This window comes from Terribacillus saccharophilus (genome assembly GCF_046592595.1).
In the GTDB taxonomy this organism is placed as follows: Bacteria; Bacillota; Bacilli; order Bacillales; family Amphibacillaceae; genus Terribacillus; species Terribacillus saccharophilus_C.
The window spans coordinates 1-56,152 of sequence record NZ_JAWVPF010000011.1 but is presented as its reverse complement, the minus strand read 5'-3'; the positions used below and the strand labels follow the sequence as shown (position 1 = coordinate 56,152).

At 45.0% G+C, this 56,152-nt stretch carries 61 protein-coding genes and 2 riboswitches; of the genes, 40 read left to right on the top strand and 21 right to left on the bottom strand.

What is annotated here, in order from left to right; translation table 11 throughout:
* The first annotated feature begins 38 nt into the window (after window positions 1-38).
* The 5 genes from SFC25_RS17130 to yunB all read left to right on the top strand — a co-directional run bounded on the left by SFC25_RS17130 (window position 39) and on the right by yunB (window position 4,644).
* Window positions 39-854, top strand: coding sequence for a sulfite exporter TauE/SafE family protein (locus SFC25_RS17130; protein WP_411216427.1), 816 nt, complete (start codon window positions 39-41; stop codon window positions 852-854).
* A 14-nt stretch (window positions 855-868) separates the two neighbouring features.
* The gene (locus SFC25_RS17125) at window positions 869-2,260 is read left to right on the top strand and encodes a bifunctional metallophosphatase/5'-nucleotidase (protein WP_411216426.1); all 1,392 of its coding nucleotides are present in this window, start codon (window positions 869-871) and stop codon (window positions 2,258-2,260) included.
* Window positions 2,261-2,310: 50 nt separating this feature from the next.
* Window positions 2,311-2,613 carry a YunC family protein gene (locus SFC25_RS17120; RefSeq protein ID WP_411216434.1) on the top strand — a complete coding sequence of 101 codons (303 nt, stop codon included), beginning with the start codon at window positions 2,311-2,313 and terminating at the stop codon, window positions 2,611-2,613.
* A 99-nt stretch (window positions 2,614-2,712) separates the two neighbouring features.
* Entirely contained in the window at window positions 2,713-3,804 is a 1,092-nt protein-coding gene (locus tag SFC25_RS17115) for an HD-GYP domain-containing protein (RefSeq protein WP_411216425.1), read from the top strand.
* Window positions 3,805-3,858: 54 nt separating this feature from the next.
* On the top strand, window positions 3,859-4,644 hold the full coding sequence (yunB, locus tag SFC25_RS17110) for a sporulation protein YunB (protein WP_411216424.1): 786 nt from the start codon (window positions 3,859-3,861) through the stop codon (window positions 4,642-4,644).
* 1 nt (window position 4,645) lies between these two features.
* On the opposite strand, the gene SFC25_RS17105 is transcribed toward yunB, so the two are convergent.
* Window positions 4,646-5,632 (bottom strand): M23 family metallopeptidase, encoded by a 987-nt coding sequence (locus SFC25_RS17105; RefSeq protein WP_411216423.1) that lies wholly within the window; start codon window positions 5,630-5,632, stop codon window positions 4,646-4,648.
* Between the two features lie 144 nt (window positions 5,633-5,776).
* On the opposite strand from SFC25_RS17105, the gene SFC25_RS17100 reads away from it, so the two are divergent.
* Genes SFC25_RS17100 through SFC25_RS17090 form a run of 3 tightly spaced genes read left to right on the top strand, consistent with a single transcriptional unit; the run spans window position 5,777 to window position 7,293 of the window.
* Window positions 5,777-6,061: a YutD family protein gene (locus tag SFC25_RS17100; protein WP_411216422.1), complete on the top strand. Its 285-nt coding sequence runs from the start codon at window positions 5,777-5,779 to the stop codon at window positions 6,059-6,061.
* Window positions 6,062-6,086: 25 nt separating this feature from the next.
* Window positions 6,087-6,539: a DUF86 domain-containing protein gene (locus SFC25_RS17095; RefSeq protein ID WP_411216421.1), complete on the top strand. Its 453-nt coding sequence runs from the start codon at window positions 6,087-6,089 to the stop codon at window positions 6,537-6,539.
* Window positions 6,526-7,293: a TIGR01457 family HAD-type hydrolase gene (locus SFC25_RS17090; protein ID WP_411216420.1), complete on the top strand. Its 768-nt coding sequence runs from the start codon at window positions 6,526-6,528 to the stop codon at window positions 7,291-7,293. Before SFC25_RS17095 ends, SFC25_RS17090 begins: the two co-directional genes overlap by 14 nt.
* A 53-nt stretch (window positions 7,294-7,346) precedes the next feature.
* Here the strand turns inward: SFC25_RS17090 and SFC25_RS17085 are convergent, their stop codons facing one another.
* A complete protein-coding gene (locus SFC25_RS17085) occupies window positions 7,347-7,850 on the bottom strand; it encodes a spore coat protein (protein ID WP_411216419.1) in 504 nt (167 codons plus the stop codon).
* Window positions 7,851-7,952: 102 nt separating this feature from the next.
* Complete coding sequence (locus SFC25_RS17080) at window positions 7,953-8,450, bottom strand: phosphatidylglycerophosphatase A family protein (RefSeq protein WP_095224326.1); 498 nt, start codon at window positions 8,448-8,450, stop codon at window positions 7,953-7,955.
* Between the two features lie 128 nt (window positions 8,451-8,578).
* On the opposite strand from SFC25_RS17080, the gene SFC25_RS17075 reads away from it, so the two are divergent.
* The 4 genes from SFC25_RS17075 to thrB all read left to right on the top strand — a co-directional run bounded on the left by SFC25_RS17075 (window position 8,579) and on the right by thrB (window position 12,876).
* Window positions 8,579-9,529 carry a protein kinase family protein gene (locus SFC25_RS17075; protein ID WP_411216418.1) on the top strand — a complete coding sequence of 317 codons (951 nt, stop codon included), beginning with the start codon at window positions 8,579-8,581 and terminating at the stop codon, window positions 9,527-9,529.
* Between the two features lie 88 nt (window positions 9,530-9,617).
* Window positions 9,618-10,913 carry a homoserine dehydrogenase gene (locus SFC25_RS17070; protein ID WP_411216417.1) on the top strand — a complete coding sequence of 432 codons (1,296 nt, stop codon included), beginning with the start codon at window positions 9,618-9,620 and terminating at the stop codon, window positions 10,911-10,913.
* 5 nt (window positions 10,914-10,918) lie between these two features.
* Entirely contained in the window at window positions 10,919-11,974 is a 1,056-nt protein-coding gene (thrC, locus tag SFC25_RS17065) for a threonine synthase (RefSeq protein WP_411216416.1), read from the top strand.
* Window positions 11,974-12,876 carry a homoserine kinase gene (gene thrB / locus SFC25_RS17060; RefSeq protein ID WP_411216415.1) on the top strand — a complete coding sequence of 301 codons (903 nt, stop codon included), beginning with the start codon at window positions 11,974-11,976 and terminating at the stop codon, window positions 12,874-12,876. Before thrC ends, thrB begins: the two co-directional genes overlap by 1 nt.
* Window positions 12,877-12,987: 111 nt before the next feature.
* Here the strand turns inward: thrB and SFC25_RS17055 are convergent, their stop codons facing one another.
* Window positions 12,988-13,212, bottom strand: a complete 225-nt coding sequence (locus SFC25_RS17055) for a NifU family protein (RefSeq protein ID WP_038564952.1) — start codon at window positions 13,210-13,212, stop codon at window positions 12,988-12,990.
* Window positions 13,213-13,369: 157 nt separating this feature from the next.
* Between SFC25_RS17055 and SFC25_RS17050 the strand changes: the two genes are divergently transcribed.
* The 4 genes from SFC25_RS17050 (at window position 13,370) to SFC25_RS17035 (ending at window position 15,332) form a co-directional block, all read left to right on the top strand.
* The gene (locus tag SFC25_RS17050) at window positions 13,370-13,681 is read left to right on the top strand and encodes a YuzD family protein (protein WP_411216414.1); all 312 of its coding nucleotides are present in this window, start codon (window positions 13,370-13,372) and stop codon (window positions 13,679-13,681) included.
* Between the two features lie 72 nt (window positions 13,682-13,753).
* Window positions 13,754-13,990 carry a YuzB family protein gene (locus tag SFC25_RS17045; RefSeq protein WP_038564957.1) on the top strand — a complete coding sequence of 79 codons (237 nt, stop codon included), beginning with the start codon at window positions 13,754-13,756 and terminating at the stop codon, window positions 13,988-13,990.
* Between the two features lie 60 nt (window positions 13,991-14,050).
* Window positions 14,051-14,914: a diaminopimelate epimerase gene (dapF, locus tag SFC25_RS17040; RefSeq protein ID WP_411216413.1), complete on the top strand. Its 864-nt coding sequence runs from the start codon at window positions 14,051-14,053 to the stop codon at window positions 14,912-14,914.
* Between the two features lie 58 nt (window positions 14,915-14,972).
* Window positions 14,973-15,332: a HesB/IscA family protein gene (locus SFC25_RS17035; protein ID WP_411216412.1), complete on the top strand. Its 360-nt coding sequence runs from the start codon at window positions 14,973-14,975 to the stop codon at window positions 15,330-15,332.
* 71 nt (window positions 15,333-15,403) lie between these two features.
* Here SFC25_RS17035 and SFC25_RS17030 read toward each other — a convergent pair whose 3' ends face one another.
* A complete protein-coding gene (locus SFC25_RS17030) occupies window positions 15,404-16,009 on the bottom strand; it encodes an esterase/lipase family protein (RefSeq protein WP_411216411.1) in 606 nt (201 codons plus the stop codon).
* A 259-nt stretch (window positions 16,010-16,268) separates the two neighbouring features.
* Between SFC25_RS17030 and SFC25_RS17025 the strand changes: the two genes are divergently transcribed.
* From SFC25_RS17025 to SFC25_RS17015, 3 genes are all read left to right on the top strand, one after another.
* On the top strand, window positions 16,269-16,733 hold the full coding sequence (locus SFC25_RS17025) for a GNAT family N-acetyltransferase (protein ID WP_411216410.1): 465 nt from the start codon (window positions 16,269-16,271) through the stop codon (window positions 16,731-16,733).
* Window positions 16,734-16,953: 220 nt separating this feature from the next.
* Window positions 16,954-18,390: a sugar porter family MFS transporter gene (locus SFC25_RS17020; protein ID WP_411216433.1), complete on the top strand. Its 1,437-nt coding sequence runs from the start codon at window positions 16,954-16,956 to the stop codon at window positions 18,388-18,390.
* A 258-nt stretch (window positions 18,391-18,648) separates the two neighbouring features.
* Window positions 18,649-20,124, top strand: a complete 1,476-nt coding sequence (locus SFC25_RS17015; protein WP_411216409.1) for a sugar porter family MFS transporter — start codon at window positions 18,649-18,651, stop codon at window positions 20,122-20,124.
* A gap of 9 nt (window positions 20,125-20,133) precedes the next feature.
* On the opposite strand, the gene SFC25_RS17010 is transcribed toward SFC25_RS17015, so the two are convergent.
* Together SFC25_RS17010 and SFC25_RS17005 are read right to left on the bottom strand one after the other, a co-directional pair.
* Window positions 20,134-20,931, bottom strand: a complete 798-nt coding sequence (locus tag SFC25_RS17010; RefSeq protein WP_411216408.1) for an MBL fold metallo-hydrolase — start codon at window positions 20,929-20,931, stop codon at window positions 20,134-20,136.
* 103 nt (window positions 20,932-21,034) lie between these two features.
* Window positions 21,035-22,018: an NAD(P)/FAD-dependent oxidoreductase gene (locus SFC25_RS17005; RefSeq protein WP_411216407.1), complete on the bottom strand. Its 984-nt coding sequence runs from the start codon at window positions 22,016-22,018 to the stop codon at window positions 21,035-21,037.
* 302 nt (window positions 22,019-22,320) lie between these two features.
* Here SFC25_RS17005 and SFC25_RS17000 point away from each other — a divergent pair, with 302 nt between their 5' ends.
* On the top strand, window positions 22,321-23,538 hold the full coding sequence (locus SFC25_RS17000; RefSeq protein WP_411216406.1) for an NAD(P)/FAD-dependent oxidoreductase: 1,218 nt from the start codon (window positions 22,321-22,323) through the stop codon (window positions 23,536-23,538).
* Window positions 23,539-23,783: 245 nt separating this feature from the next.
* On the opposite strand, the gene SFC25_RS16995 is transcribed toward SFC25_RS17000, so the two are convergent.
* From SFC25_RS16995 to deoD, 3 genes are all read right to left on the bottom strand, one after another.
* Window positions 23,784-24,257 (bottom strand): divergent PAP2 family protein, encoded by a 474-nt coding sequence (locus tag SFC25_RS16995; protein ID WP_411216405.1) that lies wholly within the window; start codon window positions 24,255-24,257, stop codon window positions 23,784-23,786.
* A 76-nt stretch (window positions 24,258-24,333) separates the two neighbouring features.
* Entirely contained in the window at window positions 24,334-24,924 is a 591-nt protein-coding gene (locus SFC25_RS16990) for a biotin transporter BioY (RefSeq protein ID WP_411216404.1), read from the bottom strand.
* A 108-nt stretch (window positions 24,925-25,032) separates the two neighbouring features.
* The gene (deoD, locus tag SFC25_RS16985; protein ID WP_038564986.1) at window positions 25,033-25,743 is read right to left on the bottom strand and encodes a purine-nucleoside phosphorylase; all 711 of its coding nucleotides are present in this window, start codon (window positions 25,741-25,743) and stop codon (window positions 25,033-25,035) included.
* Between the two features lie 192 nt (window positions 25,744-25,935).
* Here deoD and SFC25_RS16980 point away from each other — a divergent pair, with 192 nt between their 5' ends.
* The 3 genes from SFC25_RS16980 (at window position 25,936) to SFC25_RS16970 (ending at window position 27,951) form a co-directional block, all read left to right on the top strand.
* Complete coding sequence (locus SFC25_RS16980) at window positions 25,936-26,196, top strand: phosphocarrier protein HPr (RefSeq protein WP_411216403.1); 261 nt, start codon at window positions 25,936-25,938, stop codon at window positions 26,194-26,196.
* An 82-nt stretch (window positions 26,197-26,278) separates the two neighbouring features.
* Window positions 26,279-26,776 (top strand): cation:proton antiporter regulatory subunit, encoded by a 498-nt coding sequence (locus SFC25_RS16975; RefSeq protein WP_411216402.1) that lies wholly within the window; start codon window positions 26,279-26,281, stop codon window positions 26,774-26,776.
* A gap of 2 nt (window positions 26,777-26,778) precedes the next feature.
* Complete coding sequence (locus tag SFC25_RS16970; RefSeq protein WP_411216432.1) at window positions 26,779-27,951, top strand: cation:proton antiporter; 1,173 nt, start codon at window positions 26,779-26,781, stop codon at window positions 27,949-27,951.
* A gap of 44 nt (window positions 27,952-27,995) precedes the next feature.
* On the opposite strand, the gene kapB is transcribed toward SFC25_RS16970, so the two are convergent.
* The 3 genes from kapB to SFC25_RS16955 all read right to left on the bottom strand — a co-directional run bounded on the left by kapB (window position 27,996) and on the right by SFC25_RS16955 (window position 30,432).
* Window positions 27,996-28,376: a kinase-associated lipoprotein KapB gene (kapB, locus tag SFC25_RS16965; protein ID WP_411216401.1), complete on the bottom strand. Its 381-nt coding sequence runs from the start codon at window positions 28,374-28,376 to the stop codon at window positions 27,996-27,998.
* Window positions 28,373-29,551 (bottom strand): MalY/PatB family protein, encoded by a 1,179-nt coding sequence (locus tag SFC25_RS16960; protein WP_411216400.1) that lies wholly within the window; start codon window positions 29,549-29,551, stop codon window positions 28,373-28,375. The genes kapB and SFC25_RS16960 overlap by 4 nt, the downstream gene beginning before the upstream one ends.
* A 68-nt stretch (window positions 29,552-29,619) precedes the next feature.
* Window positions 29,620-30,432, bottom strand: coding sequence for an alpha/beta fold hydrolase (locus SFC25_RS16955; RefSeq protein ID WP_411216399.1), 813 nt, complete (start codon window positions 30,430-30,432; stop codon window positions 29,620-29,622).
* Window positions 30,433-30,697: 265 nt separating this feature from the next.
* Here SFC25_RS16955 and yugI point away from each other — a divergent pair, with 265 nt between their 5' ends.
* The gene (yugI, locus tag SFC25_RS16950; protein WP_411216398.1) at window positions 30,698-31,069 is read left to right on the top strand and encodes a S1 domain-containing post-transcriptional regulator GSP13; all 372 of its coding nucleotides are present in this window, start codon (window positions 30,698-30,700) and stop codon (window positions 31,067-31,069) included.
* A 44-nt stretch (window positions 31,070-31,113) separates the two neighbouring features.
* Here the strand turns inward: yugI and SFC25_RS16945 are convergent, their stop codons facing one another.
* Complete coding sequence (locus SFC25_RS16945; RefSeq protein ID WP_095224303.1) at window positions 31,114-31,347, bottom strand: DUF378 domain-containing protein; 234 nt, start codon at window positions 31,345-31,347, stop codon at window positions 31,114-31,116.
* Between the two features lie 145 nt (window positions 31,348-31,492).
* Between SFC25_RS16945 and SFC25_RS16940 the strand changes: the two genes are divergently transcribed.
* On the top strand, window positions 31,493-32,839 hold the full coding sequence (locus tag SFC25_RS16940) for a glucose-6-phosphate isomerase (protein ID WP_411216397.1): 1,347 nt from the start codon (window positions 31,493-31,495) through the stop codon (window positions 32,837-32,839).
* A 42-nt stretch (window positions 32,840-32,881) separates the two neighbouring features.
* Here SFC25_RS16940 and SFC25_RS16935 read toward each other — a convergent pair whose 3' ends face one another.
* Window positions 32,882-33,883 (bottom strand): potassium channel family protein, encoded by a 1,002-nt coding sequence (locus tag SFC25_RS16935; protein WP_411216396.1) that lies wholly within the window; start codon window positions 33,881-33,883, stop codon window positions 32,882-32,884.
* Between the two features lie 70 nt (window positions 33,884-33,953).
* Between SFC25_RS16935 and SFC25_RS16930 the strand changes: the two genes are divergently transcribed.
* A complete protein-coding gene (locus SFC25_RS16930; protein WP_411216395.1) occupies window positions 33,954-34,754 on the top strand; it encodes a phosphotransferase family protein in 801 nt (266 codons plus the stop codon).
* A gap of 38 nt (window positions 34,755-34,792) precedes the next feature.
* Here SFC25_RS16930 and SFC25_RS16925 read toward each other — a convergent pair whose 3' ends face one another.
* The gene (locus SFC25_RS16925) at window positions 34,793-35,350 is read right to left on the bottom strand and encodes a thioredoxin family protein (protein ID WP_411216394.1); all 558 of its coding nucleotides are present in this window, start codon (window positions 35,348-35,350) and stop codon (window positions 34,793-34,795) included.
* 111 nt (window positions 35,351-35,461) lie between these two features.
* On the opposite strand from SFC25_RS16925, the gene SFC25_RS16920 reads away from it, so the two are divergent.
* Both SFC25_RS16920 and SFC25_RS16915 read left to right on the top strand, forming a co-directional pair.
* Complete coding sequence (locus SFC25_RS16920) at window positions 35,462-36,520, top strand: M20/M25/M40 family metallo-hydrolase (RefSeq protein WP_411216393.1); 1,059 nt, start codon at window positions 35,462-35,464, stop codon at window positions 36,518-36,520.
* Between the two features lie 58 nt (window positions 36,521-36,578).
* A riboswitch (FMN riboswitch) is annotated at window positions 36,579-36,724 on the top strand.
* A gap of 188 nt (window positions 36,725-36,912) precedes the next feature.
* A complete protein-coding gene (locus SFC25_RS16915) occupies window positions 36,913-37,491 on the top strand; it encodes an ECF transporter S component (protein ID WP_411216392.1) in 579 nt (192 codons plus the stop codon).
* Window positions 37,492-37,695: 204 nt separating this feature from the next.
* Here SFC25_RS16915 and SFC25_RS16910 read toward each other — a convergent pair whose 3' ends face one another.
* The 3 genes from SFC25_RS16910 to SFC25_RS16900 all read right to left on the bottom strand — a co-directional run bounded on the left by SFC25_RS16910 (window position 37,696) and on the right by SFC25_RS16900 (window position 39,521).
* Entirely contained in the window at window positions 37,696-38,079 is a 384-nt protein-coding gene (locus SFC25_RS16910; protein ID WP_411216391.1) for a TraR/DksA C4-type zinc finger protein, read from the bottom strand.
* Between the two features lie 16 nt (window positions 38,080-38,095).
* Entirely contained in the window at window positions 38,096-38,482 is a 387-nt protein-coding gene (locus SFC25_RS16905) for a PaaI family thioesterase (RefSeq protein WP_411216390.1), read from the bottom strand.
* 91 nt (window positions 38,483-38,573) lie between these two features.
* Window positions 38,574-39,521 carry a 1,4-dihydroxy-2-naphthoate polyprenyltransferase gene (locus tag SFC25_RS16900; protein ID WP_411216389.1) on the bottom strand — a complete coding sequence of 316 codons (948 nt, stop codon included), beginning with the start codon at window positions 39,519-39,521 and terminating at the stop codon, window positions 38,574-38,576.
* 213 nt (window positions 39,522-39,734) lie between these two features.
* On the opposite strand from SFC25_RS16900, the gene SFC25_RS16895 reads away from it, so the two are divergent.
* The 8 genes from SFC25_RS16895 to SFC25_RS16860 all read left to right on the top strand — a co-directional run bounded on the left by SFC25_RS16895 (window position 39,735) and on the right by SFC25_RS16860 (window position 48,213).
* Window positions 39,735-41,090 (top strand): isochorismate synthase, encoded by a 1,356-nt coding sequence (locus SFC25_RS16895; RefSeq protein ID WP_411216388.1) that lies wholly within the window; start codon window positions 39,735-39,737, stop codon window positions 41,088-41,090.
* Window positions 41,087-42,832, top strand: coding sequence for a 2-succinyl-5-enolpyruvyl-6-hydroxy-3-cyclohexene-1-carboxylic-acid synthase (menD, locus tag SFC25_RS16890; RefSeq protein ID WP_411216387.1), 1,746 nt, complete (start codon window positions 41,087-41,089; stop codon window positions 42,830-42,832). Before SFC25_RS16895 ends, menD begins: the two co-directional genes overlap by 4 nt.
* Window positions 42,825-43,640 carry a 2-succinyl-6-hydroxy-2,4-cyclohexadiene-1-carboxylate synthase gene (menH, locus tag SFC25_RS16885; RefSeq protein ID WP_411216386.1) on the top strand — a complete coding sequence of 272 codons (816 nt, stop codon included), beginning with the start codon at window positions 42,825-42,827 and terminating at the stop codon, window positions 43,638-43,640. The genes menD and menH overlap by 8 nt, the downstream gene beginning before the upstream one ends.
* Window positions 43,640-44,458 carry a 1,4-dihydroxy-2-naphthoyl-CoA synthase gene (gene menB / locus SFC25_RS16880; RefSeq protein ID WP_038565044.1) on the top strand — a complete coding sequence of 273 codons (819 nt, stop codon included), beginning with the start codon at window positions 43,640-43,642 and terminating at the stop codon, window positions 44,456-44,458. The genes menH and menB overlap by 1 nt, the downstream gene beginning before the upstream one ends.
* Before the next feature lie 71 nt (window positions 44,459-44,529).
* Window positions 44,530-46,005: an o-succinylbenzoate--CoA ligase gene (locus SFC25_RS16875; RefSeq protein ID WP_411216385.1), complete on the top strand. Its 1,476-nt coding sequence runs from the start codon at window positions 44,530-44,532 to the stop codon at window positions 46,003-46,005.
* The gene (menC, locus tag SFC25_RS16870; protein ID WP_411216431.1) at window positions 46,005-47,102 is read left to right on the top strand and encodes an o-succinylbenzoate synthase; all 1,098 of its coding nucleotides are present in this window, start codon (window positions 46,005-46,007) and stop codon (window positions 47,100-47,102) included. Before SFC25_RS16875 ends, menC begins: the two co-directional genes overlap by 1 nt.
* A gap of 63 nt (window positions 47,103-47,165) precedes the next feature.
* Window positions 47,166-47,336, top strand: a complete 171-nt coding sequence (locus SFC25_RS16865) for a YqaE/Pmp3 family membrane protein (RefSeq protein WP_411216430.1) — start codon at window positions 47,166-47,168, stop codon at window positions 47,334-47,336.
* A gap of 124 nt (window positions 47,337-47,460) precedes the next feature.
* Window positions 47,461-48,213 (top strand): SurA N-terminal domain-containing protein, encoded by a 753-nt coding sequence (locus SFC25_RS16860; protein ID WP_411216384.1) that lies wholly within the window; start codon window positions 47,461-47,463, stop codon window positions 48,211-48,213.
* Between the two features lie 38 nt (window positions 48,214-48,251).
* On the opposite strand, the gene SFC25_RS16855 is transcribed toward SFC25_RS16860, so the two are convergent.
* A complete protein-coding gene (locus SFC25_RS16855; RefSeq protein ID WP_411216383.1) occupies window positions 48,252-49,073 on the bottom strand; it encodes a DUF6612 family protein in 822 nt (273 codons plus the stop codon).
* Window positions 49,074-49,748: 675 nt separating this feature from the next.
* Here SFC25_RS16855 and SFC25_RS16850 point away from each other — a divergent pair.
* Window positions 49,749-50,279: a hypothetical protein gene (locus SFC25_RS16850; RefSeq protein WP_411216382.1), complete on the top strand. Its 531-nt coding sequence runs from the start codon at window positions 49,749-49,751 to the stop codon at window positions 50,277-50,279.
* 27 nt (window positions 50,280-50,306) lie between these two features.
* The gene (gene ytkD / locus SFC25_RS16845) at window positions 50,307-50,783 is read left to right on the top strand and encodes an RNA deprotection pyrophosphohydrolase (protein WP_411216381.1); all 477 of its coding nucleotides are present in this window, start codon (window positions 50,307-50,309) and stop codon (window positions 50,781-50,783) included.
* A gap of 46 nt (window positions 50,784-50,829) precedes the next feature.
* Here ytkD and pckA read toward each other — a convergent pair whose 3' ends face one another.
* Window positions 50,830-52,413 carry a phosphoenolpyruvate carboxykinase (ATP) gene (gene pckA / locus SFC25_RS16840; protein WP_411216380.1) on the bottom strand — a complete coding sequence of 528 codons (1,584 nt, stop codon included), beginning with the start codon at window positions 52,411-52,413 and terminating at the stop codon, window positions 50,830-50,832.
* Window positions 52,414-52,602: 189 nt separating this feature from the next.
* A riboswitch (SAM riboswitch) is annotated at window positions 52,603-52,708 on the top strand.
* A gap of 183 nt (window positions 52,709-52,891) precedes the next feature.
* On the opposite strand from pckA, the gene metK reads away from it, so the two are divergent.
* Window positions 52,892-54,091 carry a methionine adenosyltransferase gene (gene metK, locus SFC25_RS16835; protein WP_411216379.1) on the top strand — a complete coding sequence of 400 codons (1,200 nt, stop codon included), beginning with the start codon at window positions 52,892-52,894 and terminating at the stop codon, window positions 54,089-54,091.
* A gap of 134 nt (window positions 54,092-54,225) precedes the next feature.
* A complete protein-coding gene (asnB, locus tag SFC25_RS16830) occupies window positions 54,226-56,133 on the top strand; it encodes an asparagine synthase (glutamine-hydrolyzing) (RefSeq protein ID WP_411216378.1) in 1,908 nt (635 codons plus the stop codon).
* Window positions 56,134-56,152 lie beyond the last annotated feature (19 nt).

Below are 56,152 nucleotides of genomic sequence, written 5' to 3'. Positions count from 1 at the left end.
ACTTTTTTTAATACGTTGAAAAGATGGAAGGGATACGCATGGTATTTGCCGTAAGTTTACTAGTAGGGCTCCTTGCAGCAGCGCTTGGCAGTCTGGTAGGTTTGGGAGGAGGAATCATCCTTGTACCGTCGCTGCTGATCTTGAGCAGCTTCTGGGATGAATTCAGCTGGGCTACACCGCAAGCAATCGTCGGTGTATCTGTTATCTTTATGATTTTTACTGGTCTGTCTTCTACGCTTACATATATGAAAAGCGGACGGGTTGATTACAAAAGCGGACTTATTTTCTTAGCAGGAGGGTTGCCAGGAGCTATTCTTGGTTCATTCCTGAATCGTTTTATCTCGGGTGATGGTTTTTCGTTATACTTTGGTATTCTTGTGCTTCTCGTTTTCTTTATGTTCTTCGTAAAACGCAAGGAACGTGAAGTAATCAACCCGAAAGGCATCATTGTCACAAAGGAGATCAACGGAACTACTTATACATACAGCTTCCGATTCATGGCGGCGTTTGTGCTGTCCTTGTTTGTCGGACTGCTTTCCGGTATGTTCGGAATAGGAGGAGGCAGCTTCATGGTGCCTGCCATGATCCTTCTATTCGGATTTCCCGCACATGTTGCTGTTGCGACAAGTATGCTCATGGTATTTTTCCTCAGTATCGTTAGTACCGTTACGCATATTTCCCTTGGACATGTGGAATGGAATGTTGTATGGGCGTTTATTCCGGGTGCGATTATCGGCGGATTTCTCGGGGCAAGGATCAATCAGATGCTGAAGGGAAATACTGTCGTCTGGATATTGCGTATCATGCTCGTATTAGTTGCTGTCCGTTTGATTTGGGACGGTTTGTCGTCATAAAGGAGTAGAGAAGGATGCAGGAAAAGCTGACTATCAACTACACAAATGATTTGCATAGCTATTTCGAGAACTGGCCGAAGATTGTCGGCTACTTGAAGGGAAACAAACAAAAGCTGAAGGATGCGGGTGAGACATGCTGGCTGATTGATATCGGGGATCATGTCGATCGCTCACGACCGATAGCAGAGGCATTCAAAGGAAAGGCAAATATCAGCCTGCTGAACGAAGCCGGCTATGATTTCGCAACAATCGGCAATAATGAAGGAATCACACTTGACTATGATGACCTTTATCATTTGTACGATGAGGCGGAGTTCCGGGTTGCAGTAGCAAACCTGCATACAAAGACTGGAAAAGATCCGAGCTGGATGGAGTCATCCTGGGTAGTCGAAACAGCTGGCGGTGTGAAAGTCGGCATGATCGGATTGACAGCTCCATTTCCGGATTTTTATAATCTGATCGGCTGGAACGTCCAGGACCCGATGGAAGTTCTGGAGCGTGAGATAGGTCCTCTTCGATCTTCTTGCGATGTGGTTGTGCTGCTTTCGCATCTTGGGATCTATGCAGATAGGGATATAGCTGCAGCATTTCCGGAAATCGATGTGATTGTTGGCGGGCATACACATCATCTGCTTCATGAAGGAGAATATGTGAACCAATGTCTGATTACGACAGCAGGCAAACAAGGCTTCTATTTGGGAGAAGTGGAAATCATCTGGGACACAGGGAAAAGATGCATCATAGATAAGCGTGCCAGGGCCATTCCTGTTGCAGAGCTGGAAGATGATGCAGATACAGCGGAGCAGGTGGCTGAGTATTCGGAAAACGCAGCAAAAGCAATGCATCGTCCAGCTGTCGTTTTACCAGATCCAATGCCATCATCTCCTTATGAGGCTTCGCGTGCAATGGATTTATTGACTGATTATCTGCGCAGATGGACAAAGGCAGATCTTGCATTTCTAAATGCGGGGGTGCTGCTTGACAGCTTCCCCGCAGGAGCTATTTCTTATATGGATATTCACCGGATCTGTCCGCATCCGATCAATCCGGCAACAGTTCCGTTAACAGGTGAAGCTCTGGAACAAATCGTAAATGCCGCATTGCAGCCTGATTTTATTTCTTTCCCTCTAAAGGGCTTCGGCTTCCGCGGGAAGGTGATCGGCAAGATGATTTACAGCGGACTGACGTTTGATATGCAAGGAACAGAAGCAAAACCAGTGGCAGTGAACGTGAAGATACACGGTAAGCCGCTTGACCCTAATAAGCTTTACACGACCGCTATGGCGGATACTTTCACTTTTGGCAGCTTGCTGCCAAATATTAAGGAAGCAGAAGGCAAGAAATATTTCATGCCGGAAATGCTGCGGGATTTGCTCCTGGAGGCGTTTCAGGAAATAGAAAAATGAGCAAACACCTCCGTTTCTCCTACATAGGATATAACGGAGGTGTATTTAAATTGATGACTGTTGAACCTTTATTTTTAGATGGCAAGCCCTTTACCGCTGTGACTGTCATATTGCCTAAGACAACCTTGCTCGTTGTGTCGAATGATGTCGGTTATATAATGTGCGGTGCATTGGATGTCGATTTGCTGAATGAAAAACTGGCTGATCGCAACATTATATCCGGCAGGGCAGTCGGAGTAAGAACAATCGAGCAGCTGCTGGCAGCGCCGCTTGAAAAGGTGACAGAAGCATCAGCCGCATATGGCTGGAAGCCTGGGATCATCGGAAAAGAAGCTTTACTTCTCTTGCCTTAAAAAAATTGTCGAAGCGCGTACTCTCAATCTAGATTGTTTTCCGTTTTTCTGGTACTATTTTATCAGAATGGAATGTCGGAGAAGATAAGGGGTACGTCAATGAGACTAGTTTCGACAAAATCGGTAAAGCCCGGCAGTAAGCTCGCTCAACCCGTATATAATGATAAAGGCAGTATTCTCATCCAACGGGATGTGGAGTTGACAGTAAATATTATCGATCGCTTGCGAGAGCTGCGATATACCTACGTCTATATCCGAGACGACAGGCTGCAGGATATCGAGCTTTACTTCTCCACTTCCAATGAAAAACGGCTGAAGGCGATGCAGGTTATCCATAAGAGCTTCCAGGAAATCAAGAAGAGCGACAATGGACGGTATTTGACCGAAAAAATGACAGACAAAATGACGAGTTCCATCCAGGAGATGGTCAGTAATTTGCGGCCAAAACGCCAAACATTGACGATTCTTTCCGATATGCTCATATATGATGATTATATATTCGCCCATTCGGTAAACGTCGCGTTATATGCGATGGCCATCGCCAATGAAATGAAACTTCCGGTTCCTGTTGTAGAGGAAATCGGTTTCGGTGCGATCCTCCATGATGTAGGGAAAATGTTCGTACCTCAGGAAGTTTTGCAAAAGACTGGCAAACTGACTGATTCGGAATTCGAGCAGATCAAAGAACACACAACAAAGGGTTTTCATTATTTGCGCAAGATGAATAATATCCCGCTGGTGGTCGCGCATTGCGCATATCAGCATCATGAACGGATAAATGGCTCTGGATATCCACGGGGTATCAGCGGGGCGGATATTCATTTGTATGCGAAGATCATTGGCATAGCTGATGTCTTCGATGCTGTCACGAGCAATCGTGTCTACCGCGATGCTATGCTGCCGCATGAAGGGTTGGAAATATTATTTGCAGGTGCAGGGGATCAGTTCGATTTGGAGATGGTCGAGGCCTTCAAGCGAAGCGTCGCAATTTACCCGACTGGGCTTACTGTCCGTCTGAGTGATGGACGAATGGGAATTGTTATCCGCCAAAATAAAGATATCAATACAAGACCTATCATCCGGATTCTCGAAGAAGCGGATGGTACAGAACCTGTACCGTATGAAGTGGACTTGTATGAGCATTTGAATATAACGGTAGTAGCTTGTTCGACATCTGCAGAGATGAACTAGCCTATTCTAACCCCCTTTGGTCAAGCATATGCTTGATTCGAGGGGGTTTTTTCCATGCGTCCATGGCAGCGCAGAGCTTATAAGGCATCACCTTCCTTTCGTCATGTGCTCCTGATGACCCTGCTGTTATTCCTGCTGTTCACTAGTTTAAGCCTTTGGCTAGTGAATAGGGGATTGGAGCCCACACTTATGGCTATTGCAGAAACAAAGACAGAGCAGTTTGCCAAACAGGCGATAAACCAGGCTGTACAAGCAGAAAAGGAAGCGGATTTGGACTTGAATGCATTTGTGCAAGTTGAGAAAGATACCAACGGGAATGTGACACATGCCAGCTGGGATGCCGCAACTGTGAACGAGGTCCTGCGGAAAGTGACCTTTCGTGTACAAAACTATCTGCGGCTGATGGAAGATGGTGAAATGCCGGCAGTAAGCGAGGAGCAGCTTGCGGAGGAAGCAGCAGCGGATGTTATCCAGGAGAAATTGGAGGAGGATCCGACGCTCGTCGATATACCGCTTGGTCAGGCAACCAATAATGCTTTGCTTGCTAATCTAGGTCCCAGGATTCCAGTGAAATTCGAAATGATCGGATATGTAGAATCAGGCGTTGATGTAAAGGTGGAAGAATACGGCATAAATAACGCGATGTTTGTCTTCATGGTTGAAATCAAAGCGAATGTTCGAATCATCATTCCGTTTTCCACGAAGACGACAACCGTCACGCAGGATGTGCTGCTCGGAAGTACGGTGATACAAGGGCAAGTACCGGAATTCTATAACAACGGAGGGAAGTCTGGATCATCTCCATCTTTCTCTATCCCAATGCAAAAGGAAGGCGAATAAATCAGCCTTCCTTTTTTTGCTGTTTGGATTTTTGTTCCCAAATTCGAAGATAAGGATAGGGGTCAAAGGAAAACTCCGAACGTCCATTATCCTTATACATGCCGTAGTGCAAGTGTGGCGGGAATTTTCCTGAAGTTCCTGGAGGTCCATAGCCGCTGGCTCCAACATACCCAATCACGTCTCCAGGTTTAACAACGTCCCCGACGGATACGCCTTTTTCGAAACCGTTCAAATGGGCATAGTAGTGATAGATATTATTGCTGTCGCGCAGGCCGATACGCCAGCCTCCATACAAGTTCCAGCCTTTCAGTTCGACGACGCCATATGTTGTCGCGTATACAGGAACACCGTAGTTTGCGAAGATGTCTGTACCTTCATGGATCCTTCTGCCGCCAAATCCTCGTGCATCTCCCCAAGTATTTCGGTAGCTGTAATTATGGTGGAGAGGAAGCGGGAAGGAGCGTTTATCCAGCTCTATTGTTCCGAATTTCTCATACAGTTTGGCTGTATTCATAATCGTCTGTACGGTGAGATCACGCTCATAATAATGCCAAAGGGCTATTTTGATATCATTTTTTGTAATGCCAGAGCGCTGAATAAAAGAAGCCATTGTGTACAGTACATCTTCCGGGTTGTCTGGGTCAGCCTGTTTATCTCCATCTCCATCCCGCCCTAATCCGTGGAACCATAAAATGGAGGATTCGTCCGCTTGTTTTCCATGCTCAGCAGCTCCGAACCACATCTCTTCGGGAATTTCGATTGCGATAAGTTTTTCTTCTTGTTTGGATTGGTTCGGAAGATTATGTTCATACTGATCGATTGCAGCTAAATAATACCAAGGAAGTCCTGTGGCAGCTGCTGTTTTTTTGTAAAGCGCCATGCGATCCTGCTTTGCTTTATTTACAGTTTCTTCTCCTTTTGCAGAGGCGGAGAAAGGGAAACTGCTTAGCAAGAGAATCAGCAGCATGGCAATGTGCATCTTTTTCATGTGCTGCTCACCTTTCCTTACACGTTTACTGTTAGTTTGTACAGAGATTAGATTTTCATGAGTCCTGATGATTAGTTGCGAGGAAGTAATGCGAAAATATAAAAAAAATATGCTACACTAGAAGCAAGATAGGGGAGTCGATAGATGGTGAAAACAACAGTACAAGGCAAGCACTATGAAGTGGTGCAGGATGTAAAGGGGGCCTTTCAGGAACAGGCATTCCAAAACCGCTACAGCGAAATCCTGACGAAATATGATTACATTGTCGGAGATTGGGGATATGAGCAGCTTCGTCTGAAAGGATTCTTTGATGACGACAACCCAAAATCCACCTTTGATACGAAAATCAGTACGTTGGAAGATTATTTGTATGAGTATTGCAATTTTGGCTGTGCTTATTTTGTCGTGAAAAAAGTTCCGGCAAAGTAAAACGCGCAAGAGAGGGGCAAATACGATGTACTTTGTGGATAAACGAAAGATAGAAGCAATCCTTACATATATGGAAGAACTGCTTGCAGCAGAGATACCTCATTCTGCCGGGCTGGCAGATAAGCTTGCTGCTGAACGGCGGGCGCAGCTCTTGATTGAAGGTATACTGGATACTGGCAACAGTGTAATTGACGGATTCATTATGCGTGACCCGGGCAGTTATGATGATATTATCGATATCCTTGCAGATGAAAAGGTAATAGCCGAAGACACTGCACCAGCCTTTAAAGAGGTGATTGCACTTCGTAAAATGCTTACTGCTGAATATCAGCAAGTGGATCACCAAAGGCTTACGCACACGATGGAGAAACACCACGATCTGCTGGAACAATACGTAAAATGGGTACGAGCTTATTTGGTGGATGAAACGCGGACAGCTTCCGCTTTTGCAAGGAGCAGCGAAGATGAAAGCATATGATGGATATCTGATTGACCTGGATGGAACGATGTATCTGGGCAAGGAGCGGATCGAAGCTGCGCCAGGATTCATTCAGAGACTGAAGGACGCTGGTAAAAAGCATCTTTTCGTAACGAATAACTCGACACGCACACAGGAGCAAGTAGCTGATAAGCTTCGCCAAATGGATATAGCTGCAAATCCAGAAGATGTGTTCACGACAAGTATGGCGACTGCAGCATACATCCGTGAGCAAAATCCAGCTGCCAGGGTATTTGCTATCGGCGAAGAAGGTTTATTTGACGCTTTGGCGAAAGAGGAGCTTACTTTAGCGGAAGAGGATTGTGATTTTGTTGTCATCGGTCTTGATACATCGATTACGTATGACAAGCTGGCTAAGGCTTGTCTGCTTGTCCGGGCAGGTGCAAAGTTCCTGTCCACGAATAGTGACCGGGCCCTTCCTACCGATGCTGGCTTGATGCCGGGTAATGGTGCGATGACAGCTGTCATTTCTGTCAGTACTGGTATTGAACCGACTTTTATCGGCAAACCGGAGAACATCATGATGGAACAGGCAAGGAAGCTATTGGATTTGGAAAAGGATCAAGTCCTTATGGTAGGAGATAATTACCTCACTGATATTACAGCAGGTATCCGGGCGGGTTTGGATACACTGATGGTATGCACTGGTTTTACAAGAAGAGAAGAACTTCCTTCCCTCAATCCGAAGCCAACATATACGATTGATACGTTAACAGAATGGGAATTTAAATAAAGAGCAGCCTCCCTTGGAGGCTGCTCTTTGTTAGTTGGGACTTTTATTCAGAATCAATAGCCCATTTGAATTGCTCTGTTCGCATTGCGGATATCGTTTTGCAGCAGACGTTCGAAGTTATATGCTGGGTAAAGGCCTCTTCTGTACATATAATCAAAGATCTTCGCATGCGTATCGATTGCCAGCTGTAATTGTTTCCGTAGTGTCTCGCGGAGAACAGGGGTAGCTGTTTCTGTGATTGCAATGGCATAATTCCGGACAGAAGTCTTGGCGAAAACCAGCAGATCACCGGCATAAAAAGCAGGACTGACTTGCCGTGTATCTGTTACCTCGTTAGGACCAGGTGCATAAGGGAAGAATTGAAGCAATTCATTTAAATTGCTTTCCAGCCCTTGTATCGTCTGTTCATAAATAGAGCGAAGTTCACCGTCATTGATACTCCCGATGAAATGTTTCATTTTCGTCAAAGCCACTGCCTGCGAAGCAACAAGTTCGTGCAGCTCCAGGGTTTCATGCCATGCTAAACGATTTGGATAACCGGTTGAGGTATTTTCCAAAAGATTCCCTCCTCATGTATTAGACGTTTACACTATATTCGGAGAGTGGCTATTTGGATACTGATCACAAAAAAAGAAGCAGCTTATAGCTGCTTCTTCTGTTTATCCATCGATATTTTCTTCATCGTTCTGACTATGCGCTAGTCTGCTGGCAGCTGCCGCGGCGATCGCACCTACAATGTCATCCAGGAAGGTATGGCATTCTCCGCTGCTTTTATCATTCAGCTTGGCCAAAATACCAGGTTTCTGTTTGTCGATATAACCGTAATTCGTGAATCCGATTGATCCGTATAAGTTGATGATGGATAGTGCGATTACTTCATCAATACCGTACAGGCTTTCATCCCTCGCCAGGTTATCCTGTAGTGGCTGTTCCAGTTTTCCTTGTTCTGTTAACACATCAAGCTGGATTCCTGTCAGGATGGCGTTTTGGACCTCTCTTTTTGATAAAACGCGTTCCACATTATATATGCACCGGTCCATCGTAAGACCAGGATAATATTTCTCTTGCAGAAAATGGACAAGTTCTGCGATGTCTTTTACTTGTACCCCGCGTTCAATGAGCCACTCCCGCGCTTTTTTCTCTAATTCGGCTGTCATAAGATCACTTCGCTTTCCTATGTATGATTCTGTTTAGCAGTATACCCTTTTAGCCTATGCTCCAACCGTCAGCTCTTGAACATGTTTCTTACTTATGACTCATAAAATGGAACAGGAGGTGTTTGCTCGTGTTGCAGTTGATGCAGCAGTATATACCAGGGTTCAGCGGCAAGCCGGTTTCTTACCGGAATTATCACGCTTATCAGACAACAGATCGATTATATGTCATTATACCAGCAAGGACGGATCAAGACAGTTATTATGAATTGGCTGCAATAACTGCTTATATGCAGGAGGCAGGTTTTCTGCGTCTTGCGCAGCCGCTGCTGACAACAGATGGTCAGATAGTGACGGTCTATGAAAATACAGCATATCTCGTTGTGGAAATGCCGCCGCCTTATCCAAGAAGTCTTAATGCGCATGGTGCGGAGCTGGCTGTATTCCATCAGCTTGGCGCTGGCTGTCCTTTCGCACCGGATACACTTTCCAGCTACGGGAAATGGAGTGAACTATGGACTGCACGCCTGTCGCAAGCAGAAAGATTGTATTCCAACGTCTATCAAAAACGGCCGCTTGTCCATGAGGAACGGTTCTTCTTGGATACCTTTCACTATGTTATCGGCAGGACGGAGCTTGCTATTCAATACTTGAATGAAACAAGCAATGAGTTCCGATTTACAGACTATGACCAGCCGACCACTGTATTTATGAAATATCAGTCTGAACTGGCAGAAACATATGTGCTGCCTCATAGCATCATTTATGACCATCCAGCTCGTGACTTAGCCGAATTAGTAAGGACTGCTTTTTGTAAGGAAGAAACGGAGGATACGGAAGAATTCCTGCAGTCTTATTTGCAGCAGCGACCGCTTTCTGTATTTGGCATGCGGCTGCTGTATGCGAGGCTGATCATGCCGCTCCACCTTTTTGACCAAATCGAGAAAGGTGTGACTGACAAAGCGTATGAAACGCTTATCATGCAGCAAAGCAAGTACGAGCAGCGTCTGGCTGGATTATTCGAAAGCATGCATGTCGATACGCACTCTCTTGAGATACCGATATTGGAAAATTATTTGTAAAGTTGGTTGCGATAGTAGATTGATAGAGTTATAATGTCCTTTATATAAAAACATTTGTTTATTTGAGGTGGACAGGAGGCTGGATAAGATGAAACAAAGGATACAAATCGGCTTATGCGGCCTTGGCACAGTCGGAAGTGGGGTGGTCCAGATTTTACAGGACCACCAGGAACAAATTCGATATAAGCTCGGCTGTGAAGTGGAAGTAGCGAAAGTACTGGTTAAGAATCAGGAGAAGAAACGGGATTATATCAAGGATGCTTCCATCCTTACGACGGAGGCCGCAGATATTACCGATAACCCGGAAATCGATATCGTTGTGGAAGTCATGGGCGGTATGGAGAATACGTATCAGCTGCTTGAACGGAGTATCCGCAATCGCAAGCATATCGTGACAGCCAATAAAGACTTGATGGCGGAGCACGGTGACAAGCTGTTTGCACTGTCCCAAGAATATAATACCGATATTTATTACGAGGCTAGTGTGGCAGGTGGTATTCCAATTCTCCGCTCGCTCAGTGACGGCCTTGCTTCAGATAAGATCGAAAAAGTAATGGGGATCGTCAATGGGACGACAAATTTCATCCTCACGAAGATGACAGATGAGAACTTATCATTTGAAGCAGTGCTGAAGGAAGCTCAAGAACTCGGATTTGCCGAAGCTGATCCAACTGCAGATGTGGAAGGTTTGGATGCGGCCCGCAAGATGACATTGCTTGCGAATTTGGCATTCAAAATGCCTGTGGCTTATAGTGATGTCCAAGTGGCCGGCATCACTTCAATCTCGCAGCAAGATATTGATTTTGCCGGAAAGCTTGGCTATATCATAAAGCTTATCGGTATCGCCGCAATCGATGACGGGAAAGTCGAAGTGAGCGTCGAACCTACTTTGCTGCCGGAAGCACACCCTCTGGCGCAGGTGAAGAATGAGTACAATGCTGTTTATGTATATGGACACGCAGTCGGCGAAACAATGTTTTATGGTCCTGGAGCTGGCGGACTGCCAACGGCGACAGCGGTCGTATCGGATCTTATGGAGGTTGTTAAGAATATCCGCTTGGGTGTCAGCGGCAAGGCATATGTACAGCCGCAATATAAGACTGCTCTGAAAGATGATACGGAAAAACACGCCAAGTATTTCATTCGCGTCGAAGCAGAGGATCAGACAGGGGCATTCCACGCTGTCACAAATGTGTTTGCCGGTCAGGATGTCTCGTTTGCGAAGATCCTCCAGCTGCCTCATAGCAAATCGAAAACAGCAGAAGTTGTCATGGTGACACATAAACACAGCAAGCAGCAAATCGAAAACAGCATACAGCAGCTGGAACAATTGAACGTCGTAAAGCGCGTCATCAGCTGTTATCGTGTAGACGGAGAGGATTGAAGAGCATGAGATGGAAAGGGCTTTTAGAAGCATACAACCAATATCTACCAATTTCAGGGGAAACACCTGTCTTAAGTTTGGGAGAAGGAAATACACCTCTAGTAAAACTTGAGAAGTTGTCAGCGGAATACGGCATCGAAGCTTATGCCAAAATCGAAGGAGCAAACCCGACAGGAAGCTTCAAGGACCGCGGTATGGTCATGGCCATTGCCAAAGCAAAAGAAGCAGGGGCGAAAGCAGTCATTTGCGCATCGACAGGCAATACATCTGCTTCAGCAGCTGCCTATGCGGCACGCGCTGGAATGCGCTGCTTCGTTGTCATCCCAGAAGGTAAAATTGCACAAGGGAAGCTTGCACAAGCTGTCATGTACGGAGCAGAAATCTTCTCGATCGAAGGCAATTTCGATGATGCACTTCGTGTAGTGTGGAATTTAAGTGAAACCGAACCGGTGGCGCTCGTCAATTCTGTCAATCCATATCGTCTCGAAGGACAGAAGACGGCAGCCTTCGAGCTGTGTGAACAATTGGGACATGCACCGGATTATTTGTTCATCCCGGTCGGCAACGCAGGGAATATCAGTGCCTATTGGAAAGGCTTCAAGGAATATGAAGCAGAAAAAGGGTATAGTCTTCCTGTTCTGAAAGGCTACCAAGCAAGCGGGGCTGCTCCGATAGTACATGACCGTGTCTTCGAAAATCCGGAAACTGTCGGTACGGCGATTCGTATTGGAAACCCTGCAAGCTGGCAGAAAGCAACCGCTGCAAGAGATGAATCAGGCGGCACAATCGATGAAGTGACAGATGAGCAGATCATTGCGGCTTATCAAAGGATTGCCCGGGAAGAAGGCATTTTCGCTGAACCAGGATCTTGTGCTTCATTTGCCGGACTGCTGAAGGCATTGGAGCAAGGGGAGGTACCCAAAGGTGCAACAGTTGTCAGTGTGCTGACTGGAAATGGATTGAAGGATCCAAATACAGCAATCGAATACAGCACAATCAAGCCAGTTGTCCTTCCGAACGAAGAACAAGTGATTGCAGACGCCATCAAGGAGAGGATGTAATGAAACGCTGGCAAATAAGCGTTCCGGCAAGCACTGCCAATATCGGACCTGGCTTCGATTCAGTTGGTATCGCTTTGGATTTGTATTTAGAGCTTGAGGTCCAAGCTGGGGCAGAATGGGAGTTCATACCAATGTCAGATGCCGTGCAAGGTCTGCCGGCTGGCAAAGACAACATAATCTATGAAACAGCTCTTTATGTGGCAAAGCGCTATGGATTTAGCGAGCTGCCGGCATGTATGGTCCATATGAATAGTGATATTCCATTGGCCAGAGGCCTTGGCAGCAGTGCCACGGCCCTTGTTGCCGGAATTGAGCTGGCGAATTGTCTTTTGTCGCTTCGATTGAGCGATGAAGAAAAACTCGAAATCGCTGTAAGCTTGGAAGGACATCCTGATAACGCAGCACCATCCATTTTAGGCGGATGTGTGATTGGGTTTTATGATGACAAAGTCCATTATGTACAGACACCGATTAAGGATGTGCGTTTCCTGGCAGTCATTCCTTCATTCAAGCTAGCAACAGCAGATGCCAGAGCTGTTCTTCCAGATCAGCTTCCATACAAAGACGCTGTAAAGGCTAGTGGTATCGCAAATGTTGCAGTAGCTGCGCTGCTGCAGCAAAATTGGAGGCTGCTCGGAAAGATGATGACGAAGGATTTGTTTCATCAGCCTTATCGGCAGTCCATGATTCCGCATTATAAAGAAATCGCCGATTCTTTGCAGGAAGCAGCATATGGTGTCTATTTAAGCGGGGCTGGGCCGACGATGATCGCTTTAATCGATGAGGCCAGAGCGGACGCTGTCCATACGCATTATAAGAATATGTACCCTGACTTTGAATGGCTTTTGCTTTCTTGTGCTGCAAAAGGAAGCTGTGCAGAAGAGCTGGCTGTAGAAGCATAAGAAAACCCACAGAAACCGGATGATTTCTGTGGGTTTTGTTTTTACCCATACCCATCATGTAAATAAAGAACCACGGAAGAGTTTTCACTTCTCCGTGGCTCTATAAATATATTAGAATACTTGCTCGATCTCACGTACTCCAGGAACTTCTGCCATCAAGGCACGTTCGATTCCGGCTTTCAATGTGATCGTAGAGCTTGGGCAGTTACCGCATGCTCCCATAAGACGCAGACGCACGATACCTTCATCAACATCGACTAGCTCGACGTCGCCGCCATCACGCAGCAAGAATGGACGCAATTTATTCAGAACTTCTTGTACTTGGTTTTCCATCATCCATTATCCCCCTTACGATTATATATTCATTATAAATCCTTTCGGACAAAAAATCCACGCTGGCTAACTGAGAAATCCTATCAATTAAAAAATAAATTCCAACATCGTGCTTGTTACGGTAAACTGAAGCTATCAGCATACGAGAGGATGGAGCGAAATGATCACTACTATTACCGTGTATGGAGCTGACATCATCTGTGCGAGCTGTGTGAATGCACCAAGCTCGAAAGACACATATGAATGGCTGCAGGCTGCATTGGCTAGGAAATTCGAAAAGGAACAATTCCAATTTGAATATATTGATATAAACGAACCGCCTGATGTGGAAAAGCACAAACAGTTCGCGGCGAAAGTGGTAGAAGAAGATTTGTTCTATCCTGTGGTGCTCGTCAATGATGAGATAGCAGGGGAAGGTATCATTTCACTCAAGGCAGTCACAAAAGCTGTCGAGACAGTCAGCGCAACCTAGTTGTGCTGATATCCCGCCTTATGGTAGGATTATCACTTGATAGTGTTACATCCTAGAATAGGAGTGAGCGGGTTGAATCCGATCATTGAATTTTGTGTAAACAATCTAGCCTCTGGATCGCAGGCAGCTTTTGAAAAGCTGGACAGTGATCCGGGACTTGATGTGATAGAATACGGCTGTACAAGCTTTTGCGGCATTTGTGCCCAGCATATGTTTGCGCTTGTGAACGGCGAACCGGTGACAGCCGAGACACCTGATGAGCTTGTCGAAAATGTTTATAAGTTCATCGAAGAGAATCCGTTATTTTAATTGGCCGTGCGTCTGCTTTTCGCAGGCCATGGCTTTTTTCATAGTAGAGGAGAAGAGACAATGGACATACCATTTGTGAAACTGCACGGCTTAAAAAACAGCTATATATTCGTGGATCTGTTCCAATTCCAGCTCGAGGAGGAAATGCTCGCTCCGCTTGCGATCGCTGTTGCAGACAGGAATACTGGAATTGGATCTGACGGCTTGATACTTATTCATCCAAGCGAAACATGTGACGTCGGTATGCGTATTTTCAATCTTGACGGTTCCGAAGCGATGAATTGCGGTAACGGTCTGCGCTGTGTTGCCAAATATGCCTACGAAAATGAATTGGTGAAAGATGATACATTCACGATTCAGACGAAGGCAGGTCAAGTAGAAGCAAAAGTACATGGAACGAAAGAGCATGTGCATGAAGTGACAGTTGATATGGGAGCGCCGATTTTACAGCGTGAATTGATTCCGATGCAGGGTGAAACTGGCCAGGAAGTCATCAATGAAGCTTTTGAAGCAGGAGAAGAACTGCTTCATGTCACAGCGGTAAGCATGGGCAATCCACATGCCGTATTCTTTGTCGAAAACATTGATGAAGCGCCGCTTTATACACAGGGTCCCGTTATTACGAATGATCCACGGTTCCCAGAAGGAGTCAACGTCGAATTCATCGAGATGGTTTCTGAGAAAGAAATGCATTTCCGTGTTTGGGAACGCGGCTCGGGTGTAACGCAAGCTTGTGGTACCGGTGCTTGTGCGGCAGTCGTTGCAGCCATTCAAAATGGCAAGGCACCATACGGAGAAGAAGTGACTGTCCATCTTAGCGGCGGTGATTTGTTCATACGCTGGGAAAAAGATGGTTCTGTCTGGATGCGCGGCGCTGCCGAGAAAACTGTATCCGGTATTTTCCATTGGGAGCACAGTGCTTGAGCATCGGAGTATAGGAGCGTATACTGAAAGTAAGATTAGAATGGGGAGGTAACTCAAAATGGTATTGAATATTACCGACAGTGCCAGCCTTCAGATCAAAGAAATGATGAAGGAAGAAGACGCAGAAACTGTTTTGCTGCGCTTTGGTGTCAAAGGCGGCGGCTGCAGCGGCCTTTCATACAGCCTCGGCTTTGAATACGAAAAGAATGAAGAGTTGGATACATTCGAAGAGGTCAACGATATTCCGGTCATCATCCGTTCTATGGATATCCCGGTTATCCAAGGCACTACAATCGATTTCAAACAAAATATGATGGGCGGCGGGTTCACCATCGATAACCCGAATGCCATCGTCAGCTGCGGATGCGGTTCATCCTTCAAGACAGCTACGAATGCTGGTACGCCTGAGAATTGCTGATGCATAAATAAGCCTTCCTGGACGTTTGTTCTTACAAACGGCAGGAAGGCTTATTTTGCATAGATCTTTTCTTAATTTTGAAGAGCCGCTTTAATATGGCCATTTACTTGATAGCTGTTTAAAAGGCCGATATGAGATACACCGTAAATTCGTATATTATCCGCACCAGATAGGATAGAGAGAGACGGGTTCACGATATAGTCACTTGTAGAATAGATGGAAGTAGTATCTATACCAGCAGGTGCAGCACTGGTTGTCAGTCTATTTGCCCCTCCAAGCGTTACTAGTTTATCTACTTTGGCACTTCCGCCTTTATTCAGTATGTAATACAGACTGTTTGCTCCGCCCATACTGTGGGCTACGATATTAACTTTGTCACTGCCTGTTTCCTCGAGTACATCATCGACAAATCCTTGTATGGCAATTGAATTCAATTCTTGATGTCCCTGCTTGCTTGGAAGATCGATTGAGTAAAGTTCATCATTTGACCAGCCTTGGCCCTGCAGGTATCTTTCAATGAAATAGAAATTTGAATCGGAGCCAGTTAAACCGTGAACAAAGACAACAGGTGTGTTGGCAGTGGCTGCTTGGACTTTAGAAGGCTGCAGGTAGACAGATAATGTGAACACCATAGCGAGACTGATAAAAAAGAGCGTTAAGATTTTACTTTTCTTCATTTCGTAATTCCTCCTATCGTTTAAATGGTGTAATTCTATTAAATTGTAAAATATAAACTAGAATTCCGGTATTGGGAAAATAAGGGGGAGTTTCGCTTGTTTATATAATTAAAGAAACAATTTTTATCACCTAATGGCTATCGAGTAAGTTTTTATTTCCCAATTCAGTGTAGTTTCCTGTCTTTCCTTTTATCTGGGGAAATGTGTGCTGGAATTCGACTGCAGTTCAAAATTTCATTTAGTCAAAAGGAGGTCTATCATGATTACTTTTGCAACACCTGAAGATGCTTCGGTAATCCATCTTGTCATGCTCGCTGCATTTGAGGAATATAGACATATGGCGATTCCTTCCAGTGCTTTAAATGAGAGAGCGGACTCGATCAGAACTTCTTTAAATGTAAATGAAAAAGCCTTCTTATACTGGCGGGGTGAAACAGCTGTAGGAACCGTCCGTTTTAAAGAACAGAACGATGCTCTATATTTCTTTCGTTTGTCTGTACTACCAGAAGAAAGAGGCCGAGGAATAGCAGGACAGCTACTTCAGGCATTAGAAGATTATGCAGCAGCCTATGATTTTGCTGTGCTGCGCTGCCAGGTGAGGCTGACAGAGGAAAGAAATATCAATTTATACAAAAAGAATGGATTTCATATAACCGACAGTGAAACAGTCGTAAAGCCCAATGGAAATCAGGTGGAAACTGTAACAATGACCAAAAATCTATGATAAGTCTATGGAACTCTATAAACCTCTTTCGTATACAAAACCAAATATTGTAATGTTTGAATGTGATTATATTAATAAAATACGGGTATATAACTCCTACCAACACCTACATACAAATCATGGGTGAAAGCAATGTTTGTTTGTGCAACAGACAACATGCAAAAATGGAGGAGAGAGAAAGATGGACAAACATGCTAATGGACAAGGACAAGTCCCTCAAATGGAGGATGATGGTCGAAGTTCGAAGCGGAGATTGAGGCTGATCGCATTCATCTCTACTTTTGGCGGATTATTATTCGGTTATGATACAGGTGTAATCAATGGGGCATTGCCTTTCATGGGTCAGGAAGATCAGTTGAATCTGACACCGTTAACGGAAGGGATGGTAGCAAGTTCCTTGCTTCTAGGTGCTGCATTTGGTGCTGTTTCCGGGGGGAAGCTGGCAGATAAGATCGGTCGCCGTCGTGTCATTTTATATTTAGCTGTCTTATTCTTTATTGCAACTTTAGGCTGTTCATTCGCACCAAACACGGAGACGATGATTGTCTTCCGAGTCTTGCTCGGTCTGGCTGTAGGTGGTGCATCCGTAACAGTTCCAGCTTATCTAGCTGAAGTATCTCCATCTGAATCAAGAGGAAAAATGGTTACAATCAATGATCTGATGATCGTTACTGGCCAGCTGATTGCTTATTCTTCTAACGCGTTTCTTGGAAACATGTTCGGGGATACAGCTCATATCTGGCGTTATATGCTAGTTATTGCAACAATTCCTGCACTTGTCTTATGGTTCGGTATGCTTGTGATGCCGGAAAGCCCAAGATGGCTTGCGCAGCAAGGTATGCTGAAGACCGCTTTTCAAATCTTATTGAAGATTCGCCGTAAAAACCGTGCGAAACAGGAAATCGAACAAATCAAGAAAGCCGTCCAAAGAGAGGAGAAGCTCGATAAAGCTTCCTTCAAAGACTTGGCTATACCATGGATTAGAAACATTGTGCTGATCGGTTTGGGTATTGGTGTCATCCAGCAAATAACTGGTGTTAACTCTATCATGTATTATGGTACGCAGATTTTAAGTGAAACTGGATTAGGCCGTGATGCGGCACTTATAGGTAATATCGCAAATGGTATCATTTCCGTTGCTGCCGCTATTTTCGGTATTTGGTTATTAGGCAAGGTTCGCCGGAGACCGATGCTTACAATCGGGTTCATCGGTACGACAAGTGCATTGCTTTTGCTTACTCTCGTCACAACCTTCTTTGAGGGTAGTCCTGCGCTGCCATATATGGTACTTGGACTTACGGTTACATTCTTAGGATTCCAGCAAGGTGCTGTTTCACCAGTTACGTGGCTGATGTTATCTGAGATATTCCCTTCCCGTATTCGCGGAATGGGAATGGGAATAGCTGTATTCTTCCACTGGATGACGAACTTCACTGTAAGTTTGACATTCCCGGTACTGCTTAGCGCAATTGGATTATCAAGTACTTTCCTAATCTTCGTTGTACTAGGTATTTGTGCGATTATCTTTATCCGAAAATTCCTGCCAGAAACGAAAAACCGTACACTGGAGGAATTGGAACAAGACTTCCGTAATAAAAAGATCCGTAAGACTGTTCCAAAACTGAATAAAAAAGCTGAACTAAGTGAAAGAGTGTAAATAGAAAAATCCCTTCCTGGATGTCAGGAGGGGATTTTCTTGTATAAAGAAAGATATTGTTATGTCTTTTTTGTGGATGAAAATGCCAATTAATATGTTTGCTGTGGTACAACTGTTTAGCTGAAACAGAGTTGTAATATAACAAAAGTGATTATTTTGATAAAAGACGGGTATATAACTTCTACCACCCTCTACATACAAACAAGGGTAAAAGCATGATTCATGCAGCAGTCAAATGCGTAAATGGAGGAGAAAAATATGGACAAACACGAGACTGAAAAAGGGCATGTCCCACAGAATGAGGATGATGGACAAAGTTCGAAGCGAAGGCTGAGATGGATTGCCATCATATCTACTTTCGGAGGATTATTGTTTGGATATGATACAGGAGTCATCAATGGTGCTCTGCCATTTATGCGGCAGTCCGATCAGCTGAATCTGACCCCGCTGACAGAAGGTGTTGTTGCCAGTTCCTTGCTGTTAGGAGCAGCATTCGGTGCTGTATTTGGCGGGAAGCTTGCCGATAAGATAGGTCGTCGACGTATTATATTGTATCTTGCTGTTTTATTCTTTATTGCGACATTGGGCTGTTCATTCGCTCCGAACACGGAGACGATGGTTATCTTCCGCGTACTGCTTGGTTTGGCAGTCGGTGGTGCTTCCGTAACTGTCCCGGCTTACCTTGCGGAGATGTCTCCAGCAGCGAAACGCGGACGAATGGTAACGCAAAATGAATTGATGATCGTAACTGGTCAGCTGCTTGCTTATACTTCCAACGCTGCACTTGGTAACTTATTTGGTGATACAGGTCATATCTGGCGTTATATGCTGGTTATCGCAACCTTGCCTGCTATCGTACTCTGGTTCGGGATGCTGGTCATGCCGGAAAGCCCAAGATGGCTTGCACAGCAAGGTATGCTGAAGACAGCTTTCCAAATTCTTTCAAAAATCCGCCGCAGAAACCAAGCGAAACAAGAAATGGCTGAAATTCGCAAAACAGTGGAAAAAGAGGAGAAACAGGATAAGGCCTCGTACAAAGACCTTGCAATACCTTGGATCAGAAAAATCGTCCTTATTGGTATGGGGATAGGTATTATCCAGCAGATTACTGGCGTTAACTCCATCATGTATTACGGCACAGAGATTTTAAGTAATGCAGGATTCGGAACACAGGCAGCACTGATTGGTAATATTGCAAATGGTGTCATCTCTGTACTTGCTACTTTCGTTGGGATCTGGCTGTTGGGAAGAGTAGGACGCAGACAGATGCTGACGGTAGGTTTTATTGGAACAACAAGTGCACTGCTGCTTATTACAATCGTTGCTACTTTCTTTGAAGGAACAACAGCACTTCCTTACATGGTGCTAGCTCTGACTGTCACATTCCTTGCATTCCAACAAGGTGCTGTGTCACCAGTCACATGGCTGATGCTGGCAGAAATTTTCCCTTCCAGACTGCGTGGAATGGGCATGGGAATCGCTGTATTCTTCCAATGGATGACAAACTTCACGATTAGTTTGACATTCCCAGTACTGTTAAGTGCAATTGGGCTATCCAGCACATTCCTGATCTTCGTTGTCCTGGGGATTGCTGCTATTCTCTTTATCCAAAAGTTCCTGCCGGAAACAAAGGATCGGACACTGGAAGAATTGGAGCAGGATTTCCGCCAGATGACAATCCGCAAAACAGTACCAAAATTGAAGAAGAAAACAGAAATAGGAGAAAGGGTATAACCCCTTCTCCTATTTTTTTGTTTCAGCTAATTTTTTTAAACCTTCTTCCAATTCATCAAAGAATACAGGCATTCCATGTCCAGTACCTGCTGCTTGCGGATGCAGCTCTTGCAGCTTACGGATGGAGCGGAAGGACTCTTGCTCGTCCATAGTGAAGTAGCGGGGAGGACCGTTGAATTCCTTTTGCTGCGTAAGCACTTTGTGCAGGGATTCCTGCTGCACGGTCGTGAACGCATCCCCCGCAATCAAGACTTTGTCTTCTGTATGAAATAAGCTGATATGTCCGGGAGTATGGCCAGGCGTATGGATCCATTCCCAGCCTGGAAGATGCGGTACTTGATGGTCGAGCGGAACGAGCCGTACATGCTTGCTTAGATCGATCCCGACATTCGGAAACGTTTTGGACAGCTTGGTGATCAGTCCGCCGCCAGCATCTGTCTTAGCTTCAGGATAATCTAGCTGTCCCGTTAGATATGGAAGTTCGAGCTCATGCGCATATACAGGGACATCCCATTCCTTTACTAGCTCGACGATGCTGCCGACATGGTCAAAGTGACCATGTGTGAGGATGATGCATGCTGGTTTGGCGCCTTCGCCAAATAGTTCAGCAGCAGCTTTCTTGATATTGCCTGCTGTATCAGGGACTCCAGCATCGACAAGCACCCATTCTTTTGTAACAGGATTTTCAATGAAAAAGACATTCACTATTCTGTCAAGATAGCCATGAACAGTTGGGGAGACAGTTGTTTCTGTTCCGCTCTTTATTGAGGCGAGCGGAATTAAGCGATGTTCGAATTCGTTTTCCATACAGCTCCTCCTTTATCGATACTAGTGTGTGATAGACGGGCTTCCTTATACAAGAAGTATAAAAAAACACCGGTTTCCATAAAGGTAACCGGTGCGGTGTTATTTAAAACATGCTTGTGGAATGTTTAGGCTGTACACGAGCATCTGGATCAATGTATGTTTTGGCATTGTTGATGGCAGTCGGACCTTCACCGAAACCAGAGGCGATCAGGTTGACCTTGCCAGGATATGTGCAAATATCACCTGCAGCGTAGATGCCAGGGATATTCGTTTCTTGTTTTGTATTAACAACAATACTGTTTTTCTCAATTTCGAGATCCCATTGCTTGATTGGACCGAGGGAAGAAATGAACCCGTAGTTGACTAGTACTTCGTCCACATCGATCGTTTCCGTTTCTTCGCTTTTCACCTTCTGCAGCACAACCTGTTCGATGCGGTCAGTACCTAGCATCTCAACTGGTGTATAAGGAGTCATGATCCTCACATTGGACTGCATGAGTCGTTCCACACTATGCTCATGCGCACGGAATTCATCCCGGCGGTGTACGAGAATGACTTCTTTTGCAATTGGTTCGAGCATTAATGCCCAGTCCACGGCAGAATCGCCGCCGCCTGCTAAAAGAACACGTTTGCCAGCGTATTTTTGCATGTTATCCACATAGTAATTCAGGTTGACACCCTCAAACTCGTCACAACGCTCAACTGTCAGGCGACGCGGCTGGAAAGCACCGTTTCCTGCAGTGATGATGATGGTTTTGGAGAAATGTACACCTTTATCTGTTTCGATGCGGAATGTATTATCTTCCAAACGCTCGACTTTATCTACAGACTCACCGAGTGCAATTGTAGGATCGAAACGTTTCAGCTGTTCCATAAGGTTGTCCACTAATTCCTGCGCGCGGACTTGGGGGAAGCCTGCTATATCGTAGATGTATTTTTCCGGGTATAAAGCAGAAAGCTGTCCGCCCACTTGGGGAAGGCTTTCAATGATTTTGACACTTTGCTGACGCATCCCACCATAGAATGCGGTGAAAAGTCCGACTGGACCTGCACCGATGATGGTCACATCATATACTTGATCTGACATACCGGTTCCTCCTAGTATTTTTAAACGTAACAACTGGTATTTTATCATAGTTGCTGAAATATGAGTAAGAAGAAGGATTTTTATTGTATCGTAGTATGCCCGCAGGACAGGATAAGCTTCCCCTTTTTTGGTTGTAAAAAGGAAAGAAAACGTTTACCATAATATTGATGACGGTTTTGTGACAGTTTTATGTTTTCATCTGCTTTATAAAGTGAATAGTATCACAAACAAAAAAATTAATGTGTTGTGAGGTTGCTGCAATACTAGGAAAAACCAAACTATGTTAATGGATGTGATCGAAGATGAACAAACCAAAAATTGTGATTGCAGGTGCTGGGTACGGCGGCCTGATCACGACAGTGAAACTTCAGAAACTGATTGGAGCGGACGAGGCGAGCATCACGCTCGTAAACAAGCATGATTACCATTATCAGACAACATGGCTCCATGAAAATGCGGCAGGTACGAGACACCACGATCAAACACGGATTGCAATCAAGGATGTTATCGACGCTAAAAAAGTCAATTTTGTCCAAGATACGGTAACAAAAATCAAACCTGACGAAAAAAAACTTGTGATGCAAAACGGCGAAATTTCCTATGATTATCTTGTTGTGGGATTAGGCTTTGAGCCTGCGAATTTCGGGATCGACGGCCTTCTTGATCATGCTTTCATGATTCGCAGCATCAATTCCTCCCGTTTGATTCGGGAGCATATCGAACACAATTTCGCTGTGTATAACAATGAAGCGGAAAAGAAAGAGGAGCGTCTTAATATTGTTATCGGCGGAGGCGGCTTCACAGGCATCGAGTTTGCTGGAGAACTGGCAGAGCGTATACCGGAGCTGTGCAAAGAATATGATATAGACCGTGATAAGGTACGTGTTATCGTTGTGGAAGCAGGTGCTTCCGTCATGATGGGCTTTGATCCGCAGCTTGTCGAATACGCTTTGAATTCCTTGGAATCCCGAGGCATTGAATTCCAGACAAATGCCTTCCTCAAGGAAGTGACAGCTGACAGCATTGTCTATGAAAAAGCAGGCGAGAGACATACGGTCAAAACTAACACAACTGTATGGGCAGCCGGTGTCAAAGGTAATTCGATACTGGAGGAGTCCGGTTTTGAAGTAAACCGCGGCAAGGTGATGGTAACAGAAGATCTGCGTGATCCTAATCATGAGGATATCTTCATTGTCGGGGATTGTGCGGCCGTTATAAATAATGAAACTGGCAAGCCATACCCGCCGACTGCACAAATAGCTACGCAAATGGGCTATAACTGTGCCCAGAACTTGAAAGCACTTATTCGCAAGGAAAGTAATACCCAGAAATTCGTCCCGGATATCAAGGGGACGCTCGCTTCATTGGGAGGCGGTGATGCCATGGGTATGGTAATGGGCAAGAAGCTATTCGGGAAACCGGCGGATGTAATGAAGAAAGCATCGGATAATCGCTATCTCTATCAGCTCGGCGGTGTTGGACTTGTCCTGAAAAAAGGGAAATTCAATATATTCAGTTAAGCAAAAAGCAGCCATATGGCTGCTTTTCTTTTGTATACGGATATTCTCATTTGTCGATGCTGTTACCAGAGGTGAAAGATATGATAAGACGATGGTGCATAAGAGCACTGCTTTGTTCCCTCTGGCTTACAGCTATGTATGTGACCTGGAGCCAGCTGACTAACTTAACAGCAGAGGACGTCATCCAATATGAACAGAGGCAGCTCCCGGTGCGTGACTTCGGAAGCAAGCAGCTGCATTTGCAATTAAAACAGCAAATAAATGACGAGAGAAATACCAATGCCGGTTAGGGCGCCAAAAAAGACTTCAATCGGCTGGTGACCAAGCATCTCTCTGATCTCCCGATTCTTCTCGAACTCTTGCTTACTGCCCCAGTTTTTTGCTTCATCCACAAAGCGCTGAAAATCTTTTAATAGCAAATTAAGCAAAATCGCTTGTTCACCGGCCTGCCTTCTCACACCGGATGCATCAAACATGATGATGATGCTGAAGACAAAGGATGCGGCGAAAATAGGGGAATCAAGACCACTTTCAAAGCCGATCGAGGTCGTCAGTGCAGCAACAGCAGCTGAATGACTGCTTGGCATTCCGCCCGTACTGAATGCCAGGTCGGCTTGGAGGCGCTTATCCGCAATCGCACGGATGGGCACTTTTATTACTTGTGCAAAAACGATGGCAATCAATGCACTCCATAGAGGCATGTTTTGTAACAATGACATGTAGTGCTACATCCTTTCAGAGAAAAAGCTATAATATATGATGTACTCATTATAACTAAATTTCCCTGAGAAAATGTCATTTAAACGAAGTATTATATGTCACTTTACCTTTTCTGAATGCATGGGCCACACGAGGGTAAAACAATGCTGCAAGTATCGCGAAACAGAAATCTTTGATAAAGAACGGAATCATGCTGATCCAAGCAGCCAGGTAGCTTATATCCACGCCCATCCAAAGCTGCATGGCGCCGTACATATAGGTGACTCCAATAAGATAATTTACTAGTACACCTGCAATGACAGCCCCAAAAACACGATATCGAAAAGATGTCTTTTCCATGATGAAACCAGCTACAAAGGCAATAGGTATGAATGAGAGCAAGAAACCGCCTGTTGGTCCGGCAAAGACACCGAATCCTCCCGAGAGATCTGCGAAGATCGGCAGACCGGTCAGGCCAAGCAATACATAGCAGATCATACTGTAGGCTCCCCATTTATAGCCCAACAGCAAACCTGCAAGTAATGCGAAGAACGGCTGCAAGGATAATGGCACTGTTTGTCCTCCGATTGGAACAGCAAGAAAAGGCAGCCAAACCGATATGTTTGCTCCTACTGTCATCAAGCCCACAAACATCGCGCTTGCAGTCAATTTACCTGTACGACTCATAACTTATCAACTCCTTGGAGAAATAGTAAACGACACCATCTTTATTGTCAACTTAAAGTTTATTGAGGTTTACAATATAGGCATAGAAAAAGGCATAGAAGCCTTCTTCTATGCCTGGATTGCTGCATCCAATGCAATCTCCATCATGTCGCCAAAAGTAGTCTGACGCTCCTCGGCGGTTGTTTCTTCGCCAGTAAGGATGTGATCGCTCACTGTAAGGACAGATAGCGCTTGGCAATCATGTTTCGCAGCAATCGTGTAAAGTGCAGTTGTCTCCATTTCAACAGCCAACACTTTGTAATCTGCTAATTTACCGTAGAATTCCAACGTGTTGTCACGATAGAAGCGGTCGCTTGTAAAGACGTTGCCAACACGGATATTCAAGCCTTTTGCTTGACCAGCCTGATATGCTTTCAGCAACAAATCAAAGTCAGCTGTAGGTGCAAAATCAACTGTACCGAATTCCTGACGGTTTATTTGGGAATCGGAGCTGGACGTTGATGCCAAGATGACATCACGGACTTTTACGTCCTTCTGGATAGCGCCGGCAGTACCAACGCGGATCAGTTTTTTCACGCCGTAGCTTTGAATCAACTCATTTACATAGATGCTGATGGAAGGGACACCCATACCCGTACCTTGAACAGAGATTCTCTCTCCCTTGTATGTACCAGTATAGCCATACATTCCTCTTACTTCGTTATAAAGCTTTGCATCTTCCAAAAATGTTTCAGCGATGTATTTTGCGCGAAGCGGATCGCCAGGAAGCAAGATCTTGTCTGCGATTTGGCCAGCTTCTGCATTTATATGTACACTCATGACAGCACTCCTTTTTATAGATGTGTCAAAATTACCATAAATACCGGAGAAACTCAATCTTATGCCGAGAAGCTGTTTTTAAACTTAAAAAAGTGGCTTAGTTATTTAAAAACGCTTTCTTTTCTCCTATAATAATTATGTTACTACTTTCACATTTACATACATGAGCTATTTGCTTTGGAGGGAATTACAATGCAAGAAAAAACATTCACTATTACAAGCGAAACAGGGATCCATGCGAGACCTGCAACGCTGCTTGTCAATAAAGCAAGCCAGTTCAACTCAGAGATTGAACTGGGATTCAAAGAAAAGAAAGTGAACTTGAAATCGATCATGGGTGTCATGTCACTAGGTGTCCCGCAAGGAGCACAGGTTGTGATTACAACAGACGGAAACGATGAGGAAGCAGCAATAGAAGGTATCCAGGAAGTGCTGGAAAGCCATTTGAGCTGATCGAAAAAGCTGGAGATTTTCTCCGGCTTTTTTTATACTTTTTTCTAAGGAGTATAATACGCTGTAGGGGGAGTCCTGGCTGATGAAATGTCATATATCACAGCTTCCTGGTATCGGAAGCAAGATTACGCTGCGCACTGGGGAAGAGGGGATGGTGGTTATCATCGTCCATCACTCCGGTAAAAGGGAATTGTATTTCTTCGAGGATGCTTCTAGTGATGAAGCGGATTTCGCTATGGATTTGACAGCAGATGAAACACGGGAACTAGGTGCCCAGCTTTTAGGTGCAACATATCAGCCAGTTGATACAGATCAGCTGAAGCTCTTCCGCAAACAAATTATCGTAGACTACATCGAATTATCTGAATCATCAGAGATTGCTGCCAAGACATTGGGAGAGGCGGCTGTGCGTTCCAAAACTGGGGTCACTGTTATCGGTATCATTCAAGGAGATGAGACGATTGCCATTCCTGAACCGGATACGGTCTTGCATCCTGGGGACGTACTGATGTCGATTGGAAAGAAAACGCAGATTGATGCGATGATCGACCTCTGTGCCGGCAAGGAGGAAAAGGCTTGAGTGTGCAGCTGCCAACGCTGCTTGGAGCTGGCCTTGTCTTGCTCGGAATATTCTATCTAGGCTTTCTTTCACTCAAAATACGCTTTCCAAGTGTCATTCTTTATATTTTGTTTGGCATTATCCTGGCTGATCTGCTGCTTCATAATGAAATTCTCCATTTTTCAAGCGAAGTTGGCATTGTTTTGCTTTTTTTCGTGCTCGGACTTGAATTCAGTATTTCCAGACTTGGCAGTATAGCTAAAAAAATCTGGTCGACAGGTATCTTGGATGTTATGTTAAGCCTTGGTGTGACGATGGGGATTTGCTTGATTATGCAAGTGGATCTGTTTACATCATTTTTAATTGGTGCTGTGGCCTACGCCACTAGCTCTTCGATAACGGCAAAGCTGTTGGATGATAAAAGCAGGATGGCAAATATGGAGACGGAATTCATCCTGGCGCTTTTAATATTCGAGGATATCATTGCTCCGATTTTAGTGGCCGTGCTCATCGGTATCAGCAGTTCAGGAAGCTTTGAACCGATTAATGCTCTCTATCTTGTGCTTAAAATACTTGCTCTTGCAGCAGGGGCAGTAGTGCTTAGCAAAACGATTTTCCGCAGGTTTGATACATTCATGGATAAGATTGAGGACGAGGACTTCAAGATCGTATTATTGATTGGCATAGCCTTATCTTATGGCGGATTTGCTGTTTATCTGGGTTTGTCGGAGGTGCTGGGTGCATTCTTGGCCGGAATGATATTGGCTGAATCAGGCAAGATCGAGCGAGTGGAGCATGCTGTCAACCCGATTCGGGATCTATTGCTGCCAACGTTTTTCATCTATTTTGGCACGACCATAGATTTCGGTGACGGTGTACCGATGCCTGTACTGCTTACGATTGTTCTGATCTGGACGATGGCAGCCAAAGTGATGACAGGTTACTTCGGCGGGTTGATGTACGGATTGCCAAAGCGAGTGGCTTTCCGAGGCGGCTTATCTATCTGTGCCAGAGGGGAATTCAGTGTAGTCATTGCCAGCATTGCAATTGGTACGGCGAAGGTTTTTGCCGGCATCTATATCGTCCTGGCGGCTTTTATCGGCGTTCTGTTATTCGAATATGCCCCGCAGTTAACGAATAAGATTTTTGGCAAGCCTGTGGTGAAAAAACGAAATTTGAAAGTACCAGGCTCTTAAGATAATGAGAAAAGGCAGGAAGCATAAGTTCCTGCCTTTGAAGTTTATTTAAAGTAATCCTTTTCCAGTGTCTCCACATTTGCAAGTGCGAGTTCTTGGTAACGGGATCTGGGCTGTTCCTCCAAATCGTGCTTTAGCTGCTGAACCGCTGCACGCAGCGAATCGGAGTACTCTGGTAATGTATCTGTATAAGCTGATACTGCGGTTTTTGGTATATTTGCTTTTTCATGGTGTGCAAGCGCCCTGCGCTCATGGAAGAAAACATCTTCCGTTTCCTTTGGATGATGCAAATCACCTTGCTGAGGGTGCTTCAGAACAGCAAGTATTTCCACTAAATAAAACTTGCCGCGTTCTTCTTTGATTCTTCCGACATAGGAACCAGTTTTATAGCGTGCTTTTACGACGCTGCCGATTTCCAAAGTCATTTTGCTGCCTCGAATTCATTCAGACTGTTTGTCAGCCGTTCAAGTGCATCCCGCATCGTTTCAGGCGGACAGGCGATATTCATCCGGACAAATCCAGCACCAGCTACTCCGAATTGAATGCCATCATTAAACCCGATCTTTGCTTTTTTAGCAAAGAAGTCCATCAGTTCTTTTTGTTCCAGCTGCATCTGGCGGCAATCCAGCCACATCAGATAAGTGCCTTCCAGGGGTGCAATCCGAATCAGAGGAGTATCAGCAAGCGCTTCTTCCGTCAGCTTCCGATTGACTGCCAATATGTCCAGCAGACCATCCAGCCATTCCTCACCGTCCGTATAGGCTGCTTCCATTGCTGTTACAGCCATTGTATTCAGCATATGAAAGCCTTGTTTGGAAAAGGTGTCTTGCAGCTGCTTGCGCATATCTTCCCGCTCGACGATGCTGTAGGAAACCTGCAGTCCGGCCAAATTAAATGTTTTTGATGGAGACAGGAATGTGATCGTCCGTTTGCCCATGTTGTCGGACAAAGAGGCAATAGGGATATGCTTATATCCTTCATGAATCAAATCGGCATGAATCTCATCCGACAAAAGTAAAACATCATAGTTTTGACACAGCTCACTTAAGCGCTCCAGCTCATCCTTCGTCCATACACGTCCGACTGGATTATGCGGATTACAAAGAATCATCGTCTTTGCTCCTTTTTGGAAACATGTTTCCAAGTGTTCAAAATCCATCTGATATGTACCATTTACTTCTAGCAGAGGGTTTTCAACGATTTTGCGATCATGTGCCGTGACCACACTGTAAAAAGGGGCATAAACAGGCGTTTGGATGACGACTTGTTCACCTGGTTTGGTAAACGTCTGGATAGCCATATGCAGACTCGTCACGACGCCAGGGCTGTATAGAAGCCAGCTTGGCTTGATGCGCCAGCCATGACGTTTTTCAACCCAGTTGGATACGGTCTTTGAAATGCTGGCATCTGTAATTGTATAACCAAAAATGCCGTGTTCTGCCCTGTTCTTCAAGGCGTCTATCACCGCTCGAGGTGACTGGAAATCCATGTCCGCAACCCACATGGGCAGAACATCTTCTCCTCCATATAATGCTGTGAGATTGTCCCATTTCACGGACCGAGTCTTCCTTCGGTCATGAACTATTTCGAAATTATGCATAGTCCGCACTCCTTCCATCGTTCTTTTCCCATTATATAAATAAAAGCTTCGAAAAGCGAAGGGCTTGATCACTTTATATACGAGACAATGGTCTCCGGTGTCTCCTCCGGTAAGAGATGACCGGCATCAGGAAGGATATGGAGGGTGGCATGGGGAAGCTCAGCAAGCAGCCTGTAGCCAATGGAAGGAGGCAATAATGGGTCCTCTTTTCCCCAGAAGATGATTGTTTTTGCATTTATCTGCTGCAGACTGTCATTCGGTAAATCACCACCGCGTGATCGGATGAATCGAGCAAGACTCGGATAAAGTTCCTTGGCCATAAAAGGAATGCTGTATGCAACTACCATCCGCAGGTTTATCTTTTCCGGATCAGCAACCAGATGGCGCAGGAAACCAACAACACTGGAGGCTTCGAATACGAGCTGCATAATCGCAGGAAAGATGCTGGCAGAGGCTATCAAGCTTGAGAATGCGTCCGTTGGCAGCATATAGCTGGAAGGGGCAAACAAAAACAGATTATCAATGCGATCAGGATAGCTATAAGCGAGGCGCATAGCAATTTGTCCGCCCATTGAATGACCGCCAATGTCCAATTTTTCTATCTGTAAATAATCAAGAAGCGACGCTGCAAGAACGGTATAGTCTTCATAGGAAAAAGCTATCTCAGCCGATTTCTCACTATTTCCAAAAGGAGGGAAATCCAAAGTTATGACTTGAAACCGTTGACGCAGCTCCGGAATCATGCGGTGAAAGCAGCTTCCGGAGGCAAGGAAACCATGAAGAAGAAGGATGGTACGGGAGTTGTCAGGGTTGTAAGAAGGATAAATGCGGTAATCGACAGCTGCTTTATTGTAATGGAAAGTATGGTTCGAGTAAGACATGTTAGCTTGCCCCTTTGCCTGCAATTAGTTTTAGTCTCGGTCAATTAAGACTTTATATGCAAAAAAAATAGCAAAGCGATACGCATCGCTTTGCCTACAGGGGGAATACGAGAAAGTCTTACAGTACTATGTATTACCAAAATAACTCTTTTGCAAACCTGATCCATAAAAAAAATCATACTTAGATAAATTTTTGCCGAATCCTACTTACTGTGATAGAATTATTTATTGCGTATAAAGTAGAAAAAATCAGGAGTTGTTTAGTATGGCAGAGAAGTTCGAAACAGGACAAGTATTGACAGGTAAAGTAACAGGAATTCAGCCTTACGGTGCGTTTGTTGCATTGGATGAGCAGGTTCAAGGATTGGTTCACATTTCCGAGGTAACACATGGTTTTGTAAAAGATATCAATGAACACCTATCTGTGGGCGATGAAGTGAAAGTTAAAATTCTTGATATCAACGAAGAAAACGGTAAATATTCCCTTTCTATCCGCGCTACGGAAGAAGCGCCTGCAAAACAGCAGCAAGCTAGCAGCCAGAAACAAGCTGTTTCCGAGGATGCTCCAGCAGGATTCAATACGTTGAAGGATAAACTTCAAGACTGGATCAAACAAACAGAAGGCAACCGCAAATAATTAGAAAGACCCCCATTAAAGGGGGTCTTTTTTGATTTATCCGTTTATGCCTTGGTTGTTGATGCTTCTTCCACTTCTTTACGCTCAAGGAACAGAGCAGAAATCGACACAAGACCAGCCAAGCCGACAAGACTGTAAATAATCCGTGGAAAAGCAGCCGCCTGACTGCCGTTACCAAAGATACCTGCAACCAAGTCGTAGTTGAATAAACCGACTAATCCCCAGTTGATCGCGCCGATAATGACAAGAACAAGAGCGATACGCTGTACCATATTCAACTGCATAACCTCCATTTCATGAAGCGAGATGATAAATCTTTCTTAGCATGCCTTTGTTGGCAGATTATATTCCTGCAACAATTCTTGATTTACTTGTCCAGTTTCGGTAAAGTTGCAATAGTAAGCAGTTTCAAGGAGGATGAATATGACACACATCGGATTCGATTATAAGAAAGCGATGCCATATATCGGGGAGCAAGAGCTGGATTACCTTGCACCGCTTGTACAGGCTGCGCATAAACAATTACATAATAAAACAGGTGCCGGCAATGATTTCTTAGGCTGGCTTGAATTGCCGACGGATTACGACAAAGAGGAATTCGCTCGTATCAAGCAGGCAGCAGCGAAGATCCAATCTGATTCGGATGTCCTGCTGGTCGTTGGAATCGGTGGTTCTTATCTTGGTGCACGTGCGGCAATCGAAGCACTCACACATAGCTTTTTCAACGTGCTTTCCAAAGAAGACCGCAAAGCACCGCAAGTATTCTTTGTCGGCAATAGCATCAGTGCCCCTTATTTGAATCAGCTGCTTGATGCAATCAAAGGTAAAGATGTCAGTGTGAATGTCATTTCCAAAAGTGGTACGACAACTGAACCTGCTATTGCGTTCCGTATCTTCAAAAAGTATTTGGAAGAAAAGTATGGTGTTGATGAAGCGCGCAAACGTATTTATGCCACAACGGATAAAGCGAGAGGTGCTTTGAAAACTCTGGCCAACAAAGAGGGCTATGAGTCGTTTGTCATTCCTGATGATGTGGGCGGTCGTTTTTCTGTGCTGACAGCAGTAGGACTGCTTCCGATTGCAGCGGCTGGTGTCGATATCGACAGCATCATGTCCGGTGCACAAAAAGCGCAGGAAGAGCTTGCGGTATCCGATGTGAAGGAAAACCCTGCATATCAATACGCTGCTGTCCGTAACGTTCTGTATAACAAAGGCAAAAATATCGAATTGCTTGTGAACTATGAGCCGTCATTGCAATATTTCAGTGAATGGTGGAAGCAATTGTTCGGAGAAAGTGAAGGGAAGGATCTAAAAGGATTGTTCCCGGCATCTGCCAACTTCTCAACTGATTTACATTCCCTCGGTCAATATGTACAGGAAGGCCGCCGCGACTTATTCGAGACAGTCGTGCTAGTGAAACAGCCCGTTTCTGATGTGACGATAGAAGCGGAAGAGGAAGATCTTGATGGCTTGAACTATCTTGCAGGCCAAACAGTCGATCAAGTGAACCACAAAGCGTTCCAGGGTACTTTGCTTGCCCATACAGATGGGGACGTACCGAACTTGGTCGTAGAAGTTCCGGCACTAGACCCATTCAGTTTCGGTTATCTGGTTTACTTCTTTGAGAAAGCATGTGCAATCAGCGGATACTTGCTTGGTGTAAATCCGTTTGATCAGCCAGGAGTGGAAGCATATAAGAAGAACATGTTTGCATTGCTTGGAAAGCCTGGTTATGAAGAAGAAAAAGCAAAACTTGAAAAAAGGCTATAATAAAAAATCCCTTCTGAGCCTTAATGGCAGGAAGGGATTTTTTTAATCTATATGCTGCAGGGTAATGATACAGTCCCCCTGGTGCATCAGTTCCTGGAAGTCTGGGCTCATATCCATGTCTTCTCCTCGCATATAACCGATTGCTGTCTTTTCCTTGCGCGCAAAATAACGGCTGGCTTCAAAAAAACTTTTACCAACCAGTTCATTGGGTATAGACATGATTCGGATCTCTTGTTCTCTCAGGAAATGGAGCAGCAATTCCAAATGATTTTTCTTTTCTTTGTGATACATCTCGTGAAAAAATAATGTACTTACAAAATCATTTGATCGGATGACAACATCTGCACCCGCACGGCGGAGGTTTTCCTTTTGACTATGCGTCAGTATTTCCGCCACGATATGGAGTGTTGGGTTGTTCCCGCGTAAGGCAATCGCTGTCAAAACCGTTGTGTAATCGATTTGTTTTTCGTTTTTGCCGGCGTTGGCGGTAATGATCGCTGTTTTTGCATGCTGGATATTCGCTTTTTGAAGTGTCTTATCTTCGGATGCGTCACCGCGAATGAAGTGTAAAGCATGTTCTCTATAGGGGAGCATTGTCAGCGTCTGATCGATTAAGACGACAGGCTGCTCCGGATGTTTTTCTTTCAGTTTCTCAAGCAGTGTCCTGGCACGTTCATTCCAGCCGATAAGGATGATATGATTACGTCCTTTAAATTCGGTAAGTCCTTTGGAAAGATCTTGGGCGTACTTTACAGTTCCGGCAGCAATTGTAGTCAAAGAAAAGGTAACAAGACCAGCTCCAGATATGATAAGGAATATTGCAAGAATCTTGCCGTACAATGTTTCTGGAATTAAATCTCCGTAGCCGACTGTGGAAGCAGTCACGAATGCCCACCAAATACCGTCAAAATAAGTTGGGAATTGCTTCGGTTCTATGTGGCGCATGCATATACCGAATACCACCATCACAATAAGCACAGTGGAAAAAAGACGTACTAGTACGGGCAGACGAAAATAGAAACGTCGCAGAAACTGTGTGAGCATGCTATCCCTCCACATTTTTTGGTTAGTATATGTATATTCACAAGCTTTAAACGAACAGGAGGGAATAGGGTTGGATAAAACGTGGGCAGAATGGCTCGAAGGATACGTGCAGGAACCTATCAGGAGCGTTGAAACTATTGATACAGGCTGGGATCACGATGTGTATGTCCTGAATGACAGCTGGGTTTTGCGGGTGCCAAAAAAGGGTGCCGCAATAAACCAGGATGAGAAGAAGCTGCTCAGAGCATTACAGGTCAAAACAAACATTGCGCTGCCTGCACCTACCATCTGTACAACGCCAGAGGGCAACGAAGCAATGCTTTATCCATATATACCAGGACAGCCGATTTCTGCAAACATGTCAGATGTGATTCTTGAAACTGCCGCGAACCAGCTAGGTGCTTTTCTTTCAAAGCTCCACCAATTGGACGCTTCCAGTTACGCGTTACTGAAACGAGACAGTACATATTATGATTTGCTGCTTGATAGGGTAAGGTGTTTTTATCCGGACTTATCTGATTCTGCCATCTATCACACGGAAAGATTGTTTCATGAACTGCAGCCGATTTGTACCGCCTTTGTCCATGGCGATTTGCGTTCAGAGCACATTTTATGGGAAGAATCGACCTGCCAAGTTGGTATCATTGATTTCAGTGATATGCACGTCGGTGATCCAGCCATCGATTTTGTCGGGATTGGTCAGATAAGTACAGATTTCTTGAACCGAGTCCTGTGTAACTATGATGCTGCTGGTAAAGAGGCTATATTGCAGCGAGCAAACCAACTAGCCAAATTGAGACCATATTTTAAGCTGCTTGAATATGGCCCAGGCAGCAATCTGGCAGCAGAAATAGAGCGCCAATATATATGAAAAATACACAAACAAAAAAACATCCATAATGGATGTTTTTATGCTTCTTCAAGGCCTCTTTTCAGGCTTGCATAGACGCGCTTCCAGAAGTCTGTATTGTCACGATAGGATTTTGTGATGAAAGTGAGCATCTGGCTGCGTTTTTCCTCGTATTCAGGTGCATCCTTATCTGGCAGGCTGCTGAAGGATTCGTCGATATACACTTGCAGTTCAGGAGCACGTGGACCCCATTTTGCAACTTCATCGCCATTTTGGTTGATAAAGATAATGATTGGAATGGAGCGGCTTTTCCCATTAGTAAGGTATTGATCCATCAGCTCCAGGTTCTCATCACGGCGAAGGATGCGCACATCAATTGCTCCAGCCTGTGCGATGTGATAAAAAATCGGCAGATTCAGCATGGCATCTCCGCACCAGTCTTCTGTCAGAACGATTGCACGCAATTTTTGTGTACGCAGAGTATTGAAAAATGCCGTATCTGCTGGAAGCTCGTAGTGGTCATAGATATGCATCGTGTTTTCTTTATGTGTTTGCATGGAGTCCAAATAAGCATCGATATTTATTCCTTTTTCAAACCATTCATTCAATGTCGTCATATGTCTCATCCTTTCTGATGTTTAGTTTACCCGAGCGGTAGGATAAACTAAACAAATAAGCCTCTGATTATGCTACAGTGATAGGAGACTACATAAAAAGGCGGAATAGATATGCAACTAGATAATCAGGATTTTTTAATGGAATTGCTGCGGACGGCATCTCCGTCCAGCTATGAGATGGACATACAAAAAAAGTGGATGAAGGAATACGCTCCGTACGCTGATGAGATGCGTACAGATGTGTCGGGTAATGCTATTGCAGTTATAAATCCGGATGCGGAATTCAAAGTCCTGCTTGCTGGGCATTGTGATGAAATTGCAATGGTTGTCACAGGAATTGATGAAAATGGCTTCTTGCGGATAGATGAAATGGGACGGTTCAATGCGAAAGCTGCATTGGGTATGACCGTACAGGTCATCGGTTATAACAAGACGATTCCGGGTGTGGTAGGTGTGAATGCGATGCACCTTGGAGGAGTGAAAGGAGACTTTGAGCTGCCGGATCTGTATATTGATTGCGGAGCAAAGTCCAAACAGGAAATGGAGCAATATGTGCAAGTAGGTGACCTGATAGTTTACCAGCGGCAGCCATCGGTGCTGATGGATCGTTATGTGACTGGACGAGGTTTGGATAACCGCACAGGTTCATTCATTGTAGGGGAAATTGTCCGCCGGTTAAATAAAGAGAACGTCAATGTTGGTATTTATGCAGTGAGTACAGTGAATGAAGAAACGAATATGGGTGGTGCGTACTTCGCAGCAGCTGGTATTCAGCCGGATTTAGCGATTGCTTGTGATGTTACATTTGCTACCGACCATCCAGGAGTCAACAGACGGAAAGTGGTGGATGTGAGCTTGGACGGAGGTCCTGTACTGGCTAAAGGTGCTCCGATCAACCGTAAAGCGAATCTCTTGCTGGAGCAAGCCGCAAAGGAATTAGATATTCCGCTGCAATATGAACTGACACCGCGCATAACTGGTACGGACGCAGATAAGATGCGCTATTCTGGTAAAGGTGTCTCGACAGCACTCGTATCCTTGCCGCTCCGCTATATGCACTCTCCAGTAGAAACAGTCAGTCTGCAGGTCATCCAGCAGGAGATAGATCTTTTGGTAAAATTCCTGACAAACCTGACAGGTGGAGAAAGCTTGAATCCATTGGATCTGTGAGCATAGGGGTTGCAAATGCGAAGAAAGCAGTTATAATATAATAACAAAACTAAATCGATTCTATCTTCGGGGCAGGGTGCAATTCCCGACCGACGGTGACAGCAGGAAACATGCTGAAGTCCGTGACCCGCAGAACTTTGTTCTGCGGCTGATCCGGTGCAAGTCCGGGACCGACAGTGAAAGTCTGGATGGGAGAAGATACGAAGCAGAAGAGGGATGCCGAACTGGCTATCCTTGTTTCCATACGATAGCCGTATGTTTAACATCTTCATGCTTATTTGCGTATATTCCAAGCCCCAGAGCATTATGCTCCGGGGCTTTTTAACGTAGATAGGCAGCTTCCCCTTCATCAAGAGTTAGAATCGATAAACAGATGAAGGAGGAGAACGATAATGCGTTCATCCAAGTTAACTAAATCAATCACTTTCGCTTTACTGGGTGCGATCAGCATGGTGCTTATGCTGCTGAATTTCCCGCTTCCATTCCTGCCGCCTTACTTGAAGATTGACTTCAGTGAGATTCCGGTATTGATCGCAGCACTGCTGTTTTCACCGCTTGCAGGTGTTGCTGTCGAAGCAATCAAGAACTTATTATACCTTATCTTTACAGGAGCTGGTGACCCGGTAGGTGTCGTGGCGAATTTCCTGGCAGGCATGCTTTTCGTAATGCCAGTTGCATACTTTTATCATAAATTTAAAGCAAGCAAAAAAACACTCGTTTCAGGTTTGGCTACAGGTACGGTTGCCATGGCAGTCGGAATGGGTGTACTGAATTACTTTGTTGTCCTGCCGCTATATAGTATCTTCCTAGGCTCTCCTGTCATGAGCGCTGATGCGAAATGGGCTGCAGTCATTGCAGGTATCCTGCCATTCAACCTATTGAAGGGGATCATCATAGCAATCGTCTTTGTACCACTGTTTGCAAAACTGAAACCGTGGTTTGCAAAACGTAAAAGATCAGCAGCAGCATAAAAAAGCTCCCGATTCGGGAGCTTTTTTATGTCCGAAAAACAGTTGTTGCAATACAGGATAGTCCATGCTACAATAGTCTAGCGATGAGCTGAATTGCATAAGTCGGTAAAGCGCGTCTTAGACACGTGTGGATGTGGCCACATGGCTTTACACGCCGCAATTAACAAAGGCACCCTGCGAGGGTGCCTTTTCTTATGTCCTTTTTTAGGCTCTTCTTGCTTCTTCTACTTGAGCTTGTTCCTCTACAAGCAGACGTGCAGTAGGTTCAGCCTTCAAACGCTCCTCTGGAATAGGTTCGCCGGATTTCTCGCTCACTCCATAAGTGCCTTCTTCGATTCTATCCAGTGCATCCTCGATATCGCGAAGTCGTTCACGTGCAGCTTCCTTTAATGTTTCGGCTGTCTCGCGATCATGCATTTCTGTTCCAAGATCTCCTGGATGATTAACAATCGTTGAAAGCTCCCCGACGCTATCATTAGGAAATTCTTTAGCGCTGTTATAACTATCGTTTCCTTTGATTTGTTCCTCAGCTTCTTCCTTCATTGCAAGCAATTGATTGCGGAAATAATCCAATTTATTTTTATCCATGTTCCATCCATCTCCTTTATTGCCTTCTCGTTTTCACAGCCAGCGTACAGCGGGCGATAGAGAGCAGGTCCTCGTTTTCGTCCGAAATGGTCACCTGCCAAACCATCGTCGATTTTCCAATATGGATCGGGGAAGCGACCGCAGTTACAATACCAGTTCGAACACTGCGAATATGGTTAGCATTGATCTCAAGGCCAAATACAGCCTGAGTTGCAGGATCTGCATGCAGATTGCCGCCGATACTTGCTGCTGTCTCTGCCAGAGCTACACTGGCACCTCCGTGCAAGAAACCCATTGGCTGCCGGTTATGCGGTCCGACGGGCATCTCCATTACAACCTGATCCTTATCTGCTTTGACCACCCGCATTTGCAGCTGTTCCATTAATGTATCTGAGAAGTTCATATTAGTAACCTGCTTTCTGTATGTAATGTATTTCCCGTACCAGTACGTATTAAACCTATATAAAAAAGCGGGCTGGATGCCCGCTTCTAAATTAGAATGAAAGTGGTGCGAATTGCTGGATCAATAAAGCAATCACAAGCAATAGACCATAAATCGTATTCGTTTGTCCTGTTGCCTTCATCGCAGGCATCATCTCAAGCGGCATTGTCTTGCCAATGAAACCACGGTAAGCATCACGAGCTTTCTTAATGCTCAAAAATGTGATGACAGCCCAAATTGGAAGTAATCCTACAGCAATGAATACAGCAGTAATGACATAGCTGACAATGAAACAAATACCAAGGAATGTAACACCTTTTTTACGGCCAAGCAGAATAGCCACTGTTCGTCTGCCGTTAACTTTATCACCATCATGGTCCCGAAGGTTATTGGCGAAATTGATACACGCAATGAAAATTGTGACGGGTATACTGATCAAAACGACATTACCAGTCAGTGTCAATGTCTGGATGTAATATGTGATGCAAATGATGATAGCACCCATGAAAACGCCAGAAGTCAGCTCACCAAAAGGTGTGTAGGAAATCGGATAAGGACCTCCTGTATACAAATAACCGCAAAGCATACATGCCAGTCCGATTAATGCGATATACCAGCTGGATTCCATGCAAATATAAACACCTAACAGCATGCTGATCGCATAGAACGTCAGCGCAAGTGACAAAACGGTTTTCGGCTTGATACCGTCTCGTACGATTGTACCGCCGATTCCGACAGACTGCTCATTATCCAGTCCGCGGACAAAATCATAATACTCATTGAACATATTCGTCGCACATTGAATCAGCATACAAGCAAGAAGCATAGCTCCGAAAAGCAGCCAGTTGATTTTGCCATCCAATGCTGCGAGCATCGTTCCTATAAAGACAGGCACGAAAGAAGCTGTCAACGTATGGGGACGCATGAGGCGCCACCAAATTTGAAACCCTTCGCGCTCATTAAGTGCTTGTCGCACATTATCGTTTCCGATAGATTGCATAATACTTTCTCTCCTTAAAAATGCAGGGCATTATATCATATTAATTTTAGGGAAACAAAGATAGCATGTCAACGTAAATTGCTTACTTAAAATAAGTTATCAAGTGCTACTCCTTGTTTATCGGTGGAAAAGGGAATAGAATAGGGAAGGACATCAGAAAATGAACGTAAACGAACTTTAATTGTCCTTGCAGTAATGTGGAGGTCGGAAAATATGATTCAACAATATAAGACAGATTTCGAGTCTTTTCTTCGTAAAGCTGCTAGTGAGCAGCAAGAGCAAATACTGGTGAGCTGGACAGAGAAAGTTGGAGAGATAGATCCTCTCCGTTTCTTTGCCAATGGTTCTTCTCTGAAAGGAAACCGCCATTTCTGGTACAGCCAAAAAGATGATTTTTGCTTGGTTGGTGCAGGACCAGCAATATTGGATATGCGTACTGCTGATGAATGGGAGCATGTTATAGAAAGTGCAGTTGTTCACAATCTTTCTGGAATAGCTGGTACAGGGCCTGTTGCATTCAGTGGGATGAACTTTCAGCAGGAGCGCAGGCGCGAACTATGGCAGGACTTTCCTGATACACAATATCGCATACCTGCTTTTACTTTGACCAAAACGGAGAAAGAATATTATGTAACAATCAATCAGTTAGTGGACAGCTCAAATATCGAGAGTCAAATCACTAGTGTAAACGGGCAGCTGGAGCAGCTATTCTCAGAACAAACTCTTCCAGCTTTGCAGACAAGACTCGTTGGGAAGGAAGAGCTGGAGCCGCTGGCGTGGAAGCGATTAGTAAAAGAAGCAACAGACACAATAAAATCGACTGATTTGGATAAAGTTGTACTGGCAAGGGGAATGAAACTAGAGTTTAAAGAAAAGCTTCAAGCAGCTGGTGTGCTTCGGAATTTACGGAACACCCAAAAGGACAGTTTTGTTTTCGCCGTGGAAAATGGTTCGGCATGCTTCGTTGGGGCAACGCCTGAGCGTCTCGTGCGTGTTGAGTCCGGTACGTTGCATACAAGCTGCGTTGCAGGAACCGCTCCGCGCGGAAAGAACGAGCTAGACGATGAATCGATCGGAGACGCGTTGCTTCAAGATAGTAAAAATCGTGAAGAACACCAGTACGTTGTAAAGATGATTACCGGTGTAATCAGGAAATACAGCAAGGATCTGCGTTTGCCGGATGGACCGCAGCTATTGAAATTACGTCAGCTTCAGCACTTGTATACGCCGGTATCTGCTACACTTCTTCCAGGAGCATCGCTGCAGCAGATTGTGCAGGAGCTGCATCCAACACCTGCGCTGGGTGGTCTGCCTAAGCAGGAAGCATTGGATTTCATTGAAAAAAAAGAACCGCTGGAACGAGGCTGGTACGGTGCGCCCGTAGGCTGGATGGACAGCTATCGTAATGGAGATACTGCCGTGGCCATCCGTTCTGGTCTGTTGGATGGGAAGCAAGCTGTGTTATTTGCAGGCTGCGGTGTCGTGAAGGACTCGGATCCGGATATGGAATTCGAAGAAACGGCAATTAAATTCCGTCCCATGCTGGAAGCTTTGGAGGTATCAGAATGAGTCATATTGAAACATTGACCAAATATGTCGGACATTTTGTGGATGCACTCTGGCGAAATGGTGTGGAGCAAGTAGTTATTTCACCTGGATCTCGTTCCACTCCTTTAGCCCTTGTGATGACGGAGCATCCGCAAATGAAACAATGGGTGAATCTGGATGAGCGTTCTGCTGCATTCTTCGCGCTCGGTCTTGCGAAAGAAAGCCAAAAGCCGGTAGCGCTTGTATGCACGTCGGGAACAGCAGCAGCGAACTATATGCCTGCTGTTGTCGAGGCTTTTTACAGCCGTATTCCTTTGATTCTTTTAACAGCCGATCGGCCGCATGAACTGCGGGATGTAGGTGCGCCTCAGGCCATCAATCAAATTCAGATGTACGGCGGCTTCGTCAAATGGTTCCATGAGATGATGCTTCCGGAAGCGAATCCGGCAGCGCTGCGGTATGTACAGCAGCAAGCTGGCAGGGCGATGCAGCAGGCGCTGGAAGGAAATCCAGGGCCGGTGCATCTTAATTTTCCGTTCCGCGAGCCGCTTACGCCTGACTTTACGATTGAGAACATATGGTCCTCAGGAGAAACAGCTGTAAAGCCTGCTTTGTATGGTACAGCACAATTGGGAGAAGAACCTGTATCGCAGCTTGCTGAAATGCTGGAAACCTCCAGTAAAGGCTTGGTGGTAGTCGGTCCCCAGGAAGACAAGGATCTTGCCGATGCTGTCGTTCGCTTTGCTGAAAAGTGGCAGCTGCCAATATTGGCAGATCCGCTATCCCAATTACGAAGCGGCGCGCATGCAAAGGATGTTATCATCGAAACATACGATACGATTCTGAAATCGGAAGCTGTACGAGCGAAACTGCAGCCTGACCTCATTATCCGGTTCGGCGCCATGCCTGTTTCGAAGCCGTATCTCTTTTTGATGAAAGAATATACCGGCAGCAATCATATTGTCGTGGAGAAACACGCAGGCTACCGTGAACCGGTTGGAGTGGACACGCAATTTATCTATGCTGATCCGGCTAAGCTATGCGAGGCGTTGGCATCGATTCCTGTGCCGGAAAGAGGGACATGGCTGCCAACATGGCAGGAAATGAACCGGATTGCACAAGAAGCACTGCATGATGGTATGGATAACAAGGACCTTACAGAGGGAATAGCTGTACAGGACATGCTTCGCGAAACGCCGGAGGACAGTCATGTGTTCGTTGGCAATAGTATGCCGATCCGTGATTTGGACAGCTTCTTCTTTGCAACTGATAAAGGAATACAGCCATGGTGCAACCGCGGAACTAATGGAATCGATGGTGTTGTTTCTACTGCACTTGGTGTTGCGGCCAGCGGGAAACGCACGACACTCGTTATCGGGGATCTTTCCTTCTATCATGATATGAATGGATTGATGCTAGGTCGTAATTACGGTCTCGATCTCACTATTGTTGTGATCAACAACAATGGCGGAGGCATCTTCTCCTTCTTGCCGCAAGCGCAGGAGGCGGCCCATTTCGAAGCGCTTTTCGGTACACCTACGAACCTGGATTTTGCACACACAGCCGGTCTGTACCAACTGCCTTATACATTGGCAGAGGATCGAGCAGCATTTTCAGATGCTCTGCAGGAAAGCTATAAAAAAAAGGGAATGCATATTATTGAGGTGCGAACCGAGCGGGATGCCAATGTCCGCTGGCACCGTGAAAAATGGCAGAATGCCGAAAAGCTGCTGCTGGATTATTTGGATGCTGATCATGCCTGATTTTCACTTTATCGAAAGCGGCAGTGATTCAGCGTCAGATACACTTTTACTGTTTCATGGATTTACTGGCACGCATCAAACATGGCTGCCATTCTTAGAGTCATGGAGTGAGACGCATCACGTGATTGCTATGGATATGCCAGGTCATGGTCAGACAGAAATTCAGGATGACCTGACAATGGATCGATTTACAGATGATGTGGCGGTTTTTCTAAACCAGCAAGGAATTGCTGCTGTTAAGCTGCTTGGGTATTCAATGGGAGGCAGGGCGGCTCTTTCATTTGCCACCCGCTATCCTGACAGAGTAAGTGGGCTGCTGCTGGAAAGTGCATCACCAGGGCTGCGTACAGAAGAGGAAAGGCTGGCCAGGCAAAAGCAGGACGAACATCTGGCCAGCCGGCTCGAAACGGATGGTTTGGTGCAGTTTGTGGACTTTTGGGAAAATATCCCGCTGTTTGACACACAAAAAAACTTGCCTGAACCAACACGGCTGAGCATTCGGGAAGAACGCTTATCACAGCAAGCAACCGGTCTTGCGAGGTCACTCCGGACTATGGGAACAGGCCAGCAAGACTCCTGCTGGGACAAGCTATCCTATTTGGATAAATCAGTCGTATTGGTTGCTGGATCAATGGATCATAAATTCGTCGGAATCAATCAGGAGATGGAAAAAAGGCTGCCTGCAGCAGATTTGCACATTGTTGCAGCGGCCGGTCATTGCGTCCATGTTGAACAACCGCGAATCTTTGATAAAATAGTAAGAAGATACTTGCTTCATAATGAAGCGGATATATTGGAGGAATCATAATGGCAATTACATGGGAAGCTACCCGTACGTACGAAGACATTTTGTACGAAGAATACAATCAGATCGCAAAAATTTCGATCAACCGTCCGGAAGTTCGCAATGCGTTCCGTCCGCAAACGGTAAATGAACTGATCGATGCGTTTACATACGCTCGTGATGACTCTAACATCGGCGTTATCGTACTTGCCGGTGTCGGCGATAAAGCATTCTGTTCAGGCGGAGACCAAAAAGTACGCGGTCATGGCGGTTATGTGGGAGAAGATCAAATCCCTCGCTTGAACGTACTTGATTTACAGCGCTTGATCCGTGTTATTCCGAAACCAGTTGTTGCAGAAGTGTCTGGTTACGCAATTGGCGGCGGACATGTTCTCCATGTAGTCTGTGACTTGACTATCGCTGCTGATAACGCAATCTTTGGACAGACAGGTCCTCGTGTCGGAAGCTTTGATGCTGGATACGGTGCTGGTCTTCTTGCGCGCAATATCGGTCAGAAGAAAGCGCGCGAAATTTGGTTCCTATGCCGTCAGTACAATGCACAGGAAGCATTGGATATGGGCTTGGTCAACACAGTTGTTCCATTGGATCAACTGGAAGCAGAAACAGTTAAATGGTGTGAAGAGATGCTTTCCATGTCTCCGACAGCATTGCGTTTCTTGAAAGCTTCTCTTAATGCAGATACAGATGGACTTGCTGGTTTGCAGCAAATGGGCGGAGACGCGACATTGCTTTACTATACAACGGATGAAGCGAAGGAAGGCCGCGATGCGTTTAAAGAAAAACGCACACCTGACTTCAAAAAATTCCCGCGTTTCCCTTAATAGATACCCAGAAGAACCTTTGCAGCATATTGCAAAGGTTCTTCTTTATGACAGAAAGGAATGGATGCAACATGACAGAAATCATCCCGCATTGGCTGCAGAAGCAGGCCGATCTCAGTCCGGACCGCCTAGCTTTGGAGACGCCGGAGGGAACGACAATTACATTCGGTGAACTGCACAAGGCAGTCGATCTCCGTGCTCGAAAGCTTTCTTCGCTAGGTGTCAAGCAAGGATCACGGATCGCAGTGCTGTCTCACAACAGTGTGGAGATGGTGATGCTTATCCATGCACTAAGTTATATCGGAGCAACATTGATCCTGCTTAATACGAGATTGACAGCATCGGAATGGTCGTTCCAGCTCCAGGATAGTGAAGCGGATTTACTGCTCACAGCGGCAAGATTCGAAAACCAGGCTGAAGATATTGGTGTTCCATCACGGGCGATCGATATGTTGCACGACCAGCCTGAAAAGGAGTATACACGCTGCGCAGAGCTTCGGTTAGATGATGTGTTCAGTATCATTTATACTTCCGGCACAACAGGCAATCCGAAAGGTGTCGAGCATACGTACGGCAACCACTGGTGGAGTGCGATTGGTTCTGCTTTGAATCTCGGCCTTTCCCAGGAAGATAAATGGCTTTCGCCTCTGCCGATGTTCCATGTTGGCGGATTATCAACCATCTTCAAAAGCGCCATTTACGGGATGCCATTATATGTGACAGAGAGCTTCGATGAAAAAACTGTCCAGACAGCGATCATAGAGCGTGGCGTGACAATCGTCTCTGTTGTGACGGTTATGCTTCAGCGCTTGTTGCAGCTGCAAGATGAGGATGGCGTCACGTATCCTGATACATTTCGATGCATGCTTTTAGGGGGAGGACCAGCTCCGCTCCATTTGCTTGAGGAGTCAAAAGCACGTGCGATACCTGTGTTCCAATCGTATGGGATGACCGAAACTGCGTCGCAAATCGTGACATTAAGCCCTGAGGATAGTATTCGCAAGCTTGGATCTGCCGGAAAAGCTCTCGTTCCTGCCCAGCTGCGCATCATGACTGAAACTGGATTGGCGAAGCCGAAGGAGCCCGGGGAGATTCAAGTGAAAGGCCCGATGATCACCAAGGGATACTATCGGAATCCGGACGCAACCGACGGAGCGTTCCGAGAAGGATGGCTTGCGACAGGGGATATTGGTTACACAGATAAAGATGGTTACTTGTATGTGCTTGACCGAAGGAAGGATCTGATCATTTCTGGTGGTGAAAATATCTATCCTGCTGAAGTGGAAGGGGTATTGACGAGTCATCCAGCTATAAAAGAGGCAGCTGTCATCGGAAAAGCTGATACAAAATGGGGAGCCGTACCTATAGCGTTCCTTGTGAAAAGTACAGAAGTTGGTGTTGAAGAATTACAAGCGTATTGCCAGGAAAGACTGGCGCGTTATAAGATTCCAAAAGACTGGCGCTTTGTGGCAGAGCTTCCGCGAAATGCGAGCAATAAACTGATGCGCTATAAGCTGCAGCAGCTGCTTGATGAGGGAAGTGCGTGATGGAACTGAGAAGCTATCGTCTATTCCGATACACACTGCCCCTAAAACAGCCTTTCACGACCCATGCTGGTGCGTTGAACGAAAGAGAAGGGATCATTGTCGAGCTGCAGGATAAAGATGGGCGTACTGGATTTGGAGAAGGAGTGGCTTTTGCTGTTCCTTTTTATACGAGTGAAACAGTTGCATCCAGCTGGATTCTGCTGCAGGAAACATTGCTTCCGCTTTTACTTGCCAAAAAGTTAAATCATCCTGCAGAAGTTCCCCAGCTGTTTTCCGGTATCGTCGGCAACCAAATGGCCAAGGCTGCTGTTGAAGGGGCGTTATGGGATTTACACGCGAAGCAGCAGGGTAAAAGCCTTGCTGCTTGTATTGGCGGTACAAGGTCAAAAGCGAAAGCAGGAGCAGTCATCAGTCTATCTGATGATCTAGAGCAGACAATTACGATGATCCGCAACCAGGGCTTTGAGCGTGCCAAGCTGAAAGTGACAAAATATAACGAGCGAAAGGCCATTGAGCTCGTTAAATCGATCGATCCTGAATTACCGCTCATGATTGACGGGAATGGCATGTACGAGGAGAAGGATATTCCTCTTCTTGCCGAACTGGACAACTTGGACCTGCAGATGATTGAACAGCCGTTTCTTCCAGGAGATATTGTCTTGCATCATCGTTTGCAGCAGAGCATGAACACACCAATTTGTCTTGATGAGTCAGTAGAGAGCTTTTCGGATGCCTGGCAGGCTCTTGAGTTAGGTTCATGCCAAACCATCAATATCAAGATTGGAAGGGTAGGAGGCTTGACGGAAGCTATCCGAATCCATGATTTATGCCAGCAAGCGGGTTTAGCTGTTTGGTGCGGCGGAATGGTGGAAACAGGTATATCAAAGGCACATAATCTGGCGCTCGCTTCCTTGCCTGGTTTTTCAATTCCTGGTGATTTGTCTGGATCTGACCGGTATTTCGACCGGGACTTGCTGATCAAGCCTTTGCGAGTGGAACAAGGCAGCATCCAAGTACCGGATGGGCCAGGTATCGGGGTTGACGTAGATATGGAATACTTGCTTCATGTTTCCAAAGAGGTATCTGCCGGTAAATAGGTGTCAAATGGAGCAGATAAGGGTATTTCTAAAGTAATGCAGCCTGGAGGAGGAATACCTATGTTGATGTACCTATTGGCGATTCTATTGCCGCCTGTAGCCGTATTGTTCACCGGTAAACCATTCAAAGCATTACTGAATCTAGTTTTGACGCTGATGTTCTTCGTACCGGGAGCCGTTCACGCAGCTCTGGTAGTTAAAGATCATAAAGATCGCAAAAAGCGGTATGCATAAGAAAGGCGCCCCTTACTTGGGCGCCTTTCTCTTACTTTTCTACTAAAAATACGTGGTATACTTGAGTTGACTGCTAATAGATGTTACATTCGTAACCATACACGAAGAGAGGGGTTTCTATTTTATGAAACGTATTACAACCCTATGCTTGATGCTGGTACTAGCTATTGTATTGGCTGCATGCGGGAATGATGAGGATAAATCATCTGACAATGCTTCCACAGCTGACCAGGAAGAAGCGCAAAAACAAATGGAAGAAATGCAGAAGAAGATGAAGGAACAGCAAGTAGATCCCGATGAGACAGTAGCTACTGTCAATGGCTCCGAGATCAAAGGCGAAGAGTACAACTCACTTCTATCCTCTGCTCAGCAGCAATCACAAGCAAGCGGATCTGATCCGACAACGGATGATGCCGCAAAAGAATTAAAGGATCAAGTGTTGAAAAGTCTTGTAGGAAATGAACTGCTTTTACAAGAAGCGGAGAATAAAGACTACGAGGTTACTGATAAAGAAGTAGATGAAGAATTGAAATCCGCTAAAGAGCAGTTTGAAGATGAAGACCAATTCAAACAGGCATTGGAAGCCACAGGTTCTACAGAAGATGAGTACAAGCAGCAGCTGAAAGAAGGCTTGCTAGTTACGAAATATGTCGATAATGAGCTGTCTCCGAAAGAAGTGACAGAAGACGATATGAAGACATATTACGAAGAGATGGAAAAACAGGCGAAGGAAAGTGAACAAGAAGACAGCCTGCCGAAATACGATGACATCAAAGATCAGTTGAAAGCAACTATGGAACAGCAAAACCTGCAGACAGTCATGCTTGAAAAAGTGGACGAGCTCGAGAAAGATGCAGATGTGAAATATAATATCTAAGCAAAAAGGCACCAGGTTATCCTGGTGCCTTTCTTTTTTTAGTAAGCTGCAGCTGCTTGATCAGAGATGTCTACTGCACTTTCTGCTTCAGCTGGAATTTCGATGCTGTCTGTTGCGTTATAGTTCTCATAGTTCATATCCATCAATGCATTGACGGTTGCTTCTTCACCAGCTTCTTCCATATTCATGACCATATCCAATTTAATATTTTTCGGATAATTTGTCTCTTTGTCGATGGTGACTGTGTAGTTGAACTTATCGAAAGTAAAGTTGCCCATGCTTTCGAGGCTTTCTCCTGCTGCGCCCATCTGCTCTTCCATAAAGCTCATCATTTTATCTTCTGCCACTACAACATCAAGTACATACTCAGAGTCGGTCTCGGATACTTTGATACTTTCCGCGAGGTCCTTGACTTGCTGCATTTGTTCATCCAAAGGCTGTGAAACTTGATCGGTTCCTAATGATGCGCCAATTTCTGATTCAGCATCCATCTTCATCCACATATCGGAAGCTGGTTCATACATATAAATCATATTATCCTTAATATACATATCGAACTGCTGTCCCATGGATTCCATGCTGAGTTTTGAGGAAAGTGGATCCATCACTATAGTACCGTCAGCGGTTGTAGTCATGGTTTGATCCACTCCCGAAGCTTTAACGTCCATATCCATTGTCATATCCATATCATAGCTATTCAAATTTTCATTGGCTTCAGCGGATTTTTGCAGAATCTCTTCTGGCGTTGGACCTTGTTTTTCATTTCCTTCAGCTTCTTTAGAAGCGCTGTCTGTTCCGCATCCCGTTAAGAATAGTGCCAGTGCTAGTACTAACCAGCCAAGGTGTTTTACTGATTTCATCTAATCCCTCCAAAATAATTTGCTTTTCACGGACCCCGTTACCTTATTACTAACGGAGTATGTCTTATTACTATCGATGTCAAAAATTAGTCCGTCTGGAAAGCTTATCAATTCATTACGTATTCTACATGAAGTTGCATCACAATTTCTTACAAATTTCTACATTCAGTAAGAAGTTACTACGACTTTTTTGAAAATGTTTACAAAAGAGAAGCATAATACCCAGAAAAAAATGAGACATCAGAACTAGAGGTGTTGGGAGAAGGAATTATGCGCCACTATCACATCCCTACATAGAAGATTTCTCTCAGACTTCATTGCCTGCCGTCCTAAATACGCAGTCATATAATGGAGGCAGCAGGATCCTTTCGGTGGTGACCCTCCAATATTATTTTTGTTGGCTGGATATCAGAAAGGAGATTAAGTGCAACATGTTGTATGTATTTCTTCATCAAGCCATTGTAATTCATATGCTTATTTCCCTTTATTTTACAAATTAAACGCGCAGTCATATTTACTCTCGGAAGAAAAATAATTGGAAACGTTTTGTGCAATTAAATGAACAGTGACATGTCAGAAACCGACAAACAGTATGAAAATCCTACAAGTTTTCGGGGTTTTAAAAGCGGACAGATGAGGAATACCTATAATACGACTACATAAGGAGGACTATTTATGCTTCAACCCACTTGGAAAAAAGCAATTGCTGCTCTCATCATGCTCCTAGTCCCATTTACATTCGCGCTATCATACCAGTCAGACAATATATCTGCAGTAACGGCTGAAAATGTGAAGGCTGAAAAAAACGAGGCTGCAGAGCAGCCAGAACTGACTAAAGAACAAATAGAACAGCTGACAGCTGCGTTCATGGATAAAGTCACACAAGACATCGATACAAACTACAAAGTTTTAAATTATAATACGAAGGAAGAATTGCTGGAAAGTTTTGATGAAGTGGCTACAAGAGATGTAAGCGGACCGATCGTCGATTTTTATTTCACAGAGGAAGAAGATGGCCTGTATATTCTGCCAACCGAGACACCTGCTTGGTTCAATCCGGATAATTCATACAAAGTAGAAACAGACTCCGATAAGTATGTTACAATTACACAAAGCAATACCGATGATTTGCACGGTAACTATACAATCGAGATCAAATTCTTGTATGACGGAGGCTGGAAGATCGCAGCAGTCAAATACTTGTAGGTTTGATGTGAAGAAGGCAGTGGGAAGATGATTACGTTCAGAGATTACTACAATAATGAAGTGAAGATGTCTTTTGCCGATCATCCATTTTCTGATCAGCCTAAGCATGTGTGGGTGATTTGCCGATACGGCAGCAAATGGCTGCTCACACGTCATAAGGATCGGGGGTTGGAGTTCCCTGGCGGCAAGGTGGAAAAAGGTGAAACGGCAGAGCATGCGGCTTTGCGTGAAGTAATGGAGGAGACTGGCGGTGTCGTGCAGCAGCTGAAGTATGTCGGTCAGTACTTTGTAGCTGGCAAGGCTGGTCATATCGTGAAGAATGTTTATTATGCCATCATCTCGGAACTGAAAAAGAAATCCAATTACTTGGAAACATATGGACCAGTACTGGTTGAAAAGTTTCCTGCCCATCTTGCTCAGCATGCAGAATACAGCTTCATGATGAAGGATAAGGTGCTGCCCAGTGCATTGCATCATATAGATAAGTTTGAAAAGACAATGTAAAAAAGAACAGCCCCAAAAGCTAATTTCAGCTTCGGGGCTGTTCTTTTTATCTGTATAGCGGTCCTGCTTGGCGGACTGTATCATCAATGAAATCAAATTTTGTGAAGTTCTGATGGAATTTTACTGCAAGTTCTTGTGCCTTCGCTTTATAGGCAGCTTTATCTTCCCATGCATTTTCCGGCATCAGAAGCTCAGCTGGTACATTTGGAATGGAGACAGGAACATGCAGTCCAAAAATTGGATCTTGCGTGGTTTCTGTATCACGAAGTTCTCCGTTGAGAGCCGCCTGCACCATAGATCTTGTAAAGGCAAGCTTCATACGAGATCCAGAGTGATAATCTCCGCCTGTCCAGCCGGTATTGACGAGATACACCTCTGCCTGGTGTTCACTGATTTTTTCACCGAGCATCTCAGCATATACAGATGGTGCCAGTGGCAGGAATGGAGCACCGAAGCATGTAGAAAAAGTAGCTTCCGGTTCTGTTATACCGCGTTCTGTTCCAGCTAGCTTGCTCGTATAACCGCTAAGGAAATGATACATTGCCTGTTCGGTTGTCAGCTTGCTGATTGGAGGCAGAACGCCAGTTGCATCTGCTGTCAGGAAGACGATTGTCTTTGGATGTCCTGCTAAGCTCTTCGGAAGACTGCCTTTGATGTAATCAATCGGGTAAGCTGCACGTGTATTTTCTGTAACAGAACCATCTTCATAATCGCAAACACCAGCTTCATCGACAGTTACATTTTCAAGGATTGTGCCGAATTTGATGGCGCCATGAATTTCCGGCTCTTTTTCAGCAGAAAGATTGATGCATTTAGCATAACAGCCGCCTTCAATATTGAAGATGCCATCAGGTGACCAGCCATGTTCGTCATCCCCGATCAAAGGTCTGTTCGGATCGGCGGATAGTGTTGTCTTACCTGTTCCGGATAAACCGAAGAAGAGGGCTGAATCACCATCGGGGCCAACATTGGCAGAGCAGTGCATCGGCAGGATTTCCTGCTGAGGCAAAAGGAAATTCATGACGGAGAAGATGGATTTCTTCATTTCACCGGCATATTCCGTACCGCCTATTACGATTACTCTCTGCTTGAAGGAGACGATGACAAATGCTTCCGAATTTGTGCCATCAACCAGTGGATCTGCTTTTACACCAGGGGCAGAGATGACAGTGAATGCAGGTTTATGTGCAGCCAGTTCCTCTTCGTTCGGCCGGATGAACAACTGGTGGGCAAATAGGTTATGCCAAGCGTATTCATTGATTACTTGTATTGGAAGATGGTAGCGTTCATCAGCTCCGGCAAAGCCTTGGAATGAGAATACTTCTTCCTGTGCCTGCAGATAGTCGACGACTTTACCTAATAAGTGTTCGAAAGTTTCTTCACTGATAGGCTGGTTGACTTTTCCCCAGTCAACTTTGTTTTCAGAAAGCTCGTCTTTGACGATGAATTTATCCTTTGGAGAGCGGCCGGTATATTTTCCGGTAGCAGCCCGCAAAGCACCAGTCCTAGTCAAACGAGCTTCTTGGCGGGACAATGCCGCCTCCGTCAGCTGAGCCGCTGATAGGTTTTTTCTTACATTTGATTGGGAGCGCATTTCTTCTAGCGCTGTTAACGCGTGCATCATTCGCATCTGGATCCCGCCTTTTCTAATGAGTTTTAAATTAGTATAACACATTAAAATATTAATACATACTATTTTAAATTGCAATCAATAAGTGAAGGATAATCTGCGAATAATTCCGATGAATTCAGTCGGTATTTACACGATTTTGTTGACTTCTGGAGGCTGTTCCGATAACATAGTTGCGAACGGAAAACACTCTTATTCAGAGTAGGCGGAGGGACAGGCCCTAAGAAACCCGGCAACCGTCACATTTGTGAAATGGTGCTCAACCTGAGCAAGGTTATACCTTGAACGATAAGAGAGGGAATAAGCCAGCCTTCTGTTATGATGGAAGGTTTTTTTCATGTAACGGCTTAATATCAAAAAAAGAGCAATACTATTGAGAGTGCTCTTTCAACCTTCACCCATTATCAAGTTTCTTAATAACATACTTGGAAAGAGTAAAACTTCCGTATTAATCGTAGTTGAAGGGGGATTTGGCAGAATGACTGCTAATCGTCGATTATTTACCTCAGAATCCGTTACTGAAGGCCATCCGGATAAAATCTGTGACCAGATCTCGGATGCTATATTAGATGAAATCTTAGCTAAGGATCCGAATGCCCGTGTTGCTTGTGAAACGACTGTTACGACTGGTCTTGTACTTGTTGCAGGTGAAATCACAACAAGCGCTTATGTGGATATCCAAAGCATCGTACGTAAAACAATCAAGGAAATCGGTTATACACGTGCGAAATATGGCTTTGATGCTGATACGTGTGCTGTATTGACAGCAATCGATGAGCAATCTCCTGATATCGCAGGCGGTGTCGATCAAGCGCTGGAGGCTCGTGAAGGGCTGATGACGGACGAAGAGATCGATGCAATAGGCGCAGGTGACCAAGGCTTGATGTTTGGTTATGCAAGCAATGAAACACCAGAATATATGCCGCTTCCAATTTCATTGGCACACCGTCTATCCAAGCAATTGGCGACCATACGGAAAAATGAAACTGTGGATTACTTGCGCCCGGATGGGAAAACACAAGTAACAGTGGAATATGATGAAAACGATCAGCCAGTACGTATTGATACGATTGTCATCTCCACGCAGCACCATCCAGAAGTGGAGCAAGCTCAGATTCACGCTGATTTAAAAGAGCTTGTTATCAAGCCTGTCGTTCCTGCTGAATTGTTGGACGAGAAAACAAAGTATATCATCAACCCGACTGGACGATTCGTTATCGGCGGCCCGCAAGGTGATGCAGGCTTGACTGGACGTAAAATCATCGTTGATACTTATGGCGGCTATGCCCGCCACGGCGGCGGAGCGTTCAGTGGAAAAGATGCTACAAAAGTAGACCGTTCCGGCGCGTATGCAGCACGCTATGTAGCAAAGAACATCGTTGCAGCAGGCCTTGCAGAGAAATGTGAAGTACAGCTCGCTTATGCGATCGGTGTTGCAGAACCAGTTTCCATCAGTATCGATACTTTCGGAACAGGAAAACAATCACAAGAAGCATTGGTGAAAGCAGTACGCGATTTATTCGACCTTCGTCCTGCCGGCATCATCAAAATGCTGAACCTGCGTCAGCCTATCTACAAAGATACAGCTGCATATGGCCACTTCGGACGTACAGATAAAAACTTCCCTTGGGAGCAGACTGACAAAGCAGTACAGCTGGAAAGCTATACATTTGCATAATCTGCTTGAAAGGCAAGAGTGGAAATTCCGCTCTTGCTTTTTTTGTGTCGGCGCCCATAATCTTCCTTCAAGAACCGAATTGTTTTATGCTATAATTAATGGCTAGAAGTAATGAAAGAGAGGCTAATAAGTAAATGTGTGGTTTGATTGGCGTAATTAGAAAGAACGTAAAACAACTAACGCAAGCTGATAAGGATAAATTCAAACAACAGAACAACATCATTACGCACCGCGGTCCGGATGATGAAGGATATTACCATGACGAACATGTATCATTCGGTTTCCGCCGCTTGAGTATTATTGATATCGAGGCTGGTGTTCAGCCATTAAGCTATGACGACGAAAAAATCTGGATGGTCTTCAACGGAGAAGTCTACAACTATGTAGAGCTTCGTGAAGAATTGCTGAAAAAAGGCGCAGAGTTCAAAACAGAATCCGATACCGAGGTCATCGCTGCGATGTACCATACATACGGAACGGAAGCATTTAAAGAGCTTCGCGGTATGTTCAGCATCTTGCTATGGGATAAGGAGAAGAAAACACTTTTCGGAGCACGTGATCCATTCGGCATCAAGCCGCTCTTCTACAAAGAGACGGACGAAGAGATTTTCTTTGCTTCTGAGAAGAAGAGCATCACACTTCTGGAAGAATCAGAGACAGTCGATACCGAAGCGCTGCAGCATTATTTGAGCTACCAGTATGTACCGGAGCCATTTACGATGACAGAGGGTATCAAAAAGATAGAGCCTGGTCATTACTTCGTGAAGCGTGAAGATGAACCGATGGAATTCCATCGTTACTGGCATGCGACATTCTCACCTAAGATCATGGACAAGCAGGCTTGGATCACACGTATCCAGGATGTTCTTCATGATTCCGTAAGCAAGCATATGCGAAGTGATGTACCAGTCGGTTCCTTCCTTTCCGGCGGAATTGATTCCAGCATCATTGTGGCTATTGCGAAGCAATTTAATCCGAATCTGAAGACATTCTCTGTCGGTTTTGAAAGAGAAGGATTCTCCGAAGTGGATGTGGCGAAAGAAACAGCTGAGAAACTTGGCGTAGAAAACTATTCCCATATCATCACACCAGAAGAATATTTGGAAAAACTTCCGAAAATCATGTGGCATATGGATGATCCATTGGCTGATCCGTCCGCTGTGGCCCTTTACTTTGTGGCAAGAGAAGCTAGCAAACATGTAACGGTTGTACTTTCCGGAGAAGGTTCTGATGAACTATTCGGCGGTTATAACATTTACCGTGAGCCAGAATCCTTGCGTATGTTCGACAGCATCCCTGGTCCTGCCAAAGCTTTGCTTGCAAGAGTAGCTAAAGTATTGCCGGAAGGCGTACGGGGTAAGAGCTTCCTTGAGCGTGGAACCACGCCATTGAAAGATCGTTATATCGGAAATGCTAAAATGTTTGAGGATGCAGACAAGCAAAAGCTTTTGAAAACATACAATGAAGCAATCCATTACCAACAGATCACGGCTCCATTATATGAGAACGTGAAAAACGAGTCCCTTGTCGATCAAATGCAGTATATCGACATTCATACATGGATGCGCGGTGACATCCTTCTGAAAGCGGATAAGATGACAATGGCGCATTCATTGGAACTTCGCGTACCATTCTTGGACAAAGAAGTATTCCGTGTGGCTCGTGAAATTCCGGAAGATCTTAAAATTGCAAACAATACAACGAAGAGCCTGCTTCGCGAAGCGGTAGAAGGCATTGTACCGGATCATGTTTTACATCGTAAAAAACTTGGTTTCCCAGTGCCAATGCGCCACTGGCTGAAAAACGAATTGAATGGCTGGGCGAAGACACTCATCCATGAAAGCCAAACAGATCATCTTTTGCATAAAGACTATATCTTGAATCTGTTGGATGCACATTGTCAAGGCAAGGGAGACTACAGCCGTAAAATTTGGACTGTACTTGCCTTCATGCTATGGCATCAAATTTACGTTGAACGTAAGTATGACTTTACAGAGTTCCAAAAAGTCGACAGAGTGGAAAGCAAACTGCAAACCACATAATAAAAAAGCCGTTCCTGTG

Bases quoted from the DNA above. Each gene is read 5' to 3' on its own strand.
- SFC25_RS17130 (WP_411216427.1), top strand. From the start codon at position 39: ATGGTATTTGCCGTAAGTTTACTAGTAGGGCTCCTTGCAGCAGCGCTT.
- SFC25_RS17125 (WP_411216426.1), top strand. From the start codon at position 869: ATGCAGGAAAAGCTGACTATCAACTACACAAATGATTTGCATAGCTAT.
- SFC25_RS17115 (WP_411216425.1), top strand. From the start codon at position 2,713: ATGAGACTAGTTTCGACAAAATCGGTAAAGCCCGGCAGTAAGCTCGCT.
- yunB (WP_411216424.1), top strand. From the start codon at position 3,859: ATGCGTCCATGGCAGCGCAGAGCTTATAAGGCATCACCTTCCTTTCGT.
- SFC25_RS17105 (WP_411216423.1), bottom strand. From the start codon at position 5,632: ATGAAAAAGATGCACATTGCCATGCTGCTGATTCTCTTGCTAAGCAGT.
- SFC25_RS17100 (WP_411216422.1), top strand. From the start codon at position 5,777: ATGGTGAAAACAACAGTACAAGGCAAGCACTATGAAGTGGTGCAGGAT.
- SFC25_RS17095 (WP_411216421.1), top strand. From the start codon at position 6,087: ATGTACTTTGTGGATAAACGAAAGATAGAAGCAATCCTTACATATATG.
- SFC25_RS17090 (WP_411216420.1), top strand. From the start codon at position 6,526: ATGAAAGCATATGATGGATATCTGATTGACCTGGATGGAACGATGTAT.
- SFC25_RS17080 (WP_095224326.1), bottom strand. From the start codon at position 8,450: ATGACAGCCGAATTAGAGAAAAAAGCGCGGGAGTGGCTCATTGAACGC.
- SFC25_RS17070 (WP_411216417.1), top strand. From the start codon at position 9,618: ATGAAACAAAGGATACAAATCGGCTTATGCGGCCTTGGCACAGTCGGA.
- thrC (WP_411216416.1), top strand. From the start codon at position 10,919: ATGAGATGGAAAGGGCTTTTAGAAGCATACAACCAATATCTACCAATT.
- thrB (WP_411216415.1), top strand. From the start codon at position 11,974: ATGAAACGCTGGCAAATAAGCGTTCCGGCAAGCACTGCCAATATCGGA.
- SFC25_RS17055 (WP_038564952.1), bottom strand. From the start codon at position 13,212: ATGATGGAAAACCAAGTACAAGAAGTTCTGAATAAATTGCGTCCATTC.
- SFC25_RS17050 (WP_411216414.1), top strand. From the start codon at position 13,370: ATGATCACTACTATTACCGTGTATGGAGCTGACATCATCTGTGCGAGC.
- dapF (WP_411216413.1), top strand. From the start codon at position 14,051: ATGGACATACCATTTGTGAAACTGCACGGCTTAAAAAACAGCTATATA.
- SFC25_RS17035 (WP_411216412.1), top strand. From the start codon at position 14,973: ATGGTATTGAATATTACCGACAGTGCCAGCCTTCAGATCAAAGAAATG.
- SFC25_RS17030 (WP_411216411.1), bottom strand. From the start codon at position 16,009: ATGAAGAAAAGTAAAATCTTAACGCTCTTTTTTATCAGTCTCGCTATG.
- SFC25_RS17025 (WP_411216410.1), top strand. From the start codon at position 16,269: ATGATTACTTTTGCAACACCTGAAGATGCTTCGGTAATCCATCTTGTC.
- SFC25_RS17020 (WP_411216433.1), top strand. From the start codon at position 16,954: ATGGAGGATGATGGTCGAAGTTCGAAGCGGAGATTGAGGCTGATCGCA.
- SFC25_RS17015 (WP_411216409.1), top strand. From the start codon at position 18,649: ATGGACAAACACGAGACTGAAAAAGGGCATGTCCCACAGAATGAGGAT.
- SFC25_RS17010 (WP_411216408.1), bottom strand. From the start codon at position 20,931: ATGGAAAACGAATTCGAACATCGCTTAATTCCGCTCGCCTCAATAAAG.
- SFC25_RS17005 (WP_411216407.1), bottom strand. From the start codon at position 22,018: ATGTCAGATCAAGTATATGATGTGACCATCATCGGTGCAGGTCCAGTC.
- SFC25_RS17000 (WP_411216406.1), top strand. From the start codon at position 22,321: ATGAACAAACCAAAAATTGTGATTGCAGGTGCTGGGTACGGCGGCCTG.
- SFC25_RS16995 (WP_411216405.1), bottom strand. From the start codon at position 24,257: ATGTCATTGTTACAAAACATGCCTCTATGGAGTGCATTGATTGCCATC.
- SFC25_RS16990 (WP_411216404.1), bottom strand. From the start codon at position 24,924: ATGAGTCGTACAGGTAAATTGACTGCAAGCGCGATGTTTGTGGGCTTG.
- deoD (WP_038564986.1), bottom strand. From the start codon at position 25,743: ATGAGTGTACATATAAATGCAGAAGCTGGCCAAATCGCAGACAAGATC.
- SFC25_RS16980 (WP_411216403.1), top strand. From the start codon at position 25,936: ATGCAAGAAAAAACATTCACTATTACAAGCGAAACAGGGATCCATGCG.
- SFC25_RS16975 (WP_411216402.1), top strand. From the start codon at position 26,279: ATGAAATGTCATATATCACAGCTTCCTGGTATCGGAAGCAAGATTACG.
- kapB (WP_411216401.1), bottom strand. From the start codon at position 28,376: ATGACTTTGGAAATCGGCAGCGTCGTAAAAGCACGCTATAAAACTGGT.
- SFC25_RS16960 (WP_411216400.1), bottom strand. From the start codon at position 29,551: ATGCATAATTTCGAAATAGTTCATGACCGAAGGAAGACTCGGTCCGTG.
- SFC25_RS16955 (WP_411216399.1), bottom strand. From the start codon at position 30,432: ATGTCTTACTCGAACCATACTTTCCATTACAATAAAGCAGCTGTCGAT.
- yugI (WP_411216398.1), top strand. From the start codon at position 30,698: ATGGCAGAGAAGTTCGAAACAGGACAAGTATTGACAGGTAAAGTAACA.
- SFC25_RS16940 (WP_411216397.1), top strand. From the start codon at position 31,493: ATGACACACATCGGATTCGATTATAAGAAAGCGATGCCATATATCGGG.
- SFC25_RS16935 (WP_411216396.1), bottom strand. From the start codon at position 33,883: ATGCTCACACAGTTTCTGCGACGTTTCTATTTTCGTCTGCCCGTACTA.
- SFC25_RS16925 (WP_411216394.1), bottom strand. From the start codon at position 35,350: ATGACGACATTGAATGAATGGTTTGAAAAAGGAATAAATATCGATGCT.
- SFC25_RS16920 (WP_411216393.1), top strand. From the start codon at position 35,462: ATGCAACTAGATAATCAGGATTTTTTAATGGAATTGCTGCGGACGGCA.
- SFC25_RS16915 (WP_411216392.1), top strand. From the start codon at position 36,913: ATGCGTTCATCCAAGTTAACTAAATCAATCACTTTCGCTTTACTGGGT.
- SFC25_RS16910 (WP_411216391.1), bottom strand. From the start codon at position 38,079: ATGGATAAAAATAAATTGGATTATTTCCGCAATCAATTGCTTGCAATG.
- SFC25_RS16905 (WP_411216390.1), bottom strand. From the start codon at position 38,482: ATGAACTTCTCAGATACATTAATGGAACAGCTGCAAATGCGGGTGGTC.
- SFC25_RS16900 (WP_411216389.1), bottom strand. From the start codon at position 39,521: ATGCAATCTATCGGAAACGATAATGTGCGACAAGCACTTAATGAGCGC.
- SFC25_RS16895 (WP_411216388.1), top strand. From the start codon at position 39,735: ATGATTCAACAATATAAGACAGATTTCGAGTCTTTTCTTCGTAAAGCT.
- menD (WP_411216387.1), top strand. From the start codon at position 41,087: ATGAGTCATATTGAAACATTGACCAAATATGTCGGACATTTTGTGGAT.
- menH (WP_411216386.1), top strand. From the start codon at position 42,825: ATGCCTGATTTTCACTTTATCGAAAGCGGCAGTGATTCAGCGTCAGAT.
- menB (WP_038565044.1), top strand. From the start codon at position 43,640: ATGGCAATTACATGGGAAGCTACCCGTACGTACGAAGACATTTTGTAC.
- SFC25_RS16875 (WP_411216385.1), top strand. From the start codon at position 44,530: ATGACAGAAATCATCCCGCATTGGCTGCAGAAGCAGGCCGATCTCAGT.
- menC (WP_411216431.1), top strand. From the start codon at position 46,005: ATGGAACTGAGAAGCTATCGTCTATTCCGATACACACTGCCCCTAAAA.
- SFC25_RS16860 (WP_411216384.1), top strand. From the start codon at position 47,461: ATGAAACGTATTACAACCCTATGCTTGATGCTGGTACTAGCTATTGTA.
- SFC25_RS16855 (WP_411216383.1), bottom strand. From the start codon at position 49,073: ATGAAATCAGTAAAACACCTTGGCTGGTTAGTACTAGCACTGGCACTA.
- SFC25_RS16850 (WP_411216382.1), top strand. From the start codon at position 49,749: ATGCTTCAACCCACTTGGAAAAAAGCAATTGCTGCTCTCATCATGCTC.
- ytkD (WP_411216381.1), top strand. From the start codon at position 50,307: ATGATTACGTTCAGAGATTACTACAATAATGAAGTGAAGATGTCTTTT.
- pckA (WP_411216380.1), bottom strand. From the start codon at position 52,413: ATGCGAATGATGCACGCGTTAACAGCGCTAGAAGAAATGCGCTCCCAA.
- metK (WP_411216379.1), top strand. From the start codon at position 52,892: ATGACTGCTAATCGTCGATTATTTACCTCAGAATCCGTTACTGAAGGC.
- asnB (WP_411216378.1), top strand. From the start codon at position 54,226: ATGTGTGGTTTGATTGGCGTAATTAGAAAGAACGTAAAACAACTAACG.